Origin of the sequence: Rhodopseudomonas sp. (assembly GCF_036404135.1) — a bacterium.
Lineage (GTDB): Bacteria > Pseudomonadota > Alphaproteobacteria > Rhizobiales > Xanthobacteraceae > Rhodopseudomonas_A.
This window is the reverse complement of record NZ_DASWPE010000064.1, coordinates 1-55,981: the sequence shown is the minus strand read 5'-3', so window position 1 is coordinate 55,981 and position 55,981 is coordinate 1. Positions and strand designations below refer to the sequence as shown.

Below are 55,981 nucleotides of genomic sequence, written 5' to 3'. Positions count from 1 at the left end.
GTCGCGCGACGCCAAGGCGTTCCGGCCGACCGCGGCGGCCTATTCCGGCCACCGCAAGCCGATCACGCTGTCGACCAAGCCGTTGTCGAGCTTCCCGCAGATCGCGCACGATCTCGACGACGATCTTGGCCACGCCGCGTCGGCCTGACGGGGCGACTGATCAGGCTGCGTTGAGCGGCGGCAGGCCGTAGCGCCGGCGCGCCATGGCGCATTCCGGATCGCCAGGCTGGCAGGTGCGGCACACCTCCGGCCGCAGCTGATAGATCCCGCACGCCGTGTTGACCCCGATTTGCCCGGTCAGCGCGCTGCAGCGCTGGCCGTCGCAGCGCATCCCCGACAACCGCGCATTGACGAACTGCTCCGGAATGCGATCCAGCGCGGCGTCGTCCTCGGTGGTGAAGCGCGGCCAATTCTCCGAATAGCCGCAGCAGGCGCCGCAGGGTTGGCACGGGCTGTCCGCGGGCGGGGGCAGGGTGTCGCTGGTCATGCCAGCGCTTTAGCGCGAACGTCGCGCGCGGGATAGCGGGTCGTTGCCGCGGGTGCCGTCAGGCATCGGCGCGTTGTGCCGCCAGCGCCGCCTCGAGTTCCGCGATCCGGGCGTCGCGCGAAGCCAGCGCTGCGGCGACGTCGGCGGCATCGAATTTCTGCGGAATGTGCTGCGGGCAATTGCTGTCCCAGGCAGTGATCTTGAACACGATCGCCTGCTCCGGCCGCGCCCGGTAGCTCGGCGGCATCAGCGCCCGCAGCAGCGCCGGATCGTCCTCCACCACGCGGGCTTCGCCCCAGATCTTGATGCGCTGGCGATGCGCGTAGTCGATCAGGAAAATATGCGCCTTGGGATTTTCCGACAGATTGCCCTGGGTGATGTATTGCCGGTTGCCGGTGAAATCGGCGAACGCCAACGTCTGCGGATCAAGCACGTGGATGAAGCCGGCGGGGCCGCCGCGATGCTGCACATAGGGCTGGCCGTCGGCCGACGCGGTGGCGAGAAAAAAGCTGGTCTGTGCCGCGAGGAAGCCGGCGAGGTCGTCATCGACCACGCTCTTCCAGCCGCCGTGCTGCTCCACCCTGGCATAGCCTTCGCGCGACCCCTTGCGGGTCTGGATCGCCTTCACCGCGGGCGTGAAGGCGACGTCGCTGGAATAGCTGTGAGTGTCACCCATCGGATGTGCTCCCGGTCATGGTGCGCTGTGGGGCCAATATGGGTCGCCGGCCGCGCGCAGCAATCGGCGGCATTGACACTTCATTGTTGCAGGATATGAAATGCTGCCATGGACCGCCTCGACGCCATGACCGCCTTCGTCGCGGTCGCCGACCTCACGGGTTTCGCGCCGGCGGCGCGCAAGCTCGGGTTGTCGCCGTCGGCGGTGACGCGGCTGGTCGCGGCGCTGGAAGACCGCGTCGGCGCCAGGCTGCTGCAACGGACCACGCGCTCGGTGACGCTGACCGATGTCGGCGCCCGCTATCTGGAGCGGGCGCGGCGGATCCTCGCCGACGTCGAGGAGGCGGAAAATTCGGCGCAGGCTGAGCGCACCCGGCCGGCCGGGCGGCTGGTGGTGTCGGCGCCGGTCGGCTTCGGCCGGGTCCATGTCACGCCGCTGATCTCGGCCTGGCTGAAGCGCTATCCCGAGGTCGCCGGCGAATTGCGGCTGACCGATCGCGTCGTCAACCTGGTCGAAGACGGCGTCGACTGCGCGATCCGGATCGGGCATCTGCCGGATTCCAGCCTGGTGGCCCGCGCGGTCGGCGAGATGCGGCGGATCGTGGTGGCGTCGCCGGACTATCTCGCGGCCCGCGGTGTGCCGAAGACTCCGGCGGCGCTCGCCAAGCACGACACCATCCAGTTCGGCGCGCTGGCGGCGGCGCCGGACTGGCGCTTCGATGACGCCGGCCGCGAAATCCGCATCGCCTGCACCCCGCGCTTCACCACCAACGTCGCCGACGCCGCGATCTGGCATGCCGAGCAGGGCGGCGGGCTGACGCGCGTGCTGGCCTATCAGGCCGCCGACGGGCTTAGCGCCGGGCGCTTGAAAGTGGTGCTGCGCAAATTCGAGCCGCCGCCTTTGCCGATCCACATCGTCTATCCGACCTCGCGGCTGTTGTCGGCCAAGGTGCGCACCTTCATCGATCTGGTGATCGAGCGTGCGGATTGGCGGTTCGCCGCGCGCTGAGCGCATCCCCGTTCAGGCGCATGCCGCTTGACGAAACCGCCGCCAGCCGGTTCGATCGACCCCAACAAATCACGATCGCAAGGGGAGAGCATGCGCGGGCTTGGCGTTGTGGCATTGCTGCTGGCGGCCGTGGCGCAGCCCGGCGCGGCGCGGGCGGAGAGCGGCGACATCGTCGTCGGGGTCTCGATCGGCACCACGGGACCCGCAGCGGCGCTCGGCATTCCGGAGCGCAACGCGCTGGAATTCGTGCCGAAGCAGATCGGCGGCTTTGCGATCAAGACCATCGTGCTCGACGATGGTGGCGATGCCGCGGCCGCGACCGCCAACGCGCGGCGCCTCGTCGGCGAGGCCCGGGCCGACATTCTGATCGGCTCCTCGACCACGGCGCCGGCGCTGGCGATCGCCGCGATCGCTCAAGAGGCCGGGATTCCGCATTTCAGCCTGGCGCCGCTGCCGTTTACGCCGCAAATCGCGAAGTGGTCGGTTGCGATGCCGCCGCCGGTGCCGCTGGTCGGAGAGGTGCTGTATCTGCACATGAAGGCGCATCACGTCAGAACCGTCGGCTATCTCGGCTTTGCCGATGGCTATGGCGATCAGTGGTACGCCGATTTGAAGGCACAGGGCGTGCCGCTCGGCTTCAGTATCGTCAACGACGAGCGGTTTTCACGCAGCGATACGTCGGTCGCCGCCCAGGCGGCGAAACTGGTGGTGGCCCATCCCGACGCGATCCTGGTCGGCGCTTCCGGCACCGCCGCGGCGATGCCGCAGATCGGCTTGCGCGACGCCGGCTACAAGGGGCTGATCTACCAGACCCACGGCGCCGCGGTGGCCGATTTCATCCGCATCGCCGGCGCCGCGGCGGACGGCGTGGTGATGGCGTCCGGCCCGGTGATGGATCCGGAAGGCCAGCCCGACAGCGCGCCGACCAAAAAGCCCGGGCTTATGCTGAACGAGGCCTATGAGAGCAAGTACGGGCCGAACAGCCGCAGCGCGTTCGCCGGCTATGCCTCCGACGTGTTCGTAGTGCTGAAGCGGGTGGTGCCGGTGGCGCTGCAGACGGCCAAGCCCGGCACCGCGGAATTCCGCGACGCGGTCCGCGCCGCGTTGCTCACCGAGCGCGAGATCGCCGCCAGCCAGGGCGTCTACAACTTCACCGCGACCGACCGCTTTGGCCTCGACGCCCGCGCCCGCATCCTGCTGACGGTCAAGGACGGCAAATTCGTCGCGGCGGAGTAGGGCTGGGCTGCGGCGAAAGAACGCGCTGCTGCGGCGGTGCTGATGCGGCGGTGCTTGGCGTCGTCGTTGCAAGTTCGCACGCCTCCTCACGCGCTTCCGAGAGACCGCAGCGCCTCTGCTCCCCGCCCCGCAAGGGCAGGGCGATCGCACATGGATTTTCGCAGGCCATTGCCTCGCAGCTCTCTTCACCCTCCCCTGGAGGGGGAGGGTCGGCGGTGACCGCGCGAAGCGCGGTGCACGCCGGGGTGCGGTGAGCAGCGTGCACGGCGGATGAATTCTTCGCCACCCCACCCCGCTCGCTGTGCGAGCGACCCTCCCCCTCCAGGGGAGGGTGATCCTCGCAGCAACCGCCAACTTTCATATGCGATTGCCCTGCCCGCAAGGGGGGAGCAGAGCGCGCTGCCGTCGCCGCGACGTTGCTCTCTTGTCGTGGCGTTGATAGTTAGCCTCAGAGTTGGTCGAGAACGTCTAACGAGGTCAGTGATCCCATCGCTGCACCGCGACAAATCATGCGGAACGCGCTACCTCTTTCAGTGGCATCACCGCGCCAATTATGTTGCACTGCATCGCTTCCTCGCAACTAAGCTATGATTAGTTCGCCGCGCCGGCCAGAAGTATCCCCAGTCGCTGCGCGTCGAATAGCCGCAATCGCCGCGCGCCGCGCAATCTGCGCTTTATCGGGCGCACGGAACTTCGCACAATTTGCCGATTACCTCCTCTCGGCAATGGCGGCAATCCTTGAAGCTCGGTCAGTGGATCGTAACAACCGGCGCGGCGCTGGCGGCGTTGCTGTGGCTCTGCGGCGCTGCCGTCAAGGCGCAGGACGAGCCGGAGGGCACCGAACGCAAGACCGCGTTCAAACTGTATCGCTGGCAGGAGGACTACTCCTATCTCGCCGGCAAGGAGCTGTCAGACTGGGAGCGCCTCAAATACATCCGCATCGCCGAATGGAGCGGCGCCTGGCTGTCGCTCGGCGGCGAGGTGCGCTATCGGCTCGACGGCTACGATCGCTATCTGTTCGGGCTCGGCCGCAGCGGCTATGCCTGGGCTTCCAGCCAGGAGCGGATTTTCCAGCACGTCGATCTGCACTGGAGCCTGTTTCGCGCCTTCGTGCAGGTCGATGCCGCCGCCGAAGACGGCCGGCCGGTGCAGCGCGCCTTCGATCGCAGCAGCCCGGATCTGCGCAACGGCTTTCTTGATCTGATCCTGCCCGCCGGCGACGGCAGGCTGACGCTGCGCGGCGGCCGGCAGGAGCTGTGGCTCGGCCCGTCGCGCTGGCTGGCGGTGCGCGACCCGACCAATCTGCGCCGCTCGTTCGACGGCGCGCTCGCCGAATATGACGACGCCGCGTTGACGCTGCGCGGCTTTACGGCGCGGCCGGTGGATATCATGGAAGGGCTGTTCGACGACGCGACGCTCGGTGCCGAGCGGTTTCGCGGCGGCTACCTCACATTGAAGTCGCCGTTCGGCCTGCCGGGGACGCTGGACCTTTACGGCTATGCCAAGCAGCAGGACAGCGTCAGCTATCGCCGCGGCACCGCGAGCGAGGATCGCTGGACCGCAGGCCTCCGGCTGGCGTTGAAGGCGCACGGCTTCGAGATGGCGGCGGAGGCGGCGAGGCAGGGCGGCAGCTTCGGCGCCGCCAGCATCGACGCGGTCGGCGGCTTCGCCGATCTCGGCCAGCGGTTGAAGCCGTTCGCGCTCGGCGATGCGACGCCGGTGACGCCGAAGCTCGGGCTGCGTGGCCACTACGCCTCCGGCGATTCCAATCTGAACGACGGCCGCTTCCGCACCTTCGTCGCCGCCTATCCGGCGGCCAGCGTGGTGTCGGAAATGTCGCTGGTCTCGGTGTCCAACCTGATCAACCTGCAACCCTATCTGCAGCTGTTTGTCGGGCCGACGCTGACGCTGGGGGCGAGTTGGAATGTGCTGCGCAAGGCCACGGCCGCGGATTCGGTCTATGGCCCGACCGGCACGCTGATCACCGCGAAGAATTCCAGCTCGCTCGACGTCGCGCGAATCGCTCAGCTCGACATGGTCTGGGACGCTTCGAAATTCCTGCAGCTCCACGCGCTGTATTCCCACGTCTATGCCGGCGGCTACGTGGTGGCGGCGGGCGGTCGCGACTTCGACTATTACCGGCTGCAGCTGATGGCGCGGTGGTGAGTCATGGGTGCGGCAAAGCCCTGGCGGCGCTGCGTTGGCGACGCCTTGGCGGTATCCCGGCCGTGCTGCGGCGCTGACCGCAACGGCAGATACACGCGGCGTAGTGTCGCCGTCGCTCCTGGTAAGCGCCAAGATCAGGTAAGTAGTCCGCCTAACAAGTAGTCATACTAACTATACGAAATCGTCATACTGACGCATCTTGAAGATGTTGCTGATTCGGGCGGCGCGATCGTGCCAAAGACCGCAGATCGAACCCGGAAGGTCCAAGCCAAGAATTGGTTGGAATGCCGCGTAGGTCGCGTATTCGCAATCACCAATTCAGAGGGACACATCATGCATACCATCGTTCTGGCCACCCAAAAGGGTGGCAGCGGCAAGAGCACGCTCGCCATCGGCTTGGCGCTCGCCGCAATGCAGCACGGCCATGCGGTCCGGCTGATCGAGACCGACCCGCAGGGCACGCTGTCGAACTGGCGCGGCCGCCGCACCAATGCGCAGCCGGCGGTCGAGGCGCTCTCCAGCGCCGATGACGTCGCGCAGCGGCTGGCGACGTTCGACCGCGCCGGTGTGACGCTGACCATCATCGACACCGCCGGCGGCATCAGCGCGCTGACCGAGGCGGCGCTGGCCTGCGCCGATCTGTGCCTGATCCCGGTGCGGCCGAGCGTCGCCGACATCGAGGCCACCGCGCCGACCTTGGCCGCGATCCGCGGCTGCGACCGGCCGTTCGCCTATGTGCTGAACCAGACCCCGTATCGCGGTCAGCGCATCGCCCATGCCGCCACCACGCTGACCGACGAGGCGGCGCTGGATGCCGCGGGCGTTTTGGCGCTGCCCTATATCATGATGCGCAACGACCATCAGGACGCGCTCGGCCTCGGCCTCGCCGTGTCGGAATACGCGCCGGCCGGCAAGTCTGCGGACGAAATCCGCGGGCTGTGGCAGTGGATCGAAGCCCGGCTCGGCGTCGAGGCGCCGGTGCTGACGCAGGACATTCTGATCGAATTTCGGCCGACGCCGGAGATCACGCCGGCGCTGTATCAGGTCGCGGCCGCTGCTGCCGCGGCCGATGAGACCGCGGCGGGCGCCGCGATCGCCGATTAAGACCCGCCGCGGCGGGTGGGGCAGACCTGGCGACGAATGGCCGGACCGGGCAAGCGGTCCGGCCATTTTTTGCGTCGGATGGTTGTCGCTGCCGCGCTAGAATCTGCCGCGGCCGCGGATCAGCCGCACGATCAACAGCAGCAGCACCGCGCCGATCGCCGAATAGATGATCGCCGAGACCAGGCCAGTGCCGAGATGCAGGCCGAGCCGCGGAAACAACAGGCTGGCGAGCAGCGCGCCGCCGACGCCGATGATCAGATCGCCGATCAGGCCGAAGCCGGTGCCGCGGACAATCAGGCCGGCCAGCCAGCCGGCGACGATGCCGACAAAGACGATGACCAGAATGCTTTCATTGGACAGATGCATGGCGGCGTTCCTTCGGAGGTCTCCGCGATGTCGATCAACGGATCGCGGATGTTGCCCGCATATGTACGGTGCACGACAAGTCGGCGCACGGACCAGAGTTCCGTGACGGAACCGATTTTACTGATGTGGTCCGGTCAGCTTCGACGCGTCGGCGCTCAATGCGAAATGGCGATCGGCGCTCGATCCAAATCAGATGACGACGGCGCACGGTCGATCCGAAATGAGACCGTCATTCCGCGGCGGGCGCAGCGTCAGCTGCGCGCGAACCCGGAATCTGCAACGCGGACGGGCGGTAAACCAGCCGCGTCGAGATTCCGGGTTCGCTCGGGCGATCGCCCTAGCGCCCCGGAATGACGGCCCTGTGCGGGGAGCGCGGCCAAGTCAACCTCGGCAGCCAAGTCAGGCAGGGCAACCAAGCCAGGCAAGGCAACCAAACCAGCTACGGCAGCACCTCGCGGCGCTCGCCGAGCCGGGCGTCGAGTTCGGCGCGCTTGTCGTCCAACAGCTGCTGCTGGGCCGCCTCGATGACGCAGAATAGCTCGTGGGCGTCGGACAGCCGCGGCACGGTGACGTAGTCGGCGCCGGCGGCGTAGAGTTCCCCAACATCGGCCAACAGGTCGGCGGTGGCGACGATCTTCGTGCCGGGATTGAGCGCGCGGACGTGGCGCACCAGTCGTTGGTTGGTGGCGCCCTTCAACAGCGCATCCGGCACGCTGAGGATCACGATCTCGGCGGCGCCGATGCCGGCGTGCTGCAGCGTGTCGACATGGCTGATGTCGCCATAGATCACGTGGACGCCGCGATCGGCCAAAGTGCGGAACACCATCGGGTTGAAATCCACCACGGTGATCTGCTCCAGCAGCGCGACGTTCTGCCGCTCGATCTCGGCGACCAGCGCGCTGGCGGCGCGGTAGAAGCCGAGCAGCACGATGCGTCGCGCCGCGCCGGGGCCGGCGCCGTCGGCAGCATGGACGTGGTCGAGATCGCGCAGGCCGAGCCGCTTCAATGTTGCGATGGCGCGGCGGCTGAGCGCGTCGCTGCGCGCCAGGACGAAGGTGGAGAGCACCGCCAGCAGCACGAAGGCGAACGACACCGCGCTCGCGGTCGCGGTCTGGATGTGGCCGGCGAGGACGCCGGTCTGGATCACCACCAGCGAGAACTCGCTGATCTGCGCGAGGTTGATCGCCGGCAATAGGCTGGCGCGCAGCCCCTGCTTCATCAGATAGAGCGGCAGGAAGGTGGTCGCGACCCGGCTCGCCACGGTGAAGAAGGCGATCAGCAGCGCAAGCCCAATCACCGACAGGTTGGGGATCGGGATAGTCATGCCGAGTGCCACGAAGAACAGCGTGATGAAGAAATCCCGCAGCGTCGTCACCTTGGCGGTGACGTCGAGCGCGTAAGGAAAGGTCGACAGCGAGACGCCGGCGACCAGCGAGCCCATCTCGCGCGACAGCTGCAATTGTTCGGCGATTTCGCCGATCAGAAAGCACCACGCCAGCGCGCCGAGAAGCACCAGTTCAGGCGTCCGCGCGATGCGGTGGAACAACCAGGGCAGCACATAGCGCGACAACGCCAGCGCGGTCGCCACCAGTGCTGCGACCCGGCCGATCGACAGCAGAAACACGCCGGTCTGTAGATTGCCGAGGCTCGGCTGCACCGCCAGGAACAGGATCGCGAACACGTCCTGCAGCACCAAGACGCCGAGCGTGACGCGGCCGGGCAGGGTGTCGAGCTCGTGCTTTTCGTACAACAGCTTGACGATGATCACGGTGGAGGACAGCGCGCAGGCGACGCTGAGATAGACCGCGTCGAAGCCGCCGGCGATCGATGCGCCGATGCTTGCGAACAGCAACAGCCCGAGCAGCATGCCGCCCGCCAATTGCGAGCCGGCGGCGAACAGGATCACCGGGCCGGCGCGCACGATCTTCTTCAGGTCGATTTCCAGCCCGATCATGAACAGCATGAAGATCAGGCCGAGCTCGGAGATGATCCCGATCGACTGCTGCGACTCCACCCACTTTAGGCCGAATGGACCAATCACGAAGCCGGCGATAAGATAGGCGAGGATCAGCGGTTGCCGGAAGAAATGCGCCAGAAGTCCGAGCATCCATGCAAACAGGATGCACAGGGTGATATCGCGAATGAGTTCGTGCATGCAGTGGCGGCCATTGATCGACCCTCGGACTCCTACAGTAAGGGCGCAGCCATGTCGGTCAAAGCATTAATTCCAGGCGCTCGCCGCGCGCCGATGCGGCACGCCGGCGTGGCCGTGCTGGCGCTTGGCGCGCTGGCGCTGCTGCCGATGCCGCGCAGCGCAGCACAGAGCGCGCCGCCGATCGAGCAGAGCTTCGCCGATTCGCTGACCGCGCTGCCGGCGGAGCCGCTCGGGGTGTCGGGCGGGTTCTACGTGCCGGCCTATTCCAGCGTGTCGATGAGCCACGGCCGGTTGCGCGGCGATTTCTCGGTGACGCTGAGCATCCACAACGCCTCGGAAACCAGGCCGCTGGTGATCCGGAGGATCGGCTATTTCGACACCGCGGGCAAGCTCGTGGAAAGCTATCTGAAGGCGCCGGTGGCGCTGAAGCCATTCTCCACCATCGAGGCCTTCATCGCCAACACCGACGTGCGCGGCGGCACCGGCGCCAATTTCGTGGTGGACTGGGCCGCGGCCGGCGAGATCGCCGAGCCGGTGGTCGAGGCCTTGATGATCGGCTCAATCGCCAACGGCCACTACGCCTTCATCACCCAGGGCCGGCCGATCCGCACCGTCGGCAAGAATTAGCCGCGCGCCGGCGAAGCGCTGCTCAGCCGCCGATCTCGCCGTTGATGACCGGGCCGAACAGCCGCCACCTCTCGCCCTCAAAGCGCATCATCTGCAGCTGCTCGATCGGGTGGAAATCGGTGGCGCTGGTGTTGATGGTGACGCCGGGCAGCAGCGTGTCGGGTGCGAAGTCCTTGAGGCTTGCCGCCTGCTTCATGATGTTGGCGCGGGTCAGATTGTCGCCGGCCTGCTTCAACACCTGCACCACGGTCTGGGCGTGGCCATAGCCGAACACCACAGAGCCGTCGGCCCTGTTGGCATCGGGGGCGTATTTGGCGAGGAAGCCGTAGAATTTGGTCATGCCCTGGTCGTTGTCCCATTGCGGGTCGGTGCCGTCCTTGGCGTAATTCGCCGACAGCACGCCCTGCGCCGTCGCATAGCCAGCCGGCTTCATCACGCTGCCCACCGAGGAGCCGACATTGCTCTGGAAGTAGATCGGTTTCCAGTCAAGCTCGGCGGCCTTCTTCAAGGCCTGGGCTGCGAATTTCGGCGTGGTGATCGAGACCAGGGCGTCGGCGCCGCTCGACTTCAGCTTGACGATGTGGCTGTCGATGGTCGGCTCGGCGACCTCGTAGCTGTCCTCGGCGACGATCAGCGCGGCCTTGTCGCCGAGCCCGTCCTTCAGCCCCTTCAAGAAATCCTTGCCGAAATCGTCGTTCTGATACAGCACCGCGATCCTGGCGTCGGGCTTTTCCTTTAACAGATAGGCGGCGTAGATCCGCCCCTCGCTCTGATAGGCCGGCTGCCAGCCGATGGTCCAGGGGAAGTTCTTGTAGTCGCCGAATTTGGTGGCGCCGGTGGCAACGAACAGTTGCGGCACCTTCTTGGCGTTCATGTATTTCTGGATCGCCGAATTCGACGGGGTGCCGAGCGAGCTCGCAATGAACAGCACCTGGTCGCTCTCCACCAGCCTGCGGGCCTGCTCCACCGCCTTCGGCGGGCTGTAGCCGTCGTCGTAGCTGATGAAGGTGATCTTGCGGCCGTTGATGCCGCCGTGGTCGTTGATCATCTTGAAATAGGCGTCCTCGATCCGGCCGATCACGCCATAGGCCGAGGCCGGGCCGGAATACGGCACGATGTTGCCGATCCTGATCTCGCTGTCGCTGGCGCCGGTGTCGTAGGCCGGCTGCGCGAACGCGGCGCTGGCGGCGAAAGCGAACAGCGCGGTCGCCAGCGCTGCCCGACGCGGTCCTTTGGTTGCAAGCACGATGTGGCCTCCAGGTCGTTTTCGTTGGCGGCTATTTGCGTCGCAGTCGATCGATGTGGCGCTGCGCCAGCGTAGCGAGCTGCTGCGCGCCATGCGGCAATAGGAAGATGATCAAGATCAGGATCACGCCGAACACCGCACCGGACAATCCCTTGGAGATGCCTTCGGCGATGTTGGGCACGAAGACGATGAAGCTGGCGCCGACCAGCGAGCCCGGCAGCCAGCCGACGCCGCCGACCACCATGCCGAGGAACAGCGCGATCGCGAGCTGGATGGTGTAGCTGTCGGGCGCCACGAATTGCACCGCGATGGTGGAAAGCCCGCCGGCGACGCCGGTGATGCCGGCCGAGATGCCGAACGCCAGCGTCTTGTACAGCGCCACGTCGACGCCCATTGCGACAGCCGCAATCTCGTTGTCGCGAATCGCCATCAGCGCCCGGCCGGAGCGCGATTGCAAAAGATTGACCGCGAATGCGTAGATCGCCATCGCGATGCCGAGCGCGAGGTAATACAGCCAGACGTCCTGCCCGATCGGCAGCCCGAACGGCGCGTCGGGCTTGGTCACCACCAGGCCCTGCACGCCGCCGGTCCATGTTTCGAATATGCCGAGCTTCAAAAGCTGCGGCATCGCGGTGGCGAGTGCGAAGGTGGCCAGCGCCAGATAGACGCCGCTCAATCGCAGCGCTGGCAGCCCGAACAGGACGCCGAAGCCGAAGCAGATCACGCCGGCCAACGGCAGCGTCAGCGCATAGTTGACGCCGAAATGCTCGATCAGGATCGCCGACGTATAGGCGCCGAGCGCATAGAACGCGCTGTGGCCGAGCGAGAACTGCCCGGAGCCGCCGGTGAGGATGTTCAATCCCAGGATGGCGATGGTGTAGATCAGCACCATGGTGATCTGGAAGACGATGAAGCTCGTCAGCAGCAGCGGCGCGCCGAGCAGCAGCAGCACGACGACGATCGCGGCGAGGCGGCCGAGCGCGATGTTCTGCCTCGGCACCGCGGCGACGGCGGGGGCGTCGGAGACGAGGTCCTGCAAGGCGCTCATCGCTCAGACCCGCTTGACGACGGCGCGGCCGAACAGGCCGTTGGGTCTGACCACCAGCACCGTGACGATCAGCGCCAGCGCGATCGGCAGTTTCAATTCATTGCCGACGCCGGGGATGTAGGTGCCGGCGAGGTTCTCGAAGATGCCGACCAGAAAGCCGCCGACCACCGCGCCGAACGGGCTCGACAACCCGCCGAGCACCGCGGCGGCGAAGCCGTAGATCAGCACGCCGCCCATCATGTTGGGCTCGAGAAACACGACCGGCGCGATCAGCATGCCCGCGATCGCGCCGATCGCGCTCGCCATGCCCCAGCCAAGCGCCACCATCCAGGAGGTGTTGATGCCGACCAGCCGTGCCGATTCCGGCATGCTGGCGGCGGCGCGCATGGCGAGGCCGACCCTCGTGAACTGGAAGAAGAAGTACAGCAGCAGCAACAGCCCCAGCGTGACGCCGATCATGCCGGCCTGATGCGTCGAGATCAGCCGGCTGCCGAGGAACGGCGAAGACCCGAACGGCGAGGGGAATTGCTTGATGGTGAAGTCAAAGGTCAGCCCGGCGACGCTGTTGAGGATCGCGAACAGCGCGATGAAGCCCGCGACGTGGGTCAGCACCGGGGCGTTGGCGAGCGGCTTGAACAGCGCCCGCTCGATCGCGACGCCGCCGGCGAAGGACGCCACCAGCGTCAGCACGAAGGCGCCCCAATACGGCACGCCCCATTGCATCAATTGCCAGGCGATGAAGGTGGAGACCATCGCCATTTCGCCTTGCGCGAAATTCAGCTGGTCGATCGCCTGGTAGATCATCACCACGGCGAGCGCCATGCAGGCATAGATCGCGCCGGTGGCGATGCCGGCCAGGATCTGGTTGGTGAATAGCTCCATGGCCGCCCCCTCGAATGCCCTCAATAGCCTAAGTATGATTTGCGGACGTCTGGGTTCGCGGCGATCGCGGCGGCCGCGCCCGCCATCACGATCCGCCCGGTCTCGATCACGTAGGCCTGGTCGGCGAGCGCCAGCGCCAGTTCGGCGTTCTGCTCCACCACCAGGATGGTGACCTTGTCCTCGCGGTTGATCCTGCCGAGAATCCGGAACAGCTCGGCGACCATCAAGGGGGCGAGGCCGAACGACGGTTCGTCGAGCAGCATCAGCCGCGGCCGCAGCATCAGCGCGCGCGCCACGGCCAGCATCTGCTGCTCGCCGCCACTCAGCGTGCCGGCCTGCTGGCGGTGGCGCTGTCTCAGCACCGGGAAATGCGCGTAGACCCGCTCAAGGTCGGCGGCGATCTCGCGGTCGCGGCGGCTGATGGCGCCGAGCTGCAGGTTTTCCGCGACGCTTAGGGAGGCGAAGGTGCCGCGGCCCTGCGGCACATGGGCGATGCCGAGCCGCACGATGTTTTCGGTGGCGCGGCCGGCGAGCGCCGCGCCGTCGAATTCGATGCTGCCGGTGGACCGCACCATGTTGCAGATCGCGCGCAAGGTGGTGGTCTTGCCGGCGCCGTTGGCGCCGAGCAGCGCGGTGAGGCTGCCTTGGTCGAGCGCGAAGTCGAGCCCGTGCAGCGCCTGCACCGCGCCGTAATAAGCGCGCAAGTCCTTGACGTCGAGCAGCGCCGTCACGGCTCTTTGCTCCCGAGATAGGCCTTGATTACCTCGGGATTGCTCTGCACCGCGGCGGGCGGGCCTTCGGCGAGCTTCTTGCCGAAATTCAAAGCCACCACGTGATCGGCGATCGACATCACCAGCCCCATGTGATGCTCGACCAACAGCACGGTGACGCCGAGGTCGTCGCGGATCTTGCGGATCAGCGCGCCGAGCGAAACCACCTCCTCGTGGTTGAGCCCGCCGGCGGGCTCGTCGAGCAGCAGGATCTTCGGTTCGGCGGCGAGCGCGCGCGCCAGCTCGACGCGTTTCTGGGTGCCGAACGGCAGGCCGGCCACGGTCACCTCGGCGACGTCGCCGAGTTCGAGATAGTCCAGAATCTCGTCGACCTTGCCGTTGAGCCTGGCCTCGCCGCGGCGGGCCCAGGGCAGCCGCAGCGAATCCGAGATGATGTCGCTGCGGCTGCGCGCATGCGCGCCGACCCGGACGTTGTCGCGCACGGAAAGTTCGGCAAACAAGGCGACGTTCTGGAAGGTGCGGCCGATGCCGATCTCGGCGATCCGGTGCGCCGGACGGGTCAGGATGCTGTCGCCGTCGAGCAGGATGTCGCCGCGGCTCGGCTGATACAGCCGCGACAGGCAGTTGAACAGCGTGGTCTTGCCGGCGCCGTTCGGCCCGATCAGGCCGAGGATCTGGCTCTTGTGCAACTCGAACGACACGCCGTTCAGCGCGACGATGCCGCCGAACGTCACGCTGACCTCGCGCACCGCAAGCAGCGGCGCGACCTGCATGCTGCGCTCGACCCGCGCGTTCATCGGCGCCGGCCCGGGATCGGGCGGCCGCTGTCGTTGCGCTGCTGGGTCAGGCGCCGCCTGCTATCTGATCCCCTCGACCACGCGTGCAATTTTTCCTCCCGGTTTGGTCTTTTTGTTTTCTTGTTTTCGTGTCGGCGGCACCGCGTTGCCGCCGAGCGCCGCCTCGATGTTGCGGACCATCGCCACCAGGCGCGGGCCGATGTCGTTGATCAGGCGATCTTCCGTGAAACGGAATGCCGGCGCGCCGCAATTGAACGCGTAGGGCCCGGTGCCGTCGTTGAGCTTCAGCGACACGCCGGCGGCGTGGACGTCGTCCTGCCATTCGCCGGCCGAGATCGCGAAGCCGCGCTTGGCGACCATCTCGCCGGCGCGCTCGATGCCGTCCTTCATCTTGGCGAAGCGGCTGCCGTAATGCTCGCGCAACTCGCGCAGCAACGCCGCGCGTTCGTCGTCCGCCAGCGCCCAGATATAGGCCCGCCCCATCGCCGTGGTGGCGATCGGCACCCTGGAGCCAACGTCGAGCTGCACGCCGACGGTGAGGCTGGAGCGCGCCTGGCCGAAATAGATCATGCTGTGGCGGTCGCGGCCGCCGATCGCCACCGCGCCGCCGGTCTGCCGCATCAATTCCTCGCGGAACGGTTCCGACAGATGCCGAATACCGAGATTGGCCAGCGCGGCATAGCCGATCGCCAGCGCCGGCGGCGCCAGCTGGTACTTCTCGAAGCGCGGAACCTGGGTCAGATAGCCGAGTTTGCACAGCGTGTAGGTCAGCCGGGAAATCGTCGGCTTGGGTAAATTGGTGCGCGCGGCAATCTCCTGATTGCCAAGCAGCCCGTCATTGGGGTGAAATGCGCGCAGCACGTCGAGGCCGCGGGACAGCGCGACGACGAAGCTGCGATCGGTCGCCACCTTCTTGCCTGGACGTTTCATCCCGGTCCTATCGATCGTATCGACCGCGTTGACAAGCGACGCTCTTCAAAATAACCCTCCTTGTCAAGATGTGGAATTAAATTTCGCAGTGCGGAATAAGCGAAAACAAACACACAAGGAGAGTTGCGTGACCGACGTCGTCAAGCTGGAACGCCATGATGCGATCGCCATCGTCACGGTGGATAATCTGCCGGTCAACGCGCTGAGCGCCGCGGTGCGTCGCGGCATCTCCGAATCCGTCGAGCAGGCGATCGCCGATCCCGCGGTTAAGGCGATCGTGCTGGTCTGCGCCGGGCGCACCTTCATCGCGGGCGCCGACATCACCGAATTCGGCAAGCCGCCGCAGTCCCCCGGGCTCGGCGAAGTGATCGCCGAATTGGAGAATTCGCCAAAGCCGATCGTCGCTGCGATCCACGGCACCGCATTGGGCGGCGGTCTCGAAACCGCGCTCGGCTGCCACTACCGCGTCGCGGTGAAGGACGCCAAACTCGGATTGCCGGAGGTCAAGCTCGGCCTGTTGCCGGGCGCCGGCGGCACGCAGCGGCTGCCGCGCGCGGTCGGCCCGGAGCTTGCGGTGAAGATGATCGTCGGCGGCGATCCGATCGGCGCCGCGGACGCGTTCAAACATGGCCTGATCGATGCGATCGTCGAAGACACCGTCGCTGGCGGCGAGGCCTTTGCGCGGCAGGTGTTGGCCGAGCAGCGGCCGTTGCGCAAACTGCGCGACGACGATGCCAAATTGCAGGCGGCGAAAGCCGACCGCGCCATCTTCACCGATGCGGTGGCGGCGATGACCAAGAAGGCGAGGGGGCTGGAAGCGCCGTTTGCCGCCGCCGATGCGATCGGCGCCGCGATCGACCTGCCGTTCGACCAGGGCCTGAAGAAGGAGCGCGAGGGCTTCATGAAGCTCGTCGCCGGCGAGCAGTCCAAGGCGCAACGCTACGCGTTCTTCGCCGAGCGCGAGGCGGCGAAAGTCTCTGGCGTGCCCGACGGCACCAGGCCGCGTCCGGTGGCGCGCGTGGCCATCATCGGCGCCGGCACCATGGGCGGCGGCATCGCGATGTCGTTCGCCAACGCCGGGATTCCGGTGACGCTGATCGAGACCGGCGAGGAGCAGCTGCAGCGCGGGCTCGGCGTGATGCGGAAGAACTACGACGCCACCGCGGCGCGGGGCGGCATTCCGGCCGATGCGCCGACCAAGCGGATGGCGCTGATCGCCGGCGTGGTCGGGCTCGAGCACGTCAAGGATGCCGACCTGATCATCGAAGCGGTGTTCGAGACCATGGCGGTGAAGAAAGAGGTGTTCACCGCGATCGACGCCTACGCCAAGCCAGGCGCGGTGCTGGCGTCGAACACCTCCTATCTCAACATCGACGAGATCGCCCAGGTCACAAGGCGGCCGGAGGACGTGCTCGGCATGCACTTCTTCTCGCCGGCCAATGTGATGAAGCTGTGCGAGATCGTGCGCGCCGACAAGACCGCACCGGACGCGCTGCTGACCGCGGTCGCGATCGCGCGCAAAATCGCCAAGGTGCCGGCGGTGGTGGGCGTCTGCGACGGCTTCGTCGGTAACCGCATGCTGGCGGCGCGCGGCAAGCAGGCCGAGAAGCTGTTGTTCGAAGGCGCGCTGCCGCAGCAGGTCGATGCGGTGGTGACCAAATTCGGCATGCCGATGGGGCCGTTCGCGATGGGCGATCTCGCCGGGCTCGACATCGGCTGGCGCTCGCGCAAAGACCGCGGCATCACCTCGGAAATCGCCGACGCCTTGTGCGAGGCCGGCCGGTTCGGCCAGAAGACCGGCAAGGGCTACTACAAGTATGAGCCTGGTTCGCGCGCGCCGTTGCCAGATCCCGAGGTCGAAACCCTGATCAACGACACGCTAAGCAAGCTCGGCCTGAAGCGCCGCGAGATTTTCGATCAGGAAATCCTGGAACGGATGATGTATCCGATGATCAACGAGGGCGCGCGGATTCTCGAAGAGGGCATCGCGGCGCGGCCCTCCGACATCGACGTGATCTGGCTGTATGGCTATGGCTGGCCGGTGTATCGCGGCGGCCCGATGTTCTATGCCGATCAGGTTGGCTTGAAGCAGATCGCCGAACGGCTGTCCTACTACGCCCGCGCGACCAACGATGCCACGCTGGAGCCGGCGCCGCTCTTGGCGCGGCTCGCCGCCGAGGGCGGCAATTTCGCAGCGCTCGCCAAGCCGGCGAAAGCCGCGTGATGGGGCTTTCGCCGACGCCGCCACGCGAACAGCTTCACCTCTCCCCGCGTGCGGGGAGAGGTCGACCGGCGCAGCGCAAGCGAAGCCGGTCGGGTGAGGGGGCGTTGCGATATGTCGCGCCGCCTCATCTGGCTGCATCGCCCCCCCACCCCAACCCTCTCCCCGCAAGCGGGGCGAGGGGGCTCGCCGCGCTCCGGGTCGGGTTCGTCCTGCAAGTGGTTAGGGCAACGCGTCGCCGCGGCTCTGCTCCCCTCCCCCTTGCGGGGAGGGGTCGGGGGTGGGGGTGCCGCGGGCACCGCGCTTGTGGCTTACCCCCCTCCCTAACCCTCCACCGCAAGGGGGGAGGGAACAGAGAGGCACTGCTTGGAGTCGATGGACCCCATCGCCTTGCAGTCGAAGGGGCCCATCACCCATGACCCATCCCGGCGAGCGATTCTATCCCGAGGGCGTGCGCTGGGACGCGCCGATTGCGCGCGGCACGCTGCCCGATCTGCTGGCGAATGCGGCCCTGCGCTACGGCGCGCGGCCGGCGCTCGAATTTCGCGACCGTGCGATTAGCTTTTCTGAGCTGGAAGCGCAGGCGGAGACCGCGGCGGCCGCGCTGATCCGCGCCGGCTACGGCCAAGACAGCTCCGTCGCGCTCTATCTCGGCAATCTGCCGGATCATCCGATCAATTTCTTCGGCGCGCTGAAGGCCGGCGCCCGCGTCGTGCATCTGTCGCCGCTCGACGGCGAACGCGCGCTGTCGCACAAGCTCAGCGATTCCGGCGCGCGGATCCTGATCACCAGCGATCTCGCCGGGTTGCTGCCGATGGCGCTGAAGTTTCTTGCCGCCGGGCTGCTCGACCGGCTGATCGTCTGCGACGACGCGCATTGGGGCGCCGCCGGCAATCCGCACGCCGCTGTCCCGGACGATCCGCACATCATCCGCTACGCCGATTTCACCAAGGGCGCCGTGCCGCCGCCGTCATGGCCGCAGCTTGCGCCCGACGACGTCGCCGTGCTGCAATACACCGGCGGCACCACTGGGCTGCCGAAAGGCGCGATGCTGAGCCACGGCAATTTGACCGCGGCGGTGTCGATCTACAATTGCTGGGGCGCCAAGGACCGCGCCGCGCGCAACACGGTGGAGCGCGTGATCTGCGTGCTGCCGCTGTTTCACATCTACGCGCTCACCGTGATCTTGTTGCGCTCGCTGACTAACGGCGACCTGATCTCGCTGCATCAGCGCTTCGACACCGCCGCGATCTTCGGCGACATCGAGGACAAACGCGCTACGGTGTTTCCCGGCGTGCCGACGATGTGGATCGCGCTCGCGGCCGATCCGTCGCTGGAGCGCCGCGACCTGTCGTCGCTGGCGAATTGCGGCTCCGGCGGCGCGCCGCTGCCGGTCGAGGTGGCGAAGATCTTCGAGCGCAAGACCGGCCTCAAACTGAAGAGCGGCTGGGGCATGACCGAGACCTGCTCGCCAGGCTCGTCGCATCCACTCGAAGGCCCGGACAAGCCCGGCTCGATCGGGCTGATGCTGCCTGGTATCGAGCTCGACGTCGTGTCGCTGGATGATTCCAGCAAGCCGCTTGCGCCAGGCGAGGTCGGAGAATTGCGGATTCGCGGCCCCAACGTCACAAGCGGCTACTGGAACCGGCCGCAAGAGACCGCCGAAGGCTTCGTCGGCGATCGATTTCTCACCGGCGACATTGGCTATATGGACCAGGATGGTTACTTCTATCTGGTCGACCGCAAGAAGGACATGATCATCTGTGGTGGCTTCAACGTCTATCCGCAGATGATCGAGCAGGCGATCTATGAGCATGCCGGCGTGCAGGAAGTGATCGTGATCGGGATTGCCGATCCTTATCGCGGCGAGGCGGCGAAAGCCTTCATCAAGCTGCGCGACGGCGCAGCGCCGTTCAGCCTCGACGAGCTGCGGGCATTTCTCGAAGGCAAGCTCGGCAAGCACGAGTTGCCGGCGGCGCTGGAATTCGTCGACGAATTGCCGCGCACCGCGGTCGGTAAATTGTCGCGGCACGAGTTGCGGTCCAAGCAACCGAACCACCCAAACAAACAACAACAACTCACAGGAGGTCGCCCATGACCGAGGCCGTTATCGTTTCCACCGCGCGCACCCCGATCGGCAAGGCCTATCGCGGCGCGCTCAACGCCACCGAGGGCGCGACCTTGCTCGGCCACGCCATCGAGCACGCGGTGCAGCGCGCCGGCATCGACCCCAAGGAGGTCGAGGACGTGGTGATGGGTGCGGCCTTGCAGCAGGGCGCCACCGGCGGCAACATCGCGCGCAAGGCGCTGTTGCGCGCCGGCCTGCCGGTGTCGGTCGCCGGCACCACCATCGACCGGCAATGCGCCTCCGGGCTGCAGGCGATTGCGCTCGCGGCGCGTTCGGTGCTGTTCGACGGCGTCGAGATTGCGGTGGCCGGCGGCGGCGAGTCGATCAGCCTGGTGCAGAACGACAAGATGAACACCTTCCACGCCGTCGATCCGGCGCTGCAGGCGATCAAGGGCGAGGTCTATATGGCGATGCTCGACACCGCCGAGGTGGTCGCCAAGCGCTACGGCATCTCGCGCGAGCGGCAGGACGAATATTCGCTGGAGAGCCAGCGCCGCACCGCCGCCGCCCAGCAGGGCGGCAAGTTTGGCGACGAGATCGTGCCGATCTCGACCAAGATGGGCGTGGTCGACAAGGTCAGCGGTGCGGTGTCGTTCAAGGACATCACGCTGACCCAGGACGAAGGCCCGCGGCCGGATACATCCGCCGAAGGCCTGGCCGGGCTGAAGCCGGTGCGCGGCGACGGCTTCACCATCACCGCCGGCAATGCCAGCCAATTGTCCGACGGCGCCAGCGCCACCGTGGTGATGAGCGATACGCTCGCCGCCAAGAAGGGGCTGAAGCCGCTCGGCATCTTCCGCGGCTTCGTCTCGGCCGGCTGCGAGCCGGACGAGATGGGCATCGGCCCGGTGTTCGCGGTGCCGCGGCTCTTGAAGCGCCACGGGCTTTCGATCGACGACATCGACCTGTGGGAGCTCAACGAAGCCTTTGCGGTGCAGGTGCTGTATTGTCGCGACAAGCTCGGCATCGATCCGGACAAGATCAACGTCGACGGCGGCGCCATTGCGGTCGGCCATCCCTACGGCATGTCGGGGGCGCGGCTCGCCGGCCACGCGCTGATCGAAGGCCGCCGCCGCAAGGCGAAATACGCGGTGGTGACGATGTGCGTCGGCGGCGGCATGGGCTCGGCCGGCCTGTTCGAGATCGTGCAGTAGGCGCCGTCATCCTGAGGTGCGAAGCCGCACTGGCGGCGAGCCTCGAAGGATGACGATTAGGAACGAAAAGACGGGCCGTCGCCCTTCGAGGCTGTCGCTGCGCGACAGCGCCTCAGGGTGACGGCGACAACCACGGAGGACGACATGGATCTGAGTTTCAGCAAGGACGAACTGGCGTTTCGCGACGACGTCCGCGCCTTCTTCAAGGACAACGTGCCGGCGGCGCTGCGGCAGAAACTGGTGGAGGGCCGCCACCCGACCAAACAGGAAATGGTCGACTGGTGGCGCATCCTCAACCAGAAGGGCTGGGGCGTGCCGCATTGGCCGAAGCAATATGGCGGCACCGGCTGGAGCTCGGTGCAGGACTACATCTTCAACGAGGAACTGCAGATGGCGCCGGCGCCGGCGCCGTTGGCGTTCGGCGTCTCGATGGTCGGCCCGGTGATCTACACCTTCGGCAACGACGCGCAGAAAGAGCGCTTCCTGCCGCGCATCGCCAATGTCGACGACTGGTGGTGCCAGGGCTTCTCCGAGCCCGGCTCCGGCTCTGATCTCGCCTCGCTGAAGACCAAGGCCGAGAAGAAGGGCGACCACTACATCGTCAACGGCCAGAAGACCTGGACCACGCTGGCGCAATACGCCGACTGGATCTTTTGTCTGTGCCGCACCGATCCCGCCGCCAAGAAACAGTCCGGCATCTCCTTCATCCTGATCGACATGAAGAGCAAGGGCATCACGGTGCGGCCGATCCAGACCATCGACGGCTCCAGCGAGGTCAACGAGGTGTTCTTCGACGACGTCGAGGTGCCGCTGGAAAACCTGGTCGGCGAGGAGAACAAGGGTTGGGACTACGCCAAATTCCTGCTCGGCAATGAACGCACCGGCATCGCCCGGGTCGGCGTCTCCAAGGAGCGCATCAAGCGCATCAAGGAGCTCGCCGCCAAGGTCGAGGCCGGCGGCCAGCCGGTGATCGCGGATCAGAAATTCCGCGAGAAGCTGGCGCTGGTGGAGATCGAGCTGAAGGCGCTGGAACTGACCCAGCTTCGCGTCGTCGCCAATGAAGGCAAGCACGGCAAGGGCAAGCCGGATCCGGCGTCCTCGGTGCTGAAGATCAAGGGCTCGGAGATCCAGCAGGCCACCACCGAATTGTTGATGGACGTGATCGGGCCGTTTGCCGCACCGTTTGACGTCCACGGCGACGATGGCTCCAACGAGGCGATGGACTGGACCGCGCAGGTCGCGCCTTCGTATTTCAACAACCGCAAGGTCTCGATCTACGGCGGCAGTAACGAGATCCAGCGCAACATCATCAGCAAGGCGGTGCTGGGGCTGTAATCCCTGCGTCGTTCATTGCTGTCATTCCGGGGCGCGAGAGCGCAAGCTCGAGCGAGCCCGGAATCCATAACCACCGCAGGGGATATGGATTCCGGGCCTGCGCTCCAGCCAGCTTTGCCGACTGCGGCGCCCCCCGGAATGACGAGAGACTTGCGCCCGAACGGGCATCGCTTTCGGAATATGGGGAATACCAGGATGGATTTTGATCTCTCGGAGGAGCAGCGGCTCCTGAAGGACAGCGTCGAGGGTCTGTTGAAGACCTCCTATGATTTCGACGCCCGCAAGAAGTATCAGGCCGAGCCCGGCGGCTGGAGCAAAAGCGTCTGGAGCAAGCTCGCCGAGCAGGGGCTATTGGGCCTGCCGTTTTCCGAAGACGACGGCGGCTTCGGCGCGGGCTCGGTCGAAACCATGATCGTGATGGAAGCGCTCGGCAAGGCGCTGGTGGTCGAGCCATATCTGGCGACCGTGGTGCTCGGCGGCGGTTTCCTGCGCCGCGGCGGTTCGGCGGCGCAGAAGGCTGAGCATCTGCCCGGCATCGTCGACGGCTCCAAGACCTTGGCCTTCGCGCAATTGGAGAAGACCTCGCGCTACGATCTCGGCGACGTCTCCACCACCGCGAAGAAGACCGGCGACGGCTACGTCATCGACGGCGAGAAATTCGTGGTGTTGAACGGCGAGGCCGCCGATACGCTGCTGGTCACCGCGCGCAGCGCCGGCGGCCAGCGCGACCGCGCCGGCATCGGCGTGTTCCTGGTGCCGGCGAACGCCAAGGGCGTCGCCATCAAGGGCTATCCGACCCAGGACGGCCTGCACGCCGCCGACATCTCCTTCACCGGCGTCGAGGTCGGCGCTGAGGCCGCGATCGGCGATCCGGAGAACGCGCTGCCGCTGATCGAGCGGGTGGTCGACGACGCCCGCGCCGCGTTGTGCGCGGAGGCGGTTGGCGCGATGGATGAATCGCTGAAGACCACGGTGGAGTATCTCAAGACCCGCACCCAGTTCGGGGTACCGATCGGCTCGTTCCAGGTGCTGCAGCATCGCGCCGCCGACATGTTCGTCGCACTCGAGCAGGCGCGATCGATGGCGCTGTTCGCCACCATGGCGTCGGATTTCGACGACGCCGCGGCGCGCGCCAACGCGGTGGCGGCGGCCAAGGTGCAGATCGGCAAATCGGCGAAATTCGTCGGCGAGCAGGCGATCCAGCTGCACGGCGGCGTCGGCATGACCATGGAGTACAAGATCGGCCACTACTTCAAGCGGCTGACCATGATCGAGGCGACCTTCGGCGACGCCGACTTCCACCTGCGCCGCGTCAGCGCCGCCGGCGGGCTGATCTGAACGGCCTGCGATTGGATTGGCGGCGCCGCAACGACGGCAGCGCGTCCCTCGCCCCGCTTGCGGGGAGAGGGTCGCGAGCGAAGCTCGCCGGGTGAGGGGGCGCTGCGTTTTGTCGAGGCGCCCCATCACCCGACCCCGCTTCGCTGCGCTACGCGGGGTCGACCTCTCCCCGCAAGCGGGGAGAGGTGAGACGCGGCGCCAGCGTTCGTCACCGCGCCCGCGGGAGGGAGCGAGCGATCAATCCGCTATCTTGACCTCGCCCGCGCAATCGGCTGGGGTTGCCGCCACATCCCTCGCGTCACGGAAGCAACCCCATGTCCTACGTGCTGGCCATCGATCAGGGCACCACATCGTCGCGCGCCATCGTGTTTCGCCAGGACATTTCGATCGCGGCGCAGGCGCAGCAGGAATTCCCGCAGATCTTTCCGGCCTCCGGCTGGGTCGAGCACGAGCCCGAAGACATCTGGGTGTCGACGCTGACCACCTGCCGCGCCGCGCTGGCGCAGGCCGGGCTCGCCGCCTCCGAGATCGCCGCGATCGGCATCACCAACCAGCGCGAGACCACCGTGGTGTGGGACCGCGCCACCGGCCACGCCGTGCACCGCGCCATCGTCTGGCAGGACCGCCGCACCGCGGCCGCCTGCGCCCAGCTCAAGGCAGACGGCCACGAGCCGCTGGTGTCGGGCAAGACCGGGCTGATCATCGATCCGTATTTCTCCGGCACCAAGGTGGCGTGGATCCTCGATCACGTCCCCGGCGCGCGCGCCCGCGCCGAGCGCGGCGAACTGCTGTTCGGCACCGTCGACTGCTATCTGTTGTGGCGGCTGACCGGCGGCCGCGTCCACGCCACCGACGCCACCAATGCCTCGCGCACGCTGCTGTTCAACATCCATTCCGGCGAATGGGACGACGAGTTGCTGGCGCTGCTGCGGGTGCCGCGTTCGATGCTGCCGGAGGTGCAAGATTCTTCCCATCATTTTGGCGACAGCGAGCCGGAGCTGTTCGGCGGCGCGATTGCGATCCGCGGCATCGCCGGCGATCAGCAGGCCGCCACCATCGGCCAGGCCTGCTTTGCGCCCGGCATGATGAAATCCACCTACGGCACCGGCTGTTTTGCGCTACTCAACACCGGCGCGGTGCCGGTGAAATCCAAGCACCAGCTGCTCACCACCATCGCCTATCAGCTCAACGGTGCGCGCACCTACGCGCTGGAAGGCTCGATCTTTGTCGCAGGCAGCGCGGTGCAATGGCTGCGCGACGGGCTGCACATCATCGAGCACGCCTCGCAGACCGGGCCGCTCGCCGACAAATCGGATTCGCTGCAGAGCGTCTATCTGGTGCCGGCGTTCGTCGGGCTCGGCGCGCCGTATTGGAATCCGCGGCTGCGCGGCGCGCTGTTCGGGCTCACGCGCAACACCGGGCCGGCGGAGCTCGCGCATGCCGCGCTCGAGAGCGTGTGCTATCAGACCTACGATCTGTGGGCGGCGATGCGTGCCGACTGGCCGGACGCCGACGAGGCTTCCATCGTGCTGCGGGTCGACGGCGGCATGACCGCATCGGACTGGACCATGCAGCGGCTGGCCGATCTGCTCGACGCCCCGGTCGATCGACCGATGATCGCCGAGACCACCGCGCTCGGCGCCGGCTATCTTGCAGGACTCTCGGCCGGGATCTATCCGGAGCCGCAGCAATTCGCCGACAATTGGCGGCTCGAACATCGCTTTCGTCCAGCGATGAGCAAAGCCACCCGCGCGCGCAAATTGAAGGGCTGGGCCAATGCGGTGCGCGGGCTGCTCGCCAGCGACGGCGGGGAATAACAACGACCAAGGCCGACCTTTCGGCCGGCCTTCGTGCTTTAGAGCTATTCCGGTTCTGATAGAATCAGAACCGGAGCTCTAGATTCTTATTTGACGCGTTTTCTTCACGCGAACCGGGATCCACTTCGCTCGAAAACGCTATAGCCGGCGCTTAGCGCCAGCCGCGATGGCGGCCGCGCGACCAGCCGTAATGCGGGCCGCGGTGGCCGCGATACAGGCCGGGACGCGGGCCGTAGCCGCGATGCAGGCCGGGGCGCGGGCCGAAGCCGCGACGCATGCCGCGGTGCGGGCCATATTGCGCCTCGACGACATTGTCGGTGATGGTTGCCGGGGTCGCAGCGGCGCCGAGGCCGGAGGCCGGCATCGCCGCGGCCGGCAGTATCAGGCCGAGGCCGAGGAATCCCGCGGCGGCGGCCGCGATCAGGGTACGTTTCATTGAATTCTCCTGGAAGGCGCTACAAGGCGCGCCCAACAAGCGTTGAGGAGGGGGATTGTTCCGGGAGAGCGGGAAATGAGATGTCTCGCGGCGTGGATGCGCGAGGATCTGCGATCAGCGCGGTTCGATCAGAGTGTCTCGAATTGATCATGGGCGAGAGGAAGCGCCGCGACCATATCTCTAGGGTGGGTTGGCGCGCAGCGCGTAACCTACCGATCAAGAGCACGGCGGTCTCGCCTCAACCGATTCAAAGTCCGTATCGCGGATGGAGCGCAGCGAAATCCGCGAGACTGCCAACGCGCCGTGATGTGCTTTGCTCGATGCGTCGTGCTATGTGCAATGCGCCGTCATCCTGAGGCGCGAAGCCGCGCGAGCGGCGCGCCTCGAAGGATGCGGCAACGTGCACGGCGCGAGCTCCAAGCCCGCGGCCCATCCTTCGAGATGCCCGGCTTCGCTGCGCTCCGCCTGGCTCCTCAGGATGACGGCGTTTGGTGTGAGTTAGGTCGTCGTTAGTATGGTGGGTTGGCGCGCAGCGCGTAGCCTACCGATCAAGAGCACGGCGGTCACGCCTCAACCGATTCAAAGTCCGTATCGCGGATGGAGCGCAGCGAAATCTGTGAAACCGCCAACGCGCCGTGCTGCGCCTTGCCAGATGCGCTGTGCTACGTGCAACACGCCGTCATCCTGAGGCGCGAAGCCGCGCAAGCGGCGAGCCTCGAAGGATGCGGCAACGTGCACGGCGCGAACTCCAAGCTCGCGGCCCATCCTTCGAGACGCCCGGCTTTGCTGTTCGAGCTTCGCCAGGCTCCTCAAGATGACGGCGATGGGTGGAGTTAGCTACAGCGCCGACCCATTGACAATCCATGCATTGAAGACTATATTCCTAATAATCCTGTCCATGAGGGCGCTCTCGAGGGCGCTTTTGAAGCGGGACAGAGCGAGCGGCGGGGCAACCCATCGCTCGCTGCCGAGGTGGAAGCGATTCCAGCTCGGTCGACGCGGCGTCCCGCGCTGGTGCCTCGCAAGCACCACCCGGGAGGCCCCAGGTCACGCAAACAAGTTTACGCAGTTTGCGAAAAGACAAACTGCTATGCCGAGCCCACTACGAGGCTCTGCCACTTGCTGGTTGGCTGGACGCGGGACAGGTGAACGGCGGGATCAGTGGTGCGGAGTGCATCGCGCCTGTCCCCGGAAGCACGGTCCCGGGGCCCATAATCGCCGCCGGTGGCGCGCCGCAAGGCGACGCGCGGTTATTTCTCGCCGCTCGCAACGGCCGAGAAGAATCGCGACAACGCTACCCCCGCGCCGCGCGGCGCGCCTCCCCCCTCATTTTGGTGAGGGGCACTTCGCAAAGCTCGGGCGCTCAGCGCCGCGAGATCGCCAGAGGCTATCCGGAATGCGTGGGGCTGTTTGAAAATTTGCAGGCATCGGCGTGGCGGCCGCCGCGCCTTGCGACGTCACCCTGAGGAGCGCGGCGAAGTCCGAAGGACGAAGCCGCGCGTCTCGAAGGATGAGCTACACCGAGCCGCATCCTTCGAGGCTCGCCGCTACGCGCCTCAGGATGACGGCGTGGTGCCCGCATTGCGCGCGAGCGGCTTCGCGCCCCCTGCGCTGCGACGCCGCAACAAAAACGGGGCCGCGAGGCCCCGTTGAAATCCGCAAGCAGCTTGGACAAGCTTACTTGATCTTGGATTCCTTGAACTCGACGTGCTTGCGCGCCACCGGATCGTACTTCTTCTTGACCATCTTGTCGGTCATGGTGCGCGAGTTCTTCTTCGCCACGTAATAGAAGCCGGTATCCGCGGTCGAGACGAGCTTGATCTTGATGGTGACCGCCTTGGCCATGGTAAAAAACCTCGAAATGTCTGGAATCGGGCGCGGGCCAACGCTGCCGGCCTGCATTCGCCGCGCAACCTAGCTGGCAACGCCGTAAAGTCAAGGTTGGCGGGGGAAATAACCGCGGCCGGACTGTATTCCGGGCCAGGCAGCGCGGTTTCGGCGGCGAATCCGGCGTCCATGGGGCTCAGGCGGTGCCGCTCAACACGTCGACCTGCATCTTGCCGCGGGCGACATGGAAAAACGGCACATGGGCGTCGTGCCGCAGCGGGCCGCAGGCCAGGCGGCGTTGCAGCTCGCCGAGCACGTTGCGGGTCATCTGGTGCAGCCCGGCCAGCGGTTTGGCGCCGATTTCGAGCCACACCAGCTCGATCAACTCGGCTCCGGGGTGAATCACCCCCTCGATGCGGTGGGCGATCCTGGAGGCGTCGGCGGTGAAGAACCGGGTGTCGAACCGCCGCACCCGGCCGGGCGGGGTGATGGCGCGGGCGATCAGGAACAGCCCGGAGGGGTCCGGCAACAGCCCGGCCGCCGCGAACGGCGCCCACGGCCCGTCGAGCGACGCCGCGGCATCGGATTTGCGGCCGAGGCACAGCCCGGTCTCCTCGCAGGCCTCGCGGATCGCGCAGACCGCCAGCGCCCGGGCCCGGGCGCGGCTGATCAAGGGCCGGCCCTGCAGCAGATTGGCTTCGAGCTCGGCCGGGATCGGCGCCGCCACCGGGATGCGGTAGTCGGTCTTGTCGACCCGGCCGCCGGGAAACACGAATTTGCCCGGCATGAACACCACATTGGCGTTGCGTCGGCCGACCAGCACTTTCGGGATCCGCGCCGTGCGGTCGACCAGCATCAGCGTGGCGGCGTCTTTCGGACGGAAATAGGGATGCTGATCGGCTTCGATCTCGACGTTGGCCGTGTCGCTCATGCCGTCCCCGCTGCAGTCTCAGCGTTTTAGCTAGACCGCGGGGATATCGCCAGAGGGATTGTCGTCGAAGCCATGCATCCGGAACGCCCATTGCAGCCCGACCACCGCGCCCTTCACCGGCTGCAGCAGTCCCAGCGACAAGATCAGCGTCAGCGGCAGATAGATCGCGAGCTGCAAAGGCACCGCCGGGGAATAATTGGTCTCGACCCACAGCACGATCGGCACCACCAGATGGCCGACGATGACGATCACCAGATAGGCCGGCAGGTCGTCGGCGCGGTGCGGCGTGAAGTCGAGCTGGCAGACCGAGCAATGATCGTCGACCTTGAGAAAGGCGCGGAACAGCTTGCCCTCGCCGCAGCGCGGGCAGCGCCCGAAAAAGCCGCGCTTCATGGCGGTGAACAGCGGCCGCTTGCCCGGCGCGATGCGTTCGGCGCTCCAGCTTTGGCCGGGCCGTGCCGCGGTCTCATCGATCGTCATGCTCAGCCCTTCTTCGGCTTGCCGGGTTTTCCGGCTTTGGCGTTGGCTGTCTTGATCTTGGTCTTGCGGTCCTGCTTCGGCGGCTTGGCGTTGTTGTCTTTCTTATGTTTCTTGTTCTTCTGCTTCTTCGCCTTGGCCGGGTTGCGACCGGGATGCGCCTTGCTGCGCGGCTCCGACGTGGCCGCTCCCCTGGAGCGGATGTGGGGACGCGGACGGCCGCCCGCAACAACGCCGCCGTCGCCCAACAGTTCAAAGCGCAGCGCGCCAGCGACTGGAGCGGCCTCCACCAGGCGGACGTCGACCACGTCGCCCAGCCGATACATCGTGCCGGAACGGGTTCCGATCAGCGCGTGGCGGGTTTCGTCATAGTTGAAATATTCAGAGCCGATAGTGCGGATCGGGATCAGCCCGTCGGCGCCGGTGTTGGCGAGTTTGACGAACAGCCCGGCGCGGGTGACGCCGGAGATCCGGCCCTGGAACGACGCGCCGATGCGGTCGGCGAGGAAATGCGCGATCAGCCGATCGGTGGTCTCGCGCTCGGCTTTCATGGCGCGGCGCTCGGTGACGGAAATCTGCGCCGCAACTTCGGCGAGCGTCTCCACGGTCTCGGTGTCGGGCAGCGCGCCGTCGCCGAGATTGAGCGCGCGGATCAGCGCGCGATGCACCACGAGGTCGGCGTAACGGCGGATCGGCGAGGTGAAATGCGCGTAGCGCCGCAGGTTCAAGCCGAAATGGCCGTAATTCTCGGCGGCGTATTCGGCCTGCGCCTGCGACCGCAGCACCACCTCGTTGACCAGCGGTTCTGCGTCGTGGCCCTTGACCTGCGCCAGCACGCGGTTGAATAGCGCGGGGCGCAGCGCGCCCTGCTTGGCGAAGGGCAGATCCAGCGTCTTGAGGAATTCGACGAGGTTGTGCACCTTCTCGACGCTGGGCTCGTCGTGCACGCGGTAGATCAGCGGCAGCGCCTTCTTCTCCAGCATCTCGGCGGCGGCGACGTTGGCGAGGATCATGAATTCCTCGATCAGCTTATGCGCGTCGAGCCGCTCCGGGACGATGACGCGGTCGACGGTGCCGTCGGGCTTCAACAGGATTTTGCGCTCCGGCAGATCGAGATCCAACGGATCGCGCTGGTCGCGGCCGCGCTTCACCACCGCATAGGCGTCGTACAATGGCTGCAGGATGGTCTTGAGCAACGGACCCGTGGTGTCGTCGGGGCGGCCGTCGATCGCGGCCTGCGCCTGAGCGTAGCTCAATTTCGCCGCCGAGCGCATCAGGATGCGGTGGAACGAATGCGACTGCTTGCGGCCGTCCTTGCCGATGACGATGCGCACGGCGAGGGCGCCGCGCGGCTCGCCTGGCTTCAGCGAACACAGATCGTTGGAAATCCGCTCCGGCAGCATCGGCACCACGCGGTCGGGGAAGTACACCGAATTGCCGCGGAGGAGCGCGTCGCGATCCAGCGTCGAGCCCGGCCGCACGTAATAGGCGACGTCGGCAATCGCAACGTGGAGAATGTAGCCGCCCTTGTTGGCCGGATCGGGGTCGGGCTCGGCGTGCACCGCGTCGTCGTGGTCCTTGGCGTCCGGCGGGTCGATGGTGACAAGCGGCAGCTCGCGCCAGTCCTCGCGGCCCTTCAGCGTCGCAGGCTTGGCGGCCTCGGCCTCACGAATGGCTTCAGCGGAAAACTGCTGCGGGATTTCGTGGGAGTGGATCGCGATCAGGCTGACGGCTTTTTCGGTGGCGAGCGATCCCAGCCGCTCTTTCACCTTGCCCGAGGCGAGGCCGTAGCCGCGGCTGCGGATCGGATCGACGCTGACCAGATCGCCGTCCTGCGCGCCGCCGGCGTCGGAGGCTGCGATGTTGAGTTCGCGGCCGACCTGTTTCTTGTCGACTGGAATGAGCCGTCCGCCGCCGCCCGGAACGCTGCGGAAGATGCCGAGAATCCGCGCCTTGGTGTGATCGACCACCTTGATGACGCGGGCGCGATAGGCTTCCGCACCCGGCTCGACGCGCAACAGCGCGCGATCGCCGATCCCGGCCGCGGTGCCGGGCGGCGCGCGGCGCGGCACATGGATGCGGATCTTCGGCGGCTCGCCGCTTTGCTCGTCCCACTCGGTCGGGGTGGCGATCAGTTCGCCGTCATCGTCGCGCGCGGTGATGTCGGCCATCAGCGTCGGCGGCAGCGTTTCGGGCTCGGCCACGGTCTTGCCGCGCCGCTTGATGGTGCCGGCGTCGGCGAGGTCGCGCAACACCCGCTTCAGTTCGACGCGGTCCTCGTTCTTCAGGCCGAAGGCGCGGGCGATTTCGCGGGTGCCGACCTTGCCCGGCTGGGCGCGGATGAAGGCGACGATGTCGTCGCGATGAGGAAAGCTGGTGTCGCGCTTTTTTGTGCTCACATGATCAGCCGTTGGCTTTGCCCGCGGATGCCTTGGTCGCCGGCTTCGCAGGCTTCTTCTTGGCGGCGGGCTTGGCGGCAGTCTTGACGGAGGTTTTGGCTTTCACCGGCGCGCGCGCCGCGCTGGCGGCTGCGCCCTCGGCTTTGGGCTTGGCGGTGGATTTTTTGGCCGCGGCTTTCTTGGCGGGTTTTTTCTTCTCCGCCGCGGCATCAGCCGTGTCGGGCTTGGCGGCCTTCTTGGCCGGCGCCTTCTTCGCAGCCTTCTTCGGCTTGCCGCCGCCCTTGGCCGCGCGCTCGTCGATCAGCGCGATGGCCTCGGGCAGCGTGATGCTTTCCTGGGTCTTGTCGCTGGGGATCGTGGCGTTGACGCCGCCGGCGGTGACGTAAGCGCCGTAGCGTCCGCTCTTCACCGCGACGGGGCCGAGCGAGGGATGCTCGCCGAGCGGCTTGCCGGGGTCCGAACCAAAGCGCCGCTTGCTCGGGCCTTTGAGAATCTTTTCGGCGATCAGCGTCACCGCGCGGTTGAGCCCGATGTCGAACACCTCGTCGCCGGCCTCCAGGCTGGCATAGGTCTTTTCATGCTGCACATAGGGTCCGAACCGGCCGATGCCGGCCTTGATCGGCTCGCCAGTTTCCGGATGCTTGCCGACTTCGCGCGGCAGCGACAACAGCTTCAGCGCCAGCTCAAGCTCCATGTCGCCGGGCGAGGAGTTCTTCGGAATCCCGGCGCGTTTCGGCTTTTCGCCTTCGGCATAATCCTTGGCGTCGCCGAGCTGAATATAGGGGCCGAACCGGCCGGCCTTGACCGCGACTTCGAGGCCGGTTTCCGGATCCTTGCCGAGGATGCGATCGCTGTCGCCGCCGCCATCCGCCGCCAGGGGCCTTGTGTAGCGGCATTCCGGATAGTTGCTGCAGCCGACGAAGGCGCCGAACTTGCCGGCCTTGAGGTTGAGTTTGCCGGTGCCGCAGCTCGGGCATTGCCGCGGATCGCCGCCGTCGTCGCGCGGCGCGTAGATGTGCGAGCCCAGCATATCGTCGAGCGCGTCCAGCACCTGCGCGACGCGCAGATCCTTGATGTCGTTGACCGCGCCGATGAAGTCGGTCCAGAAATCGCGCAGCACCTCTTGCCAGGAGATTTCGTTGTTGGAAATCCGGTCGAGGTTTTCTTCCAGCGCCGCGGTGAAGTCGTATTCGACGTAGCGGGCGAAGAAGTTCTCCAGGAACGCGACCACGACGCGGCCCTTGTCCTCGGCGTGCAGCCGCTTCTTGTCGAGCTTGACGTAGCCGCGATCCTTCAGCACCTGCAGGATCGAGGCGTAGGTCGAGGGCCGGCCGATGCCGAGCTCTTCCATCCGCTTGACCAAGGAGGCTTCCGAGAAGCGCGGCGGCGGTTCGGTGAAATGCTGGGTGACGGCGAGGTCCTTGCGCTCGAGGTCTTCGCCTTGGCTCATTGCCGGCAGCCGGCGGGAATCCTCGTCGTCGCCGTCGTCGTCGCGGCCTTCCTGATACACCGCGAGGAAGCCGTCGAACTTCACAACCTGGCCGGTAGCGCGCAATTCCAGCAGCCGCGATCCCGCCTTGGCGGCGATGTCGACGGTGGTGCGCTCCAACTCGGCGGATTCCATCTGGCTGGCGATGGTACGGATCCAGATCAGCTCGTAGAGCCGGGCCTGATCGTGATCGAGCCGGGCGCGCAGGCTGGCGGGGCGGCGGCTCAAGTCGGTCGGCCGGATCGCCTCATGGGCCTCCTGGGCGTTCTTCGCCTTGGCGACGTATTGCCGCGGGGAGTCCGGGACATATTGTTTGCCGTAGTCCTCGCCGATCACGTGGCGGGCCTGGGTGATGGCGGAGGAATCGATCTGCACGCCGTCGGTTCTCATATAAGTAATGAGGCCGGTGGTCTCGCCGCCGATGTCGATGCCTTCATATAACCGCTGCGCGATGCGCATGGTGTGCGCCGGCGCAAAGCCGAGCTTGCGGCTGGCCTCCTGCTGCAAGGTCGAGGTGGTGAACGGCGCGTAGGGATTGCGCCGCGCCGGCTTGGCCTCGACATTGGCGACGCTAAACAGCGCGGCCTCGATCGCCTTCTTGAAGTCCTCGGCCTCGGCGCCGGTACCGATGTCGAGCCGCTGGATCTTCTTGCCGTCGGCGCCGGTCAGCCGGGCCTCGAACATCTCGCCGCGCGGCGTGGTCAGGGTCGCCACCAGCGACCAATATTCGCGCGGCACGAATTTCTCGATCTCCAGCTCGCGGTCGCAGACCAGCCGCAGCGCCACCGATTGCACGCGGCCGGCGGAGCGGGCGCCGGGCAATTTGCGCCACAGCACCGGGGACAGCGTAAAGCCAACCAGATAGTCCAGCGCGCGGCGCGCCATATAGGCGTCGACCAGCGCGCCGTCGATCTGGCGCGGGTTCTTCATCGCGTCGGTCACCGCCTGCTTGGTGATGGCGTTGAACACCACGCGTTCGATGGTGTGGTCCTTGATCGCGCGCTTCTCTTTCAACACCTCCAGCACGTGCCAGGAGATCGCTTCACCCTCGCGATCAGGGTCGGTTGCGAGGATCAGCTTGTCGGCGCCCTTCAGCGCCTTGGCGATGTCGTTGAGCCGGCCGGCGGCCTTGGGATCGATTTCCCAGATCATCTGGAAATTGGCGTCGGGATCGACCGAGCCATTCTTCGCCGGCAGGTCTCGGACATGGCCGAACGAGGCCAGAACCTCGTAGGAACTGCCCAGATATTTGTTGATCGTCTTGGCCTTCGCAGGCGACTCGACAATGACGATATTCATGTCATTCCAGGTGTTTACAGGGATTTAGCGGTCTTTTTCCGCGAGAGTCGCGCCGACCGATTGGGGGCGAACATGGGTGCAGCGGACCCTGCTGTCAAATCGCCGCGGTCCGGAACCTGAACTTTTGGGAGAATTGCTAAAACATATACACTTTAGGTTGCACACGTAGAAGTAGCATAGTTATAAGAATCTCGCTCAACTGGAGTGGCCACAGAAAGAGGAATGATCCATGGCGTCCAGCGGAAGCGATCGTCTGCCATCTCGGCCCCGCAGCGGCGATGGCGGCCCCGACGAGGCCGCCAATTACCTGGCCACGGCGGTCGCGGAGCTGGCCAAGCTGGCGCGGCGCCACCGGCTCGACATGCTGGGTTATCTTCTGGAGATGGCGCATCTGGAGGCGACCGAACTGGTGCGGCAACGCCGCCGCCATAACGGCACTTAGAGGGCAGGCGCTAGCGATTGGCGCGCAATTCGGTTTCGCCGTCGCGCAGCAGCCGGCCGTCCTCGGCGCGCAGTTCGAGCTTTTTCACCGGGCGGCCGGTCTTGCGATCCACCAGCATCGTGGCGCAGGGCTCCGCCGGATAGGCGAAATCCTCGCTCCATTGCCGCAGCGCCACCAGCACCGGGTACACCGCGCGGCCCTTCGCGGTCAGCACGTAGTCCTGATAGGCGCTGCCGTCGGCGGCCGGCTGGGTGGCCAGGATGCCGTGCGCCAGCAGCGCACGGAGCCGGGCGCTGAGGATGTTCTTGGCCACCCCGAGGCTCTTCTGGAATTCGCTGAAACGGCGCAGCCCGAGAAAGGCGTCGCGGATGATCAGGATCGACCACCAGTCGCCGATCGCCTCCAGGGCTCGCGCGATCGGGCATTCGGCGCCTGCAAAACTGGTGCGTTTGACCATGCGCTCCTCGCAATGGCGGGCGCGAAATAAATCCGCCCGCAGGTTGCATTATGAAACCGATCTGCCCAGATAGCAATCTGGTTTCAATTTGCAACAATGTTTCACCGAAGGAGCGAGCCATGAGACTGGCGAACAAGACGGCGTTGATCACCGGCGGCAACAGCGGCATCGGGCTGGCGACCGCGAGGCTGTTCGTAAAGGAGGGCGCCCGCGTCGCCATCACCGGGCGCGACCGCGGCAAGCTGGATGCGGCGCTCAAGGAACTCGGACCGAACGCCATCGGCGTCGTCGCCGACTCCACCGACGTCGCCGCCACCGAGGCGGCGGTGGCGCAGGCGGCGAAGGCCTTCGGCAAGCTCGACATCGTATTCGCCAATGCCGGCATCGCCGGCAACACGCCGCTCGGCGGCAGCTCGCTCGAGACATTTGAATCCGTGTTGCGCACCAATGTCACCGCGGTGTTCTTCACCGTGCAGGCCGCGTTGCCGCATCTCAACGACGGCGCCTCGATCATTCTCAACGGCTCGGTGATCAGCGTGCTCGGCAATCCCGGCTATGCCGCCTATGCGGCCAGCAAGGCCGGGGTGCGGGCGATGGCGCGGGTGATGGCCTCGGAACTTTCGCCGCGCCGCATCCGCGTCAATGTGGTGGCTCCGGGCGCCACCCGGACGCCGATCTGGGATGGCGCCGCGCCCACCGAGGCGGCCAAGGCCGCGCTGGAGCAGCGGATCGCCAAGACCGTGCCGCTCGGCCGGATCGGCGACGCCGACGAGGTCGCCAGGACCGTGCTGTTTTTGGCCTCCGACGACGCCTCCAATATCCAGGGCGCGGAGATTTTCGTCGATGGCGGCGCCACCGCATCGCCGGCCGGCGCGCCGGTCTATCGCGGCTGACGGGCGAACTGCGAAATCGGAGGACAGCTGTGCGGAGCGTGCATGTCCTCTCGACTTGCGCTCCGTCAGCTACGGAGTTACCTGCGATGTAATCAGCTGCCAGCAAATGCGCTGAATCAAACGGCCGTAGCTGCCGGACATTCCATTGGGCGGGAACGCGACAAGGCCGCACGATGGAGGTTCATGTGTCATACACCGCACGTCCCGCTCTGACCCGTAGCGTTGCCAAGGCTGCTACCCAGGACCGCGAGGAATTGCTGCCGCTGGTGCTGTTCTGCGGCAGCGGCTTGCTGATTTCGCTGATGCTGCTGATCGGCGAGAAGCTGATCTTCGCCGCCGGCTAGCCGCAGCGTCGGCCGCCGTGATGGCCGCGGCGGCTGCGATATTTGCTTTGAGCCACACCAGCCGCTCCCGCCGTGTCGCGGGAGCGCTGTTTTGCAGCCGCGTCAGGCCGCGCGTAACGCGGTCGCGGCGAGCAGCGCCGACGCGATCGCTTTTTCGCGATGTTCGGGTCCGTAATTGATACCATCCGCCGCGATGATTTCGGGGTCAGCAATCCCGATGAAGCCGAACACGAAGCGCAGATAGCTTTCCAGATGTTCGCCGACCGCCATCGGCGTGTCCGGGCCGTAGAAGCCGCCGCGCGACACCGCGATGACCACCCGTTTGCCGCCCGCAAGGCCCTGCACGGCGCCGTCGGCGTATTTGAAGGTCTTGCCGGCAACCAGGATGCGGTCGATCCAGGCCTTGAGCTGGGTCGGAATGGTGAAATTATACATCGGCGCGCCGATCACCACGATATCGGCGGCCAAAAATTCCTCCAGCACCGCCTGTCCGGCGGCGAGATCGCCCTCCAGCTCGGGCGCGGCCGGGGCACCCTGGGCGACCGCCAGATGTGCGCCGGACAGATGCGCCAGCGGGCTGTGGCCGAGGTCGCGATAGCTCACCGCCACGCCGGGATTGGCCTCGCGCAGCCGGGCGACGACGGCGGCGGAGACCTGGCGGCTGACCGAATGCGGTCCGAGCAAGCTGGAATCGATATGGAGCAGTTTCATTGGCGTCATCCTTGGTATAGGTTTGTAACTGACGCACTATGAGTGACTGCGAAAACCGCACAAGAAGGCACTATTTTGAAACTCGAGCACAGCGATTTGCCTGGGCACAGCGATGTAACCGTCGCGCCGGGGCCGCATCAGCACAGCGACTGCCGCGGCGTCGCGTCGGTGCTGTCGCGGGTCGGCGACAAATGGAGCGTGCTGGTGATCATGATGCTGGGCGAACGGCCGCTGCGCTTCAACGAACTCAAGCGGATGATCGGCGGCATCTCGCAACGCATGCTGACGCTGACCTTGCGCGGGCTGGAGCGCGACGGCCTCGTCACCCGCACGGTGTTTCCCACCGTGCCGCCCCGCGTCGACTACGCACTCACCGAGCTCGGCCGCGGTCTCAGCACGCCGGTCAAAGAGCTCGGCGAATGGGCCAAGCAGCATCTGCCCGACATCGAAGGCGCGCGGCAGCAGTTCGATCGCCGTCATTCGACTGAGCAGGCGTAGTCAGAGCAGCGACACCAGCCCGCCGCCATGGCGCTCCAGCCGGCCGGCGAGTTCCAATTCCAACAGCACGGTGCGTGCCACCGCCGGCGATACCCCGGCGAGCCGCACCAGATCGTCGAGCCGGATTGGGCTCGGACCGAGTAGCGCGACGATCTTGGCGCGGTCGCCTTGCGCCGGCTCGTTCGGTATCGACACCTCGTCCGGCTCGCGGCTCGGCAGCTCGATCGGCCGCTCCAGAATCGGCGCCACCGCGTTGACGATGTCGGCGGCCTCGGTGATCAGCTGGGCGCCCTGCTTGATCAGGTCATTGGTGCCGGCGGCGCGCGGGTCGAGCGGCGAGCCCGGCACCGCGAACACCTCGCGGCCTTGTTCGGCGGCGATCCGGGCCGTGATCAGCGAGCCCGAGCGATACGCCGCCTCGATCACCGCGACGCCGAGCGCGACGCCCGAGATCAGCCGGTTGCGGCGGGGGAAATCCCGCGCCCGCGGCACGTGGCCGAGTGGCATTTCCGAGATCGCAGCGCCGCCCTGATCGAGGATCGCAGCCAGCAGCCCATCATGCTCCGGCGGATAGACTTTGTCGTGGCCGCCGGCCAGCGCCGCCACAGTGCCGCTGCCGAGACTGGCGCGATGCGCGGCCTGATCGATGCCGCGCGCCAGCCCGGAGGCGATCACGAAGCCGGCGTCGCCGAGGTCGCGGGCGAGTTGGCCTGCGAATTTCAAGCCGACGCCGGAGGCATTGCGCGAGCCGACGATGGCGATCATCGGCCGCATCAGGGTGTCGGGCGCGCCGCGAATGCCGAGCAGCGGCGGCGCGTCCTCGATCAGCGCCAGCCGCGGCGGATAGCCGGCTTCGCCCGGCGCCACCAGGTTGACGCCGATCCGTCGGCCGGCGCTGAGTTCGAGGTGGGCTTCATGCTCGCTGACGATGCGGCCGGGGCGGGCGGCACCGCCGCGGCGCGCCAGCTCGGGTAGCCGCTCCAGCGCCGCGCGCGCCGAACCGAAATGATTGACCAGGCTGCGAAAGGTGCGCGGGCCGACATTGTCGGAGCGGATCAGCCGCAGCCAGTCGAGCCGCTGCGCGTCGGAAAGATGGGTGGTACGTTGCTCGTTGTCCACGCTGGTTCGCCCCCAGCGGAGTTTTGCGCAAGTTTTGCGTGTGGACAAGGGAGCAGACAGCCGAACGACGCGATCGTCATCTCCCGCGAGAGCGGGTGCCCCCGTATCGCGGAGCGCTAACTATTTACCGCAAGGCGGGCGGCAGAGCGCGGCGCTAACCGTCGGCGCTACTTCTTCTCGCCGATCTTGCCTTCGGTGCCGGCCAACAGCCGCCTGATGTTGTCGCGGTGCATCCAGAACAACAGCAGGGTCAGGATCGCGAACAACGAGGCCAGTTGGAGATGGCCGAACCACCACAGGAAGATCGGGGTGACGAAGGCGGCGACCAGCGCCGACAGCGACGAGTAGCGCGTGGTCAGCGCGGTGCCGAGCCACAGCACGCAAAATACCAGCGCGCCGAACGGCAGAAGCCCGAGCAGCACGCCGATATAGACCGCGACGCCCTTGCCGCCCTTGAACTTCAGCCATACCGGAAACAGGTGGCCGAGGAAGGCGCCGAGCGCGGCCAGCATCGCCGCGTCCTCGCCGCCGAACGCAAACGCGATCAGCACCGCGGCGGTGCCCTTCAAGGCATCGCCGAGCAGGGTGGCGGCGGCGAGGCCCTTGCGGCCGGTGCGCAGCACGTTGGTGGCGCCGATATTGCCGGAGCCGATCGAGCGCAGATCCTGGGTGCCGGCCATCCTGGTGAGGATCAGCCCGAACGGGATCGAGCCGAACAGATAGCCGATCAACAGCGCGGCGATGTCAATCAGGATCATCGGTGTTCACCTCTGGGTGCGGCGCGCTCAGACGTGCTCATAGACGGTGCGGCCGCCGACGATGGTGCGGGCGACGCGTCCGGTGAACTTGGCGTCGTCGAACGGCGTGTTCTTGCACTTCGACTTCAGTTCGTTGGGATCGACGACCCAGGGCACGTCGGCGTCGATCACGATCAGGTCGGCCGGGGCGCCGGCGCGCAGGCTGCCGCCCGGCAGGCCGAGCAGTTCCGCAGGCCGTGTCGACATCGCCCGGATCAGCGTCAGCAGATCGAGCTCGCCGGCATGGACCAGCCGCAGGCCGGCGGGCAGCATGGTCTCGAGCCCGATCGCGCCGGCTGCGGCCTCGGCGAACGGCAGCCGCTTGACCTCGACGTCCTGCGGATTGTGGTCCGACATGATGACGTCGATAAGACCTGAGGCGACCGCGGCGACCAGCGCCCGGCGGTCGTCCTCGCTGCGCAGTGGCGGCGACAGTTTCAGGAACGAGCGATACGGGCCGATGTCGTTTTCGTTCAGCGTCAGATGGTTGATCGAGGCCGAGGCGGTGACCTTGAGCCCGGCGTCGCGGGCGCGGCGCAGGATCTCGATCGACTCTACGCAGGTGATCGAGGCGGCGTGATAGCGCCCTCCCGTCAATGCCACGAGGCGCATGTCGCGCTCCAGCACCACCGCTTCGGCGATGTTCGGCACCCCGATCAGGCCGAGCCTCGAGGCGAGTTCGCCCTCGTTCATCACGCCTTCGCCGACCAGATTGGGGTCCTCGGTGTGATGCACGATCAGCGCGTCGAAATCGCGCGCATAGGTCAACGCGCGGCGCATCACCTGGGCGTTCATCACACTTCTGTCGCCGTCGGTGAAGGCGACCGCGCCGGCGGCTTTCAGCAGCCCGATCTCGGTCATCTCGTGGCCGGCGAGATCCTTGGTCAGCGCCGCCATCGGATGGATGGCGACGATCGCGGTATCGCGGGCCCGCCGCAGCACGAAATCCACCGTCGCCGAATTGTCGATGGTCGGCGAGGTATCGGGCTGGCAGATGATGGTGGTGATGCCGCCGGCCGCAGCGGCCTGGCTCGCCGACGCAAACGTCTCGCGATGGCCGGCGCCGGGTTCGCCGACGAAGGCGCGCATGTCGATCAGGCCGGGAGCCACGATCTTGCCGGCGCAGTTGATGATGTCGGTGCCTTCCGGCACTCCGGCGGCGCCGATGCCGCGGCGGGAGTCCCGGATCACGCCGTCGGCGATTAGCACGTCGCCGATGCCGTCATGGTCGCGCGAGGGATCGATCAGGCGGGCGTTGGCGAGCAGGATCGGGCGGCGGTCTGTCAACATGTCATCACGCATTGGGCAAATTGCGCGCGAGCGCTTCCAGTACGGCCATGCGGACCGCAACGCCCATCTCGACCTGTTCACGGATTAGGGATTGCGCGCCGTCGGCGACGATGGAGTCGATTTCGACGCCGCGATTCATCGGCCCGGGATGCATCACCAGCGCGTCCGGCTTGGCATAAGCGAGCTTCTTCTGGTCGAGGCCGAAATATTGGAAATATTCCTGCGAGGAGGGCACGAACGAGCCGTTCATGCGCTCGCGCTGCAGCCGCAGCATCATGACAATGTCGGCGCCGTGCAGGCCCTCGCGCATGTCGCGCGCCACCTCGACGCCCATCCGCTCGATGCCGGGCGGCAGCAGCGTCGACGGCGCCACCACGCGGACCCTGGCGCCCATGATGTTCAGCAACAGCATGTTGGAGCGGGCGACGCGCGAATGCACCACGTCGCCGCAGATCGCGATGGTGAGGCCTTCCAGCCGGCCCTTGTTGCGGCGGATGGTGAGCGCATCGAGCAGCGCCTGGGTGGGATGCTCATGGGCGCCATCGCCGGCATTGACCACCGCGCCGTCGACCTTGCGCGCCAGCAGTTCCACCGCTCCGGAGGCGTGATGCCGCACCACCAGGAGGTCGGGGTGCATGGCGTTCAGCGTCGCCGCGGTGTCGATCAGGGTCTCGCCTTTGCGCATCGACGACGACGACACCGACATGTTCATGACGTCGGCGCCGAGCCGTTTGCCGGCGATCTCGAACGAGGACTGCGTCCTTGTCGAGGCCTCGAAGAACAAATTGACCTGGGTACGACCGCGCAAACTGGTGCGCTTCTTGTCGATCTGGCGGTTCAGCACGACATATTCTTCGGACAGGTCGAGCAGGCCGGTGATATCGGCGGCGGAAAGGCCCTCGATGCCCAGCAGATGCCGGTGGGCGAGGACAAAACTGGATTTCGGTGCAGGGGTCATTAAAGCGAGAGCTATAGGCAGACAGCCCAGGGTGGGCAAGCGCGATTTGCTCGGCTTGGAGTTTTCCCCCGGTCAGTCACCCAGGGCCGGATTTCGAGCAAAGGCAAAGCCAAACAATGGAAAAAGCCGTGCTGCGCAACTTCGCGCGGATCGTCGTCGGGCTGTTTGCCGCGGCCCTTTCGGTTCCGGCGGCGGCGCAGCCGCTGCCGGACGATCTGGTGCTGTTGCGCGCCATCGACCCGAGCATCCAGCAGGACCTCCGCTATGCCGGGGTCAACAATTTCATGGGGCGGCGGATCGCCGGCTATGACGGCGCCGAATGCGTCGTCAAACGCCCGGTCGGGCTCGGCTTACGCGAGGTGCAGCGCGAACTGCGCGGGCAAAACCTGTCGCTGAAGATGCTGGACTGCTACCGCCCGGTTCGCGCCTCGCGCGACATGGTGGCGTGGGCGCAGGACGGCCGCGAGACCGCCTTCGAGCGGCGCTACAATCCGGGTTTCTCCAAGCGCGAGCTGTTCCGGCTGGGCTACATCGCCGAGCGCTCCGGGCATTCCACCGGCGCCGCCGTCGATCTGACGCTGGTCGACCTGACCGCGCCGCGCGGGCCGGCGTTCGATCCCGCCAAGGCCTATGCCGATTGCACCGCGCCGGAAGCCTTGCGCGCGCCGGAGGGAGCCGTCGAGATGGGCACCGGCTATGATTGCTCCGACGCCAAGGCGCATACCGCCTCGCGCGCCATCACGCCGCGGCAGCGCCAATGGCGCGACACCCTGAATGCGGCGATGGCCCGGCACGGCTTCGTCAACTACGCCAAGGAGTGGTGGCATTTTTCGCGACCCGGGATGGGCGATCTTCAGGCCTATGATTTTGCGGTGCCGGGGCGGCGCGGGAATTAATGCTGCCCGGCCTCGGTCGATCCGGACCTGAGGTCTTGATAAAAGTCTAGATCGCCGTCATCATCGGCTATGCAGTTTGACTGGAACCCGGCCAAGCGCAGCAAGACGCTCAGCGAGCGAGGCATCGACTTCGCCGATGTGCTGGCGGGATTTCTCGACCCCGACAGAAAGGTGGTCCGGGATCAGTGCAAGGACTACGGCGAGCTGCGTTACAACATGCTCGCCAAGGTCAATGGTCGTCTGTTCCACATCACCTTTACAGAACGCGGCGAGATCACCTGGATCATCTCGGCGCGCAAAGCCAATCAGCGGGAGCAACGTCGCTATGAGCAAAGCTAAAGTCCGCGCCGTGCTGGTCGATGGTCGGGCCTATCAGAAAAAGCCGGACGGCAGCCTGGTGCCCTTGAAAGGCAAGACCGATTGGGCGCGGCTCGACCGGCAAAGCGCGGCGCAGGTCGAGGCGGTCGCGGCGCGCGACCGCGATGGCCCGCCGATGACCGACGCAGAATGGGCGGCGGCCGCGATCGTGCAGCCGCAGAAGGTCGCCGTCGGCATCAAACTCGATGACGACGTGCTCGGCTGGTTCAAATCGCAAGGCAAGGGTTATCAGACCAGGATCAATTCCGTGCTGCGGCGCTACTACGAGGCGCATCGCAAGGTGGTGCGGTAGATCGGGGCGGCCGCTGCACCTGTGCGCTTACCGTCCGAACCTGGTTATTCCGTGGCGTGGACGGCTGCGATGGCCGTTGGCGCATCTCGGCAGGAGCCACGGCGGCGTGGGGACTAGACGATCGCCCGAAAGCCGTGACAGATCAGCTTTGCTACAACAAGAAACGCAAGGGGCAGGCAACATGACCAAACCCAGCTTCGCCACCCACGACGTCTACAATCAGTCGCCGCCGTTCGAGGACGTCGATCTGTTCGCGCTCGACCGGCCGCTGGTCGATGCGGTGACGGCGTATGGCGGCGGCTCGGCCGCGGCGGACCTGTCCGCGTTCGGGCGCGAATGGGGCTCGGCCGCGATGGCCACGCGCGGCCGTCTCGCCAACGAAAATACGCCGAAGCTGAAAAGCTTCGACGCCCGCGGCGTGCGTCGCGACGAGGTCGAGTTTCATCCGGCCTATCACGAGGCGATGGCGGCGAGCATGCGCGCCGGGCTCCACAACTCGACCTGGACGGCCGAGGGCAAGCCCGCCGGCGGCGCAGCGGAAGTGATCCGCGCGGCGAAGTTCTATATGGCCGCGCCGGTGGAGGCCGGCCACCTGTGCCCGATCACCATGACCCGCGCCGCGGTCGGCGCGCTCGCCGCGCAGCCGGATCTGTTGGCCAAGCTGATGCCGGTGATCGCGACGCGGACTTACGATGCAAGCTTCAAGCCGTGGCAGCACAAGCGCGGCATGACGCTCGGCATGGGCATGACCGAAAAGCAGGGCGGCACCGACGTGCGCTCCAACTCCACCCGCGCCGAGCGCGACGGCGATGCCTTTCGGCTGATCGGCCACAAATGGTTCATGTCGGCGCCGATGAGCGACGCCTTCCTGGTGCTGGCGCAGGCCGAAGGCGGGCTGACCTGTTTCTTCACCCCGCGCTTCCAGCCGGACGGTTCGGTCAACGCGCTGCAGTTCCAGCGCCTGAAGGACAAGCTCGGCAACCGCTCCAACGCCTCCTCCGAAGTCGAGTTCACCGGCGCTTATGCGCAGCGGGTCGGCGGCGAGGGCCGCGGCATCCGCACCATCATCGAGATGGTGCAATTGACGCGGCAGGATTGCGCGATCTCCTCGGTCGGTTTCATGCGCGCCGGGTTGGCGCAGGCGCTGCATCACGCGCGGCATCGCAGCGTGTTCCAGAAGCGGCTCGCCGATCAGCCGTTGATGCAGGCGGTGCTCGCCGACATGGCGCTGCAGGTCGAGGCTTCGGTGGCGCTGGTGATGCGGCTGTGCGCCGCGTTCGATCGCGCCGGCAGCGACGAACTCGCCGCGGCCTGGATGCGGCTGCTGACGCCGGCGGTGAAATACTGGATCTGCAAGAGCGCGCCGCCTTTTCTCTATGAAGCGATGGAGTGCCTCGGCGGCAATGGCTATGTCGAGGAGGGCGTGCTGGCGCGGCTCTATCGCGAGGCGCCGGTCAACGCGATCTGGGAAGGCTCCGGCAATGTGATGTGCCTCGACGTGCTGCGCGCGCTGGCCCGCGAGCCGGATCTCGCCGCCACCGTGTTGCAAGATCTGATCGCAGAAACCCGCGGCCTTGTCGGTGCGGCGGAGGCGGCGGCATTCATCGGCAAGACATTCCAGCGCCCGGACAGCGAGCGCGTCGCCCGGCTGTCGGTCGAAATCCTCGCCAAGCTCGCCGCCGCAGCAGCCCTGAACGGCGTGCATCCGCAGCACGCCGAGCTGTTTGCTGCAACGCGGCTGACACCGTCGCACGGCCAGATGTATGGCGCCATCGACCTCGACGTGACGCAGGCGCGCCAGCTGTTGGAGCGGGCGTTGCCGGTGGCGTAATCAGCGCAACGCGCTTACGCCGCCAGCGCGATGAACAGCGGCATGGTGAACACCGCGAGGCTGGTCTGCAGCGTCAGGATCTGCGCCAGCAGCGCCGCGTCGCCGCCCATCTGCCGCGCCAACACGTAGCCGTTCGAGGCGCTCGGCACCGAGGCGCAGCACGCCACCACCGCGAGGTTGGTGCCGGACAGGCCGAAACCGAGGCCAAGGCCGGTGGCGATCAGCGGCATTACCGCGAGTTTCAAGCCGACGGTGATCAGCGCGGCGGGCTTCGGTTTGCGTAGGCCTTCCAGATGCAGCCCGGCGCCGACCACCAGTAGGCCGAGCGCCAACGAACAGCGCCCCAGCGCATCGGCGAAGTCATGCAGCGGCCGCGGCACCGGGATCTGCGCGAGGTTGATGGCGAGCCCGATCAGGCAGGCCCAGATTAAAGGATTGCGCGCGATGGCGAGCAGGATGCTCGGCCACCGCAGCCGCATTGGCGCGGCGTAATGCGCCAGCACGCCGACGCTGAACACGTTCAGCAGCGGGATCATCGCCACCATGGCCACCGAGGCCAGCGTGATGCCGACGTCCCCATAGAGATTGCCGGCCACCGACAGCGCGACGAAGGTCTGCCAGCGTGTGGCGCCCTGAAACACCGAGGAAAACGCCGGGCCGTCGACGCCGAACCGCCGCGCCAGCCACGGCCGCAACACCAGGCACAGCGCCGACATCGCCACCACCGCCAGCAGCAATGCGCCGCCGACGCCTGCGACCGGCACCGCGGACAGATTGGCGCGCGACAGCGTGTCGATCAGCAGCGCCGGAAACAGCACGTAATACACCAGTTGCTCGATCCCGCTCCACGGCTTGTCGTCGGTGAGCATCACCCGCCGCAGCCCATGGCCAAGCACGATCAACAGGAACACCGGCACCAGCGCGCCGAACACCATCGGCATGTCAGTTGGTCCGGGAGGCGGCGTTGAGCACCGCGAGGCGGTCGAGCGCGCCCTGCAGGATGAAGATCGCGGCGTGTTCGTCGATCACCTTGGCGCGCTTGGCGCGGCTGACGTCGTTGGCGATCAATTCGCGCTCTACTGCGGCGGTCGATAGCCGCTCATCCCACAGCCCGATCGGCAGTTCGGTAAGGCGCGCGAAATTGCGGGCGAAGGCGCGGGTGGATTGCGCGCGCGGGCCTTCGCTGCCGTCCATGTTGATTGGCAGGCCGAGCACGAAGCCGACCGCGTTGCGTTGTTGCGCGAGCAGCAACAGCCGCGCGGCGTTGGCCTTGAACGCGGTGTGAATGATGGTCTCGACGCCGGTGGCAAGCCGACGATCGGGGTCCGACACCGCGACCCCGATGGTCTTGGTGCCGAGGTCGAGGCCGATCAACGCGCCGCGCAGGGGCCAGTGGGGGGCGGCTTCGATCAAAGGAAGGATGGCAGCGGGCATCGCTTCGCATAGCATGGCGCGCGCGATTGCGAAAACGGATTGCGATCGACGGCCGGGACTGCGATGAATCTCGCAACGCCGGCCACGGGGGCGATTGATGGACAACAGATGGACGCGCTGACGCTGTTCGGATTGGTCGCGGTGACCGCGATGCTGGTCTGCTATGCCATGGAACAGCGCAGCCATTGGTACGTGCTCGGCTTCGCCTTGGCCTGCGCGCTGGGCTCGATCTACGGATTCCTGCAGGGCGCCTGGCCGTTCGGGCTGGTCGAGGCGATCTGGGCCGGGGTGGCGTTGCGGCGCTGGATGCTGAAGCCGCGCACCCTGCAAGCCGGTGGCGGATAGCCGGCACCGTTGGCGCCGTGCTAGGCTGGTCGCGGCCCCGGCAACGACGCCCGCCACTCCCTTTCAGCCTCTTCCCATCAGCAAGCGAGCAGACCCGCATGTGGCCGAACCGCCGACTTCTCGACCTCTTCAAGATCGAACTGCCGATCGTGCAGGCGCCGATGGCCGGCGCGCAGGACGCCGACATCATGATCGGCGCGGCGACCGCCGGCGCGTTGCCGTCGTTGCCCTGCGCGATGCTCTCGGCGCAAAAGATCCGCGAGCAGGTCGGCATCGTCCAGCAACGGCTGCGCACGCCGCTCAATCTGAACTTCTTCTGCCACACCGCGGTCGACGCCGATCCGCAGCGCGAGGCCGGCTGGAAGCGGCGGCTCGCCGCCTATTACCATGAATACGGCGTCGATCCCGCGGCGCCGATCGCGGCCGCCAACCGCGCGCCGTTTGATGCTGCGATGTGCGAACTCGTCGAGGAGCTGAAGCCGGAAGTGGTCAGCTTCCATTTCGGTCTGCCGGAGCCCGCGTTGCTCGAGCGCGTCAAGGCCACGGGCTCCAAGGTGATCGCCTCGGCGACCATCGTGCGCGAGGCGATCTGGCTCGAGGAACGCGGCGTCGATGCGGTGATCGCGCAGGGCGCCGAAGCCGGCGGCCATCGCGGCATGTTTCTCACCGACGCGGTCGCCGAACAGCCCGGGCTGTTCGCGCTGCTGCCGCAGGTGGTCGACGCCGTGCGCGTGCCGGTGATCGCGGCGGGGGGCATCGCCGACGGCCGCGGCATCGCCGCGGCCTTTGCGCTAGGGGCATCGGGCGTACAGATCGGCAGCGCCTATCTGCGTTGTCCGGAATCCAGGCTGAGTGCCCTGGCGCGGGCGGCGCTCGGGCAGGCGCACGACGATTCCACCGTGATCACCAATGTGATGACCGGACGGCCCGCGCGGGGCATCGTGAACCGGGTGATGCGCGAGGTCGGGCCGATCTCGCCGGATGCGCCGGCGTTTCCACATGCCGCCACCGCCTTGGAGCCGCTGAAGGCCGCCGCGGAACAGCAGAGCAGGGTGGATTTCAGCAATCTGTGGGCCGGGCAGGCGGTGCGGCTCGGCCACGACTTGCCGGCGGCGGATCTGACACGGGCGCTGGCCGGCGCGGCATTGCTGCGGCTGAGCCGGCTCGCCGGGCACGCCGCCACGGTTGCGACGCCAAACCGCTCTCTGCTATAGGGCGGGCTGCAATCTCGCGGGAAGGCGTTATATAATGTCCGTCGATGCCACCACCGTTCGCCGTATCGCGCATCTGGCGCGTATCGCGGTGAGCGATGCCGAAGTTCCTCACCTGCAGGGCGAGCTCAATGCGATGCTGGCCTTTGTCGAGCAGTTGAGCGAAGTCGATGTCGACGGCGTCGAGCCGATGACCTCGGTGACGCCGATGCAGATGAAGAAGCGCGCCGACATGGTCAACGACGGCGCGATCGCCGACCAGGTGGTCGCCAATGCGCCGGCGACCGAGGATCATTTCTTCCTGGTGCCGAAGGTCGTCGAATAGCCGGGAAAGCCGATGTGCCTGCTCTGCAACGATGACGCGGCCTATCTGGCCTATATGAACTACCTCGACGCGATGCAGCGCCAGGGCGAGGCCGCCGATCCCGAGAAGGCGATGGGCGCGGTGCTCGACCAGCTCGAGAGGGCCGACAAGGCCAAGCGCGACAAGCCGGAAAACGACATGACGCTGTCGCCGTTCTTCTGCAGCCCGGTCAACAAATAACCCTCGCAAGATCCGCCTGCATTTCCGCGCGCGGTCACGCCTTCTTCAGCTTGCGGACCCGGCGCAAATCGGCGTTGATCTGCGACTGCCAGCCGGCGCCGAGCGCGCGGTAGGCCTCCAGCACATCCACATCGAGCCGCAGCGTCACCGAGCTTTTCGGCTTGGCGCCAAGCGGCGGCCGGCCGCGGCGCAGCACCTTGTTGCCATCGCGCACTTCGCCGCTGCGAAAGAATTCATCGAGCAGTTCCGGCGCGTCGTCGGGGTCGTCGGTCAAAGCTTCACCGAAGATCGGGGATTTGCCCAAGGAGCGCGTTCCAGCGGGCTTCTTCTTTGCCATGGCAATGCCTCATCGAAATCACGTGGCGGCTTGCGCCGCGCTCGGTCCAGACCATCACCACCATGCGCCCTTCGACGTGACCGGCGGTGATATAACGCACCTCGCCATAGTCGAAGCGGTCGTCGACTTTGGTGACTGTGCGACCGGCAAAGACCTTCGATGCGTCGGTCGCGAAGTCGAGGCCGCGGTGGTGCAGCGTCCAAAGCCGTTTGGCCGGGTCGAAGCTGATCGTCGATACCATTTATGTAACTACGTAAATGGGTTGCGTCAACGCTTATGTCACCCCGGAAACATCGCCGGCACAATTGCTTCATTTTCCACAAGCGCTGTGCTAGCCAGCCGGCGTGGTCGATACCCGGTGGGTGCCCCCGTTTCGTGGGTATCGTTCCAATGAAATCAATCATCTAGGTTGTATCCTCGCAATGACCGACCTGACATCGCTGACGCTCGCCGAGGCCCGTGACGGGCTGGTGGCCAAATCCTTCAGCTCGCTGCAATTGACCGACGCCCATCTGGCGGCGATCGAAGCCGCGCGGGCGCTGAACGCCTATGTGCTGGAAACGCCGGAGCAGGCGCGCGGCATGGCGCAGGCCGCCGATGCCAGGATCGCCAAGGGCGAGGCCGGGCCATTGGAAGGCCTGCCGCTCGGCATCAAGGATTTGTTCGCGACCAAGGGCGTGCGCACCACCGCCTGCTCGAAGATCCTCGACGGCTTCACGCCGCCGTATGAGTCGACCGTGACCTCGCAGCTGTGGCGCGACGGCGCGGTGCTGCTCGGCAAATTGAACAACGACGAATTCGCGATGGGCTCGTCGAACGAGACCTCGTGCTTCGGCCCGGTGGTCAATCCGTGGCGGCGCCAGGGCTCCGACGCCAAGCTGGTGCCGGGCGGCTCGTCGGGCGGCTCGGCCTCGGCGGTCGCGGCCGGGCTGTGCCTCGGCGCCACCGCGACCGACACTGGCGGTTCGATCCGGCAGCCCGCGGCATTCACCGGCACGGTCGGCATCAAGCCGACCTATGGCCGTTGCTCGCGCTGGGGCATCGTGGCGTTCGCCTCCTCGCTCGACCAGGCCGGCCCGATCGCGCGCACGGTTCGCGACAGCGCGATCCTGTTGCGCTCGATGGCGGGCTACGATGCCAAGGACTCCACCTCGGTGGATTGCGCCGTGCCCGACTACGAGGCCGCGGTCGGCCGATCGGTGAAAGGCATGAAGATCGGCATTCCGAAGGAGTATCGCATCGCGGGGATGCCGGCGGAGATCGAGAAGCTGTGGAAGGACGGCGCCGACTGGCTGCAGGCGGCGGGTGCGGAATTGGTCGAGGTGTCGCTGCCGCACACCAAATACGCGCTGCCAGCCTATTACATTGTCGCGCCGGCGGAGGCCTCGTCGAACCTGGCGCGCTATGACGGGGTGCGCTACGGCGCCCGGGTCAACGGCCGCAACATCACCGAAATGTATGAGAACACCCGCGCCCAGGGCTTTGGCGCCGAGGTCCGCCGCCGCATCATGATCGGCACCTATGTGCTGTCGGCCGGCTATTACGACGCCTATTATCTGCGGGCGCAGAAGGTCCGCACGCTGATCAAGCGCGATTTCGAAGATTGCTTCGCGCAGGGCGTCTCGGCGATCCTGACCCCGGCGACGCCGTCGGCGGCGTTCGGGATCGGCGAAAAGGGCGGCGCCGATCCGGTGGAAATGTACCTCAACGACATCTTCACCGTGACGGTGAACATGGCCGGGCTGCCCGGCATCGCGGTTCCCGCGGGCCGCGATAGCCAGGGCTTGCCGCTCGGGTTGCAACTGATCGGGCGTCCGTTCGACGAGGAGACGCTGTTCTCGCTCGGCGAGGTGATCGAGCAGGCCGCCGGCCGTTTGATCGCGGCAAAATGGTGGACCTGACCTCCGGGCATGGTTCTTGCGTTGCATTTGACCATGAGTTTGGTCATGCTCTGGCGATAGGAATGGGCCGCGTATGAGCGCTGACGAGGGACTGCCAGCTTCCGAACAGGTCGATCAGATTCTGGGGTCGTCGAAGCTTGTCTCGGCGATCGAGAACGACAAATACAAACATCTGCTGGACGCCGTTCCGGTGGCGGTCGCGGTGTCGAGCGGCTCCGGCGACGAGCAGTGCATGGTCTACGCCAACCGCGCCTTCGAACAGCTGTTGTCGCTGCCACCCGCCGAGGTCGAGGGCCAGCGCTGGGTGTTTCTCGACGGCTTTCGCGACGAAGACAATCCGACCCGGACGCTCGGCGAGGCGATCCGCGACAGCGAGGATTTTATCGGCGTGTTTCGCCCAGTGGCGCCGGCCGACCGACTGGTGATCGTGCAGGCCTATGCCTCGGTGATCGAGAGCGAGGACGGCGTGGAGAATTTCCGCATCGCCGCTTTGGTCGACGTTGCCGGGCGCGAGCGGGCGCAGATCGAGGAGTTCGAAAACCAGATCCGCGATCGCGACATGCTGATGCGCGAATTGCAGCACCGGGTGAAGAACAATCTGCAGCTGATCACCGCGCTGGTGCGGCTCGAAGCGCGCTCGGCGGCGGAGGGCGAGCAGGTGGCGCTGGCGCGGCTGGCGAGCCGGATCGATGCCCTGACCGTGCTGTACCGCATCCTGTCGGCGGAAAATGCCGTCGGCGATATCGATCTCGGGCAATATCTGGCGGACGTCGCCGACGCGGTGATGCAGGCCAACGCCATGCCGGGGATCGAAATCAACGTGCAGGCCGGTTACTGCCCGCTGTCGATCAACATCGCGATGCCAGCCGGGCTGCTGGTCAACGAGATGCTGACCAACGCGCTGAAATACGCCTTTGTCGGGCGCAGCAGCGGCAAGATCAAACTGATCTGCACCGCGGAAGCCGGCCGTGTCACCGTGATCGTCGCCGACGACGGCGTCGGGCTCGGCGACAATGTGGCTTGGCCGTCGCCGCGCAAGCTCGGCGCCTTGATCCTGCAGACCTTGAAGGAAAACGCCAAGAACGTCTCGTTCCGCGCCGAAAGCATCCGCGGCCAGGGCACGTTCTTCACCTTCGGTTTCGACCTCGGCGCGGCGCCGGCGCCGAATTAAGCGGCTGTTCGGCCATGCTCAGGCCTCGTTGCGGGCGTCGATGGTCGCCCGGCACAACGGTTCATTAAGGTGAACTGAACCTTTCGGCCGCACAGTCGAGGCTTCGCCAGGCTGCAGCGCGGCCGAACTCAACCGCGACGCTTCGCCCGAAGCCACGCCCGGATAGGAACGCGCGAGCGTTGGATCCTCGATGAACTGGCTGCGTTCTCCCTTGATGCTGGCGGCGGCCTGTGTGGCGCTGGCGGGCTGTGCCTCGGTCTACAACCTTCCGGTGAACGTGCCGCTCGGCACCAGCGCGGCGGTGAATTCGCCGGTGTCCTTCGAAGCCGATCGCGAGAGCGACGACGTCGTGGTCGGGCTGTCGTTCTCCGGCGGCGGCACCCGTGCCGCGGCGTTTTCCTTCGGCGTGCTGCAGGAGATGGACCGCACGCCATTGCGCGGCGCCGGCGGCTCGATGCTGGATCGCATCGACTTCGTCTCCGGGGTGTCCGGCGGTTCGGTGACGGCGGCGTATTTCGGCTTGAAGAAGCGCGCCGCGCTTTCGGATTTCCGCGAGCGCTTCCTGTTGCGCAACGCCGAGGAGGGGCTGCAGACCTCGCTGACGCTCGACACCATCGGCCGCGCCTTCTCCGGCGGCGTCAACGATTCGGTCGGCTTCACCAAATGGCTCGACGCCAATCTGTTTGACGGCGCCACCTTCGCCCGGTTCCGCGAGTCCCGACCGCAGATCTGGATCAATGCCTCCGACATCTACAATCGGGTGCCGTTCGTGTTCGGCGCGGTGGCGTTCACCGCGATCTGCAGCGACCTGTCACGCTATCCGATCTCGAGCGCGGTGGCAGCTTCCGCCGCGGTGCCGATCGCGTTTGCGCCGGCGGTGGTCCAGGCGTTTCCCGGCACCTGCAACGACCCGCTGCCGCCGTGGATTCTGCGCGCCGCTGCCGATCGCAACGCGGCGCCGATGCTGGGCTCGTTCGCCAAGGCGATCGTGCGCTATCGCGAGGGCCAGGTGCCGTTCATCAAGCTGCTCGACGGTGGCCTGGTGGACAATTACGGCATCTCCGGCTTTACCATCGAGCGACAATCCTCGACCACGCCCTACGGGCCGCTCACCCCGCAACAGGCGGTCAAGCTGCGGCGCGGCATGTTCCTGGTGGTCGACGCCAAGGCCGGCATCGCCGGCGACTGGGTGCGCAACGTCGAGGGTCCGAGCGGCGTCGAACTGATCAAGGCCGCGGTCGATACCACGATGGACGCCAGCGTCGGCGCCAGCTATTCGGCGTTCGACCGCACCATGGCCGACTGGCAGCAGTCGCTGGTGCGCTGGCGCTGCGGATTGTCGGCGGCGGAGCGCGCGCGCTACGGCGTGCGGCCGGGCTGGAATTGCAAGGACGTGAAATTCTTCATCGGCCGGCTCGGCTTCGATCAGCTCGATCCGTCGCGCGCCACCCAGCTCGAGGCGGTGCCGACCCGGTTTCAACTGCCGCCGCAGCAGGTCGACGACGTGATCGCCGCCGGCCGCGATGTGCTGCGCGCCAGCCCGACCTTGCGGGCGTTCGCCGCGAGCATGTGAGCCGCGGGCCGGGTGCCCGGGGCTGCAAAGCATTGATCGGCTTGCCTGGTGGGCCTAAATGTCTGTTGCCGGAAAACCCCGCGGGGGCGTGGCAATGCCCGCTGCCTGGTGGCATCCTGCTCGCCATCGACTTTCGAGAACGGACCCATGAACGCACCTGTCAAACCATCGAATCTGATCAAGGGCGCCACCGGCGACTGGGAGATCGTGATCGGGCTGGAGGTCCACGCCCAGGTTTCTTCGAACTCCAAGCTGTTCTCCGGCGCCTCGACCGAATTCGGCGGCGACCCCAACGCCCACGTCTCGCTGGTCGACGCGGCGATGCCGGGGATGCTGCCGGTGATCAACGAGGAATGCGTCAGGCAGGCGGTGCGCACGGGGCTCGGCCTCAACGCGCAGATCAACCTGCGCTCGACCTTCGACCGCAAGAACTATTTCTATCCCGACCTGCCGCAGGGCTACCAGATCAGCCAGTACAAGTCGCCGATCGTCGGCGAGGGCGAAGTGCAAGTCGACGTCGCGGACGGCGACGGCGTCAAGGTCGGCATCGAGCGGCTGCATCTGGAACAGGACGCCGGCAAGTTGCTGCACGACCAGAACCCGACGATGTCGCTGGTCGATCTCAACCGCTCCGGCGTGGCGCTGATGGAGATCGTCTCCAAGCCGGACATCCGTTCGGCGGACCAGGCCAAGGCCTATGTGACGAAGCTGCGCACCATCCTGCGCTATCTCGGCACCTGCGACGGCGACATGGAGAAAGGCTCGCTGCGCGCTGACGTCAACGTCTCGGTGCGTAAGCCCGGCGGCCCGCTCGGCACCCGCTGCGAGATCAAGAACGTCAATTCGATCCGCTTCATCGGCCAGGCGATCGACTATGAGGCGCGTCGCCAGATCGGCATCCTGGAAGACGGCGGCGCGATTGATCAGGAAACCCGGCTGTTCGACGCCGGCAAGGGCGAGACCCGCTCGATGCGGTCGAAGGAAGAGGCGCACGACTATCGCTACTTCCCCGATCCGGATCTATTGCCGCTGGAGTTCGATCAGGGCTTCGTCGATGCGCTGAAGGCGGAGCTGCCGGAACTGCCGGACGCCAAGAAGGCGCGCTTCATCGCCGATTTCGGCCTGTCGGCGGAGGATGCCGGCGTGCTAGTCGCCGAGCGCGAGAGCGCGGAGTTCTATGAGACGGTGCTGGCGCAGCTCGCCAATGCCGACCGCGATGGCAAGCTCGCCGCCAATTGGGTGATCAACGAATTGTTCGGCCGGCTCAACAAGGAGGGTGCGGCGATCGCCGCCTCGCCGGTGTCCGCGGCGCAACTGGCCGCGATCGTCGATCTGATCGGCGAGGCAACGATCTCCGGCAAGATCGCCAAGGAACTGTTCGAGATCGTCTGGACCGAAGGCGGCGATCCGCGGGCGCTGGTCGAAGCGCGCGGCATGAAGCAGGTCACCGACAGCGGCGCGATCGAGAAGGTGGTCGATGACATTGTCAACGCCAACCCCGACAAGGTCGCGCAGGCGCAAGCCAAGCCGGCATTGATCGGCTGGTTCGTCGGGCAAGTGATGAAATCGTCGGGCGGCAAGGCCAATCCGCAGACCGTCAACGAGCTGTTGAAGCGCAAGCTCGGGCTCTGACGCTGCCGCGCGGTCGGCGACGCCGAGGTTTTGCGCTGCGACGAGGCGTCGATCGCGCGGCGATCAGGCGACGCGGCGGCCCTGAGCACGCAAATCCGCGGCGCGAATCACCTTGGCCGATTCGCCGAAAACGCCCGGTTTTGTGGGGCTCTCGGCGACACCAAGGTGGAAAGCCAGAAAATTTTTTCGTTGCCAAAAATCCCGACTCAGAGTCTGCGCTTGGCGATTCCGTCGCGACGCGACGACTCGCAATGTCGAGCGTGGTTATTACTTCACTTAACTTGCGAATTACAAAAATACCTGTGGCACAAGGGCTTTCTGCAATCTTGACATTCGTCGACGTAGCTTTTTCGCGCACTATTTGCATCGCGCGGCGCTGGCGCAGCGTCGATGCGCAACAACGCAAGGCGCGCGCGGCGACATAGCGCCATCAACACTTCCTTAAGCGGGACACTGTTTTTTCTAATGTGTTGGTGTATTCGGGTTGTAGTGCATTTCGATTCCCGGGTGCACGCAGCGTTTAAGCCATCTCACTTATCGGAGGGCACCATGGCCAAGAAAGCTAAGAAGGCAGCGAAGAAGGCGACCAAGAGCGCGGTGAAGAAAACCGCCAAGAA

At 66.4% G+C, this 55,981-nt stretch carries 54 protein-coding genes (1 of these 54 cut by a window edge); 28 read left to right on the top strand and 26 right to left on the bottom strand.

Going from position 1 to position 55,981, the window contains the following annotated elements; genetic code table 11:
* A protein-coding gene (locus VGC77_RS07495; RefSeq protein ID WP_331170945.1) for a hypothetical protein crosses the window boundary here: on the top strand, positions 1–148 show its 3' portion. 257 nt of this gene lie to the left of the window's left edge; the window shows 148 of its 405 coding nt (coding positions 258–405); the start codon falls outside the window, past its left edge; the stop codon is at positions 146–148.
* Positions 149–160: 12 nt separating this feature from the next.
* Here VGC77_RS07495 and VGC77_RS07490 read toward each other — a convergent pair whose 3' ends face one another.
* Positions 161–487, bottom strand: coding sequence for a YkgJ family cysteine cluster protein (locus VGC77_RS07490; protein ID WP_331170944.1), 327 nt, complete (start codon positions 485–487; stop codon positions 161–163).
* A 58-nt stretch (positions 488–545) separates the two neighbouring features.
* Positions 546–1,163, bottom strand: a complete 618-nt coding sequence (locus tag VGC77_RS07485; RefSeq protein WP_331170943.1) for a pyridoxamine 5'-phosphate oxidase family protein — start codon at positions 1,161–1,163, stop codon at positions 546–548.
* 108 nt (positions 1,164–1,271) lie between these two features.
* On the opposite strand from VGC77_RS07485, the gene VGC77_RS07480 reads away from it, so the two are divergent.
* The 4 genes from VGC77_RS07480 (at position 1,272) to VGC77_RS07465 (ending at position 6,677) form a co-directional block, all read left to right on the top strand.
* The gene (locus VGC77_RS07480) at positions 1,272–2,171 is read left to right on the top strand and encodes a LysR family transcriptional regulator (protein WP_331170942.1); all 900 of its coding nucleotides are present in this window, start codon (positions 1,272–1,274) and stop codon (positions 2,169–2,171) included.
* 90 nt (positions 2,172–2,261) lie between these two features.
* On the top strand, positions 2,262–3,407 hold the full coding sequence (locus VGC77_RS07475) for an ABC transporter substrate-binding protein (protein WP_331170941.1): 1,146 nt from the start codon (positions 2,262–2,264) through the stop codon (positions 3,405–3,407).
* A gap of 738 nt (positions 3,408–4,145) precedes the next feature.
* Positions 4,146–5,573 carry an alginate export family protein gene (locus VGC77_RS07470; protein ID WP_331170940.1) on the top strand — a complete coding sequence of 476 codons (1,428 nt, stop codon included), beginning with the start codon at positions 4,146–4,148 and terminating at the stop codon, positions 5,571–5,573.
* A 333-nt stretch (positions 5,574–5,906) separates the two neighbouring features.
* Complete coding sequence (locus VGC77_RS07465) at positions 5,907–6,677, top strand: ParA family protein (protein ID WP_331170939.1); 771 nt, start codon at positions 5,907–5,909, stop codon at positions 6,675–6,677.
* Between the two features lie 96 nt (positions 6,678–6,773).
* Here VGC77_RS07465 and VGC77_RS07460 read toward each other — a convergent pair whose 3' ends face one another.
* Positions 6,774–7,043 carry a GlsB/YeaQ/YmgE family stress response membrane protein gene (locus tag VGC77_RS07460; RefSeq protein WP_331170938.1) on the bottom strand — a complete coding sequence of 90 codons (270 nt, stop codon included), beginning with the start codon at positions 7,041–7,043 and terminating at the stop codon, positions 6,774–6,776.
* 439 nt (positions 7,044–7,482) lie between these two features.
* A complete protein-coding gene (locus VGC77_RS07455) occupies positions 7,483–9,198 on the bottom strand; it encodes a cation:proton antiporter (protein ID WP_331170937.1) in 1,716 nt (571 codons plus the stop codon).
* A 51-nt stretch (positions 9,199–9,249) separates the two neighbouring features.
* On the opposite strand from VGC77_RS07455, the gene VGC77_RS07450 reads away from it, so the two are divergent.
* Positions 9,250–9,825: a DUF3124 domain-containing protein gene (locus tag VGC77_RS07450; protein WP_414709621.1), complete on the top strand. Its 576-nt coding sequence runs from the start codon at positions 9,250–9,252 to the stop codon at positions 9,823–9,825.
* Between the two features lie 22 nt (positions 9,826–9,847).
* Here VGC77_RS07450 and VGC77_RS07445 read toward each other — a convergent pair whose 3' ends face one another.
* The 6 genes from VGC77_RS07445 to VGC77_RS07420 form a co-directional block, all read right to left on the bottom strand.
* Positions 9,848–11,038 (bottom strand): ABC transporter substrate-binding protein, encoded by a 1,191-nt coding sequence (locus VGC77_RS07445; RefSeq protein ID WP_331170956.1) that lies wholly within the window; start codon positions 11,036–11,038, stop codon positions 9,848–9,850.
* 64 nt (positions 11,039–11,102) lie between these two features.
* Positions 11,103–12,119 (bottom strand): branched-chain amino acid ABC transporter permease, encoded by a 1,017-nt coding sequence (locus tag VGC77_RS07440; RefSeq protein ID WP_331170936.1) that lies wholly within the window; start codon positions 12,117–12,119, stop codon positions 11,103–11,105.
* Between the two features lie 3 nt (positions 12,120–12,122).
* Positions 12,123–13,001: a branched-chain amino acid ABC transporter permease gene (locus VGC77_RS07435; protein ID WP_331170935.1), complete on the bottom strand. Its 879-nt coding sequence runs from the start codon at positions 12,999–13,001 to the stop codon at positions 12,123–12,125.
* 20 nt (positions 13,002–13,021) lie between these two features.
* Positions 13,022–13,732 carry an ABC transporter ATP-binding protein gene (locus VGC77_RS07430; RefSeq protein WP_331170934.1) on the bottom strand — a complete coding sequence of 237 codons (711 nt, stop codon included), beginning with the start codon at positions 13,730–13,732 and terminating at the stop codon, positions 13,022–13,024.
* Positions 13,729–14,529, bottom strand: coding sequence for an ABC transporter ATP-binding protein (locus VGC77_RS07425; protein ID WP_331170933.1), 801 nt, complete (start codon positions 14,527–14,529; stop codon positions 13,729–13,731). Before VGC77_RS07425 ends, VGC77_RS07430 begins: the two co-directional genes overlap by 4 nt.
* 60 nt (positions 14,530–14,589) lie before the next feature.
* Entirely contained in the window at positions 14,590–15,459 is an 870-nt protein-coding gene (locus VGC77_RS07420; protein WP_331170932.1) for an IclR family transcriptional regulator, read from the bottom strand.
* A gap of 127 nt (positions 15,460–15,586) precedes the next feature.
* On the opposite strand from VGC77_RS07420, the gene VGC77_RS07415 reads away from it, so the two are divergent.
* The 6 genes from VGC77_RS07415 (at position 15,587) to glpK (ending at position 25,452) form a co-directional block, all read left to right on the top strand.
* On the top strand, positions 15,587–17,683 hold the full coding sequence (locus tag VGC77_RS07415) for a 3-hydroxyacyl-CoA dehydrogenase NAD-binding domain-containing protein (protein WP_331170931.1): 2,097 nt from the start codon (positions 15,587–15,589) through the stop codon (positions 17,681–17,683).
* A gap of 412 nt (positions 17,684–18,095) precedes the next feature.
* Positions 18,096–19,778, top strand: coding sequence for a dicarboxylate--CoA ligase PimA (gene pimA / locus VGC77_RS07410; RefSeq protein ID WP_331170930.1), 1,683 nt, complete (start codon positions 18,096–18,098; stop codon positions 19,776–19,778).
* A complete protein-coding gene (locus VGC77_RS07405; RefSeq protein ID WP_331170929.1) occupies positions 19,775–20,962 on the top strand; it encodes an acetyl-CoA C-acyltransferase in 1,188 nt (395 codons plus the stop codon). The genes pimA and VGC77_RS07405 overlap by 4 nt, the downstream gene beginning before the upstream one ends.
* A gap of 144 nt (positions 20,963–21,106) precedes the next feature.
* Positions 21,107–22,297 (top strand): pimeloyl-CoA dehydrogenase large subunit, encoded by a 1,191-nt coding sequence (gene pimC / locus VGC77_RS07400; protein ID WP_331170928.1) that lies wholly within the window; start codon positions 21,107–21,109, stop codon positions 22,295–22,297.
* Positions 22,298–22,492: 195 nt separating this feature from the next.
* Positions 22,493–23,635: a pimeloyl-CoA dehydrogenase small subunit gene (pimD, locus tag VGC77_RS07395; RefSeq protein ID WP_331170927.1), complete on the top strand. Its 1,143-nt coding sequence runs from the start codon at positions 22,493–22,495 to the stop codon at positions 23,633–23,635.
* Between the two features lie 314 nt (positions 23,636–23,949).
* Positions 23,950–25,452 (top strand): glycerol kinase GlpK, encoded by a 1,503-nt coding sequence (gene glpK / locus VGC77_RS07390; protein ID WP_331170926.1) that lies wholly within the window; start codon positions 23,950–23,952, stop codon positions 25,450–25,452.
* A 151-nt stretch (positions 25,453–25,603) separates the two neighbouring features.
* Here glpK and VGC77_RS07385 read toward each other — a convergent pair whose 3' ends face one another.
* The 6 genes from VGC77_RS07385 to topA form a co-directional block, all read right to left on the bottom strand.
* Positions 25,604–25,888, bottom strand: coding sequence for a hypothetical protein (locus VGC77_RS07385; protein ID WP_331170925.1), 285 nt, complete (start codon positions 25,886–25,888; stop codon positions 25,604–25,606).
* Between the two features lie 1,677 nt (positions 25,889–27,565).
* On the bottom strand, positions 27,566–27,733 hold the full coding sequence (gene rpmG / locus VGC77_RS07380; RefSeq protein ID WP_011472688.1) for a 50S ribosomal protein L33: 168 nt from the start codon (positions 27,731–27,733) through the stop codon (positions 27,566–27,568).
* A gap of 178 nt (positions 27,734–27,911) precedes the next feature.
* The gene (locus VGC77_RS07375) at positions 27,912–28,646 is read right to left on the bottom strand and encodes an NUDIX hydrolase (protein ID WP_331170924.1); all 735 of its coding nucleotides are present in this window, start codon (positions 28,644–28,646) and stop codon (positions 27,912–27,914) included.
* A gap of 30 nt (positions 28,647–28,676) precedes the next feature.
* Positions 28,677–29,126, bottom strand: coding sequence for a DUF983 domain-containing protein (locus VGC77_RS07370; protein ID WP_331170923.1), 450 nt, complete (start codon positions 29,124–29,126; stop codon positions 28,677–28,679).
* Positions 29,127–29,128: 2 nt separating this feature from the next.
* Positions 29,129–31,522: a ribonuclease R gene (gene rnr / locus VGC77_RS07365; RefSeq protein ID WP_331170922.1), complete on the bottom strand. Its 2,394-nt coding sequence runs from the start codon at positions 31,520–31,522 to the stop codon at positions 29,129–29,131.
* A 4-nt stretch (positions 31,523–31,526) separates the two neighbouring features.
* The gene (topA, locus tag VGC77_RS07360; protein ID WP_331170921.1) at positions 31,527–34,310 is read right to left on the bottom strand and encodes a type I DNA topoisomerase; all 2,784 of its coding nucleotides are present in this window, start codon (positions 34,308–34,310) and stop codon (positions 31,527–31,529) included.
* 229 nt (positions 34,311–34,539) lie between these two features.
* Here topA and VGC77_RS07355 point away from each other — a divergent pair, with 229 nt between their 5' ends.
* Positions 34,540–34,752 carry a hypothetical protein gene (locus tag VGC77_RS07355; protein ID WP_331170920.1) on the top strand — a complete coding sequence of 71 codons (213 nt, stop codon included), beginning with the start codon at positions 34,540–34,542 and terminating at the stop codon, positions 34,750–34,752.
* 10 nt (positions 34,753–34,762) lie between these two features.
* On the opposite strand, the gene VGC77_RS07350 is transcribed toward VGC77_RS07355, so the two are convergent.
* Positions 34,763–35,209 (bottom strand): helix-turn-helix domain-containing protein, encoded by a 447-nt coding sequence (locus VGC77_RS07350; protein ID WP_331170919.1) that lies wholly within the window; start codon positions 35,207–35,209, stop codon positions 34,763–34,765.
* A gap of 119 nt (positions 35,210–35,328) precedes the next feature.
* Here VGC77_RS07350 and VGC77_RS07345 point away from each other — a divergent pair, with 119 nt between their 5' ends.
* Positions 35,329–36,102: an SDR family oxidoreductase gene (locus VGC77_RS07345; protein WP_331170918.1), complete on the top strand. Its 774-nt coding sequence runs from the start codon at positions 35,329–35,331 to the stop codon at positions 36,100–36,102.
* Between the two features lie 185 nt (positions 36,103–36,287).
* Positions 36,288–36,446 carry a hypothetical protein gene (locus tag VGC77_RS07340; RefSeq protein WP_331170917.1) on the top strand — a complete coding sequence of 53 codons (159 nt, stop codon included), beginning with the start codon at positions 36,288–36,290 and terminating at the stop codon, positions 36,444–36,446.
* A gap of 102 nt (positions 36,447–36,548) precedes the next feature.
* On the opposite strand, the gene VGC77_RS07335 is transcribed toward VGC77_RS07340, so the two are convergent.
* Positions 36,549–37,157: an FMN-dependent NADH-azoreductase gene (locus VGC77_RS07335; RefSeq protein WP_331170916.1), complete on the bottom strand. Its 609-nt coding sequence runs from the start codon at positions 37,155–37,157 to the stop codon at positions 36,549–36,551.
* Between the two features lie 96 nt (positions 37,158–37,253).
* Between VGC77_RS07335 and VGC77_RS07330 the strand changes: the two genes are divergently transcribed.
* The gene (locus VGC77_RS07330; protein ID WP_331170915.1) at positions 37,254–37,655 is read left to right on the top strand and encodes a helix-turn-helix domain-containing protein; all 402 of its coding nucleotides are present in this window, start codon (positions 37,254–37,256) and stop codon (positions 37,653–37,655) included.
* Here the strand turns inward: VGC77_RS07330 and dprA are convergent, their stop codons facing one another.
* The 4 genes from dprA to VGC77_RS07310 form a co-directional block, all read right to left on the bottom strand.
* Positions 37,656–38,774, bottom strand: coding sequence for a DNA-processing protein DprA (dprA, locus tag VGC77_RS07325; protein WP_331170914.1), 1,119 nt, complete (start codon positions 38,772–38,774; stop codon positions 37,656–37,658).
* A 167-nt stretch (positions 38,775–38,941) separates the two neighbouring features.
* Positions 38,942–39,532 carry a glycerol-3-phosphate 1-O-acyltransferase PlsY gene (gene plsY / locus VGC77_RS07320; RefSeq protein ID WP_331170913.1) on the bottom strand — a complete coding sequence of 197 codons (591 nt, stop codon included), beginning with the start codon at positions 39,530–39,532 and terminating at the stop codon, positions 38,942–38,944.
* Between the two features lie 27 nt (positions 39,533–39,559).
* Complete coding sequence (locus VGC77_RS07315) at positions 39,560–40,861, bottom strand: dihydroorotase (protein ID WP_331170912.1); 1,302 nt, start codon at positions 40,859–40,861, stop codon at positions 39,560–39,562.
* 4 nt (positions 40,862–40,865) lie between these two features.
* Entirely contained in the window at positions 40,866–41,819 is a 954-nt protein-coding gene (locus VGC77_RS07310) for an aspartate carbamoyltransferase catalytic subunit (protein WP_331170911.1), read from the bottom strand.
* A gap of 116 nt (positions 41,820–41,935) precedes the next feature.
* Between VGC77_RS07310 and VGC77_RS07305 the strand changes: the two genes are divergently transcribed.
* From VGC77_RS07305 to VGC77_RS07290, 4 genes are all read left to right on the top strand, one after another.
* A complete protein-coding gene (locus tag VGC77_RS07305) occupies positions 41,936–42,715 on the top strand; it encodes a M15 family metallopeptidase (protein ID WP_331170910.1) in 780 nt (259 codons plus the stop codon).
* Positions 42,716–42,784: 69 nt separating this feature from the next.
* Positions 42,785–43,054: a BrnT family toxin gene (locus tag VGC77_RS07300; protein ID WP_331170909.1), complete on the top strand. Its 270-nt coding sequence runs from the start codon at positions 42,785–42,787 to the stop codon at positions 43,052–43,054.
* On the top strand, positions 43,041–43,385 hold the full coding sequence (locus tag VGC77_RS07295) for a BrnA antitoxin family protein (protein ID WP_331170908.1): 345 nt from the start codon (positions 43,041–43,043) through the stop codon (positions 43,383–43,385). The genes VGC77_RS07300 and VGC77_RS07295 overlap by 14 nt, the downstream gene beginning before the upstream one ends.
* A 181-nt stretch (positions 43,386–43,566) precedes the next feature.
* Positions 43,567–45,216 (top strand): acyl-CoA dehydrogenase family protein, encoded by a 1,650-nt coding sequence (locus tag VGC77_RS07290; protein WP_331170907.1) that lies wholly within the window; start codon positions 43,567–43,569, stop codon positions 45,214–45,216.
* A 14-nt stretch (positions 45,217–45,230) separates the two neighbouring features.
* Here VGC77_RS07290 and VGC77_RS07285 read toward each other — a convergent pair whose 3' ends face one another.
* Together VGC77_RS07285 and ruvX are read right to left on the bottom strand one after the other, a co-directional pair.
* Entirely contained in the window at positions 45,231–46,157 is a 927-nt protein-coding gene (locus VGC77_RS07285; RefSeq protein ID WP_331170906.1) for an AEC family transporter, read from the bottom strand.
* 1 nt (position 46,158) lies between these two features.
* On the bottom strand, positions 46,159–46,650 hold the full coding sequence (gene ruvX / locus VGC77_RS07280) for a Holliday junction resolvase RuvX (protein ID WP_331170905.1): 492 nt from the start codon (positions 46,648–46,650) through the stop codon (positions 46,159–46,161).
* 108 nt (positions 46,651–46,758) lie between these two features.
* Here ruvX and VGC77_RS07275 point away from each other — a divergent pair, with 108 nt between their 5' ends.
* The 4 genes from VGC77_RS07275 to VGC77_RS07260 all read left to right on the top strand — a co-directional run bounded on the left by VGC77_RS07275 (position 46,759) and on the right by VGC77_RS07260 (position 48,750).
* Complete coding sequence (locus VGC77_RS07275; protein WP_331170904.1) at positions 46,759–46,995, top strand: hypothetical protein; 237 nt, start codon at positions 46,759–46,761, stop codon at positions 46,993–46,995.
* Between the two features lie 98 nt (positions 46,996–47,093).
* Positions 47,094–48,209, top strand: a complete 1,116-nt coding sequence (locus tag VGC77_RS07270) for a nitronate monooxygenase (RefSeq protein ID WP_331170903.1) — start codon at positions 47,094–47,096, stop codon at positions 48,207–48,209.
* A gap of 34 nt (positions 48,210–48,243) precedes the next feature.
* Complete coding sequence (gene gatC / locus VGC77_RS07265) at positions 48,244–48,531, top strand: Asp-tRNA(Asn)/Glu-tRNA(Gln) amidotransferase subunit GatC (RefSeq protein WP_331170902.1); 288 nt, start codon at positions 48,244–48,246, stop codon at positions 48,529–48,531.
* A gap of 12 nt (positions 48,532–48,543) precedes the next feature.
* Positions 48,544–48,750 (top strand): hypothetical protein, encoded by a 207-nt coding sequence (locus tag VGC77_RS07260; protein ID WP_331170901.1) that lies wholly within the window; start codon positions 48,544–48,546, stop codon positions 48,748–48,750.
* A gap of 34 nt (positions 48,751–48,784) precedes the next feature.
* Here the strand turns inward: VGC77_RS07260 and VGC77_RS07255 are convergent, their stop codons facing one another.
* Both VGC77_RS07255 and VGC77_RS07250 read right to left on the bottom strand, forming a co-directional pair.
* Entirely contained in the window at positions 48,785–49,024 is a 240-nt protein-coding gene (locus tag VGC77_RS07255) for a BrnA antitoxin family protein (RefSeq protein ID WP_331170900.1), read from the bottom strand.
* Between the two features lie 4 nt (positions 49,025–49,028).
* Positions 49,029–49,328 carry a BrnT family toxin gene (locus VGC77_RS07250; protein WP_331170899.1) on the bottom strand — a complete coding sequence of 100 codons (300 nt, stop codon included), beginning with the start codon at positions 49,326–49,328 and terminating at the stop codon, positions 49,029–49,031.
* A 181-nt stretch (positions 49,329–49,509) separates the two neighbouring features.
* On the opposite strand from VGC77_RS07250, the gene gatA reads away from it, so the two are divergent.
* The 4 genes from gatA (at position 49,510) to gatB (ending at position 55,364) form a co-directional block, all read left to right on the top strand.
* Complete coding sequence (gene gatA, locus VGC77_RS07245) at positions 49,510–50,988, top strand: Asp-tRNA(Asn)/Glu-tRNA(Gln) amidotransferase subunit GatA (protein WP_331170898.1); 1,479 nt, start codon at positions 49,510–49,512, stop codon at positions 50,986–50,988.
* 73 nt (positions 50,989–51,061) lie between these two features.
* Positions 51,062–52,159: a sensor histidine kinase gene (locus tag VGC77_RS07240; RefSeq protein WP_331170897.1), complete on the top strand. Its 1,098-nt coding sequence runs from the start codon at positions 51,062–51,064 to the stop codon at positions 52,157–52,159.
* Between the two features lie 190 nt (positions 52,160–52,349).
* The gene (locus tag VGC77_RS07235) at positions 52,350–53,732 is read left to right on the top strand and encodes a patatin-like phospholipase family protein (protein ID WP_331170896.1); all 1,383 of its coding nucleotides are present in this window, start codon (positions 52,350–52,352) and stop codon (positions 53,730–53,732) included.
* Positions 53,733–53,879: 147 nt separating this feature from the next.
* Positions 53,880–55,364, top strand: a complete 1,485-nt coding sequence (gene gatB, locus VGC77_RS07230; protein ID WP_331170895.1) for an Asp-tRNA(Asn)/Glu-tRNA(Gln) amidotransferase subunit GatB — start codon at positions 53,880–53,882, stop codon at positions 55,362–55,364.
* Positions 55,365–55,981 lie beyond the last annotated feature (617 nt).

Excerpts from the sequence above, each read along its gene's own strand:
- topA (WP_331170921.1), bottom strand. The coding sequence starts at position 34,310 with ATGAATATCGTCATTGTCGAGTCGCCTGCGAAGGCCAAGACGATCAAC.
- VGC77_RS07425 (WP_331170933.1), bottom strand. The coding sequence starts at position 14,529 with ATGAACGCGCGGGTCGAGCGCAGCATGCAGGTCGCGCCGCTGCTTGCG.
- VGC77_RS07315 (WP_331170912.1), bottom strand. The coding sequence starts at position 40,861 with ATGTTGACAGACCGCCGCCCGATCCTGCTCGCCAACGCCCGCCTGATC.
- VGC77_RS07310 (WP_331170911.1), bottom strand. The coding sequence starts at position 41,819 with ATGACCCCTGCACCGAAATCCAGTTTTGTCCTCGCCCACCGGCATCTG.
- VGC77_RS07420 (WP_331170932.1), bottom strand. The coding sequence starts at position 15,459 with ATGAAACGTCCAGGCAAGAAGGTGGCGACCGATCGCAGCTTCGTCGTC.
- rpmG (WP_011472688.1), bottom strand. The coding sequence starts at position 27,733 with ATGGCCAAGGCGGTCACCATCAAGATCAAGCTCGTCTCGACCGCGGAT.
- VGC77_RS07440 (WP_331170936.1), bottom strand. The coding sequence starts at position 12,119 with ATGAGCGCCTTGCAGGACCTCGTCTCCGACGCCCCCGCCGTCGCCGCG.
- VGC77_RS07475 (WP_331170941.1), top strand. The coding sequence starts at position 2,262 with ATGCGCGGGCTTGGCGTTGTGGCATTGCTGCTGGCGGCCGTGGCGCAG.
- VGC77_RS07375 (WP_331170924.1), bottom strand. The coding sequence starts at position 28,646 with ATGAGCGACACGGCCAACGTCGAGATCGAAGCCGATCAGCATCCCTAT.
- VGC77_RS07285 (WP_331170906.1), bottom strand. The coding sequence starts at position 46,157 with ATGCCGATGGTGTTCGGCGCGCTGGTGCCGGTGTTCCTGTTGATCGTG.
- VGC77_RS07270 (WP_331170903.1), top strand. The coding sequence starts at position 47,094 with ATGTGGCCGAACCGCCGACTTCTCGACCTCTTCAAGATCGAACTGCCG.
- VGC77_RS07485 (WP_331170943.1), bottom strand. The coding sequence starts at position 1,163 with ATGGGTGACACTCACAGCTATTCCAGCGACGTCGCCTTCACGCCCGCG.
- VGC77_RS07460 (WP_331170938.1), bottom strand. The coding sequence starts at position 7,043 with ATGCATCTGTCCAATGAAAGCATTCTGGTCATCGTCTTTGTCGGCATC.
- VGC77_RS07450 (WP_414709621.1), top strand. The coding sequence starts at position 9,250 with ATGTCGGTCAAAGCATTAATTCCAGGCGCTCGCCGCGCGCCGATGCGG.
- gatB (WP_331170895.1), top strand. The coding sequence starts at position 53,880 with ATGAACGCACCTGTCAAACCATCGAATCTGATCAAGGGCGCCACCGGC.
- VGC77_RS07350 (WP_331170919.1), bottom strand. The coding sequence starts at position 35,209 with ATGGTCAAACGCACCAGTTTTGCAGGCGCCGAATGCCCGATCGCGCGA.
- VGC77_RS07345 (WP_331170918.1), top strand. The coding sequence starts at position 35,329 with ATGAGACTGGCGAACAAGACGGCGTTGATCACCGGCGGCAACAGCGGC.
- pimD (WP_331170927.1), top strand. The coding sequence starts at position 22,493 with ATGGATTTTGATCTCTCGGAGGAGCAGCGGCTCCTGAAGGACAGCGTC.
- VGC77_RS07295 (WP_331170908.1), top strand. The coding sequence starts at position 43,041 with ATGAGCAAAGCTAAAGTCCGCGCCGTGCTGGTCGATGGTCGGGCCTAT.
- VGC77_RS07370 (WP_331170923.1), bottom strand. The coding sequence starts at position 29,126 with ATGACGATCGATGAGACCGCGGCACGGCCCGGCCAAAGCTGGAGCGCC.
- VGC77_RS07300 (WP_331170909.1), top strand. The coding sequence starts at position 42,785 with ATGCAGTTTGACTGGAACCCGGCCAAGCGCAGCAAGACGCTCAGCGAG.
- gatC (WP_331170902.1), top strand. The coding sequence starts at position 48,244 with ATGTCCGTCGATGCCACCACCGTTCGCCGTATCGCGCATCTGGCGCGT.
- pimA (WP_331170930.1), top strand. The coding sequence starts at position 18,096 with ATGACCCATCCCGGCGAGCGATTCTATCCCGAGGGCGTGCGCTGGGAC.
- VGC77_RS07490 (WP_331170944.1), bottom strand. The coding sequence starts at position 487 with ATGACCAGCGACACCCTGCCCCCGCCCGCGGACAGCCCGTGCCAACCC.
- VGC77_RS07465 (WP_331170939.1), top strand. The coding sequence starts at position 5,907 with ATGCATACCATCGTTCTGGCCACCCAAAAGGGTGGCAGCGGCAAGAGC.
- VGC77_RS07335 (WP_331170916.1), bottom strand. The coding sequence starts at position 37,157 with ATGAAACTGCTCCATATCGATTCCAGCTTGCTCGGACCGCATTCGGTC.
- ruvX (WP_331170905.1), bottom strand. The coding sequence starts at position 46,650 with ATGCCCGCTGCCATCCTTCCTTTGATCGAAGCCGCCCCCCACTGGCCC.
- VGC77_RS07385 (WP_331170925.1), bottom strand. The coding sequence starts at position 25,888 with ATGAAACGTACCCTGATCGCGGCCGCCGCCGCGGGATTCCTCGGCCTC.
- plsY (WP_331170913.1), bottom strand. The coding sequence starts at position 39,532 with ATGATCCTGATTGACATCGCCGCGCTGTTGATCGGCTATCTGTTCGGC.
- VGC77_RS07405 (WP_331170929.1), top strand. The coding sequence starts at position 19,775 with ATGACCGAGGCCGTTATCGTTTCCACCGCGCGCACCCCGATCGGCAAG.
- VGC77_RS07435 (WP_331170935.1), bottom strand. The coding sequence starts at position 13,001 with ATGGAGCTATTCACCAACCAGATCCTGGCCGGCATCGCCACCGGCGCG.
- VGC77_RS07355 (WP_331170920.1), top strand. The coding sequence starts at position 34,540 with ATGGCGTCCAGCGGAAGCGATCGTCTGCCATCTCGGCCCCGCAGCGGC.
- VGC77_RS07290 (WP_331170907.1), top strand. The coding sequence starts at position 43,567 with ATGACCAAACCCAGCTTCGCCACCCACGACGTCTACAATCAGTCGCCG.
- VGC77_RS07480 (WP_331170942.1), top strand. The coding sequence starts at position 1,272 with ATGGACCGCCTCGACGCCATGACCGCCTTCGTCGCGGTCGCCGACCTC.
- VGC77_RS07455 (WP_331170937.1), bottom strand. The coding sequence starts at position 9,198 with ATGCACGAACTCATTCGCGATATCACCCTGTGCATCCTGTTTGCATGG.
- VGC77_RS07235 (WP_331170896.1), top strand. The coding sequence starts at position 52,350 with ATGAACTGGCTGCGTTCTCCCTTGATGCTGGCGGCGGCCTGTGTGGCG.
- pimC (WP_331170928.1), top strand. The coding sequence starts at position 21,107 with ATGGATCTGAGTTTCAGCAAGGACGAACTGGCGTTTCGCGACGACGTC.
- VGC77_RS07260 (WP_331170901.1), top strand. The coding sequence starts at position 48,544 with ATGTGCCTGCTCTGCAACGATGACGCGGCCTATCTGGCCTATATGAAC.
- glpK (WP_331170926.1), top strand. The coding sequence starts at position 23,950 with ATGTCCTACGTGCTGGCCATCGATCAGGGCACCACATCGTCGCGCGCC.
- VGC77_RS07240 (WP_331170897.1), top strand. The coding sequence starts at position 51,062 with ATGAGCGCTGACGAGGGACTGCCAGCTTCCGAACAGGTCGATCAGATT.
- VGC77_RS07305 (WP_331170910.1), top strand. The coding sequence starts at position 41,936 with ATGGAAAAAGCCGTGCTGCGCAACTTCGCGCGGATCGTCGTCGGGCTG.
- VGC77_RS07250 (WP_331170899.1), bottom strand. The coding sequence starts at position 49,328 with ATGGTATCGACGATCAGCTTCGACCCGGCCAAACGGCTTTGGACGCTG.
- gatA (WP_331170898.1), top strand. The coding sequence starts at position 49,510 with ATGACCGACCTGACATCGCTGACGCTCGCCGAGGCCCGTGACGGGCTG.
- VGC77_RS07275 (WP_331170904.1), top strand. The coding sequence starts at position 46,759 with ATGGACGCGCTGACGCTGTTCGGATTGGTCGCGGTGACCGCGATGCTG.